Annotated in this window: 52 protein-coding genes, 1 other RNA gene and 1 pseudogene (2 of these 54 only partly in view); 40 read left to right on the top strand and 14 right to left on the bottom strand. The window is 63.6% G+C overall.

The window, feature by feature from the left end; all coding sequences use genetic code 11:
- From KKR91_RS12485 to secA, 4 genes are all read left to right on the top strand, one after another.
- A protein-coding gene (locus KKR91_RS12485; RefSeq protein WP_210231231.1) for a ComF family protein crosses the window boundary here: on the top strand, positions 1-164 show its 3' portion. 673 nt of this gene lie to the left of the window's left edge; the window shows 164 of its 837 coding nt (coding positions 674-837); its start codon lies beyond the left edge, outside the window; the stop codon is at positions 162-164.
- A gap of 175 nt (positions 165-339) precedes the next feature.
- On the top strand, positions 340-1,071 hold the full coding sequence (gene hpf, locus KKR91_RS12480; protein WP_210231232.1) for a ribosome hibernation-promoting factor, HPF/YfiA family: 732 nt from the start codon (positions 340-342) through the stop codon (positions 1,069-1,071).
- Between the two features lie 134 nt (positions 1,072-1,205).
- Positions 1,206-2,414 carry a winged helix-turn-helix domain-containing protein gene (locus KKR91_RS12475; RefSeq protein WP_210231233.1) on the top strand — a complete coding sequence of 403 codons (1,209 nt, stop codon included), beginning with the start codon at positions 1,206-1,208 and terminating at the stop codon, positions 2,412-2,414.
- A gap of 91 nt (positions 2,415-2,505) precedes the next feature.
- Positions 2,506-5,262, top strand: coding sequence for a preprotein translocase subunit SecA (gene secA / locus KKR91_RS12470; protein WP_210231234.1), 2,757 nt, complete (start codon positions 2,506-2,508; stop codon positions 5,260-5,262).
- 36 nt (positions 5,263-5,298) lie between these two features.
- Here the strand turns inward: secA and KKR91_RS17055 are convergent, their stop codons facing one another.
- Positions 5,299-5,898, bottom strand: coding sequence for an Rv3235 family protein (locus tag KKR91_RS17055; protein ID WP_237686070.1), 600 nt, complete (start codon positions 5,896-5,898; stop codon positions 5,299-5,301).
- A 97-nt stretch (positions 5,899-5,995) separates the two neighbouring features.
- The gene (locus tag KKR91_RS12460; RefSeq protein WP_210231235.1) at positions 5,996-6,742 is read right to left on the bottom strand and encodes a LysM peptidoglycan-binding domain-containing protein; all 747 of its coding nucleotides are present in this window, start codon (positions 6,740-6,742) and stop codon (positions 5,996-5,998) included.
- 243 nt (positions 6,743-6,985) lie between these two features.
- Between KKR91_RS12460 and KKR91_RS12455 the strand changes: the two genes are divergently transcribed.
- The gene (locus KKR91_RS12455; protein ID WP_210231236.1) at positions 6,986-7,537 is read left to right on the top strand and encodes a hypothetical protein; all 552 of its coding nucleotides are present in this window, start codon (positions 6,986-6,988) and stop codon (positions 7,535-7,537) included.
- 50 nt (positions 7,538-7,587) lie between these two features.
- Here KKR91_RS12455 and KKR91_RS12450 read toward each other — a convergent pair whose 3' ends face one another.
- The gene (locus tag KKR91_RS12450) at positions 7,588-7,818 is read right to left on the bottom strand and encodes a helix-turn-helix domain-containing protein (protein ID WP_210231237.1); all 231 of its coding nucleotides are present in this window, start codon (positions 7,816-7,818) and stop codon (positions 7,588-7,590) included.
- A 190-nt stretch (positions 7,819-8,008) separates the two neighbouring features.
- Between KKR91_RS12450 and KKR91_RS12445 the strand changes: the two genes are divergently transcribed.
- From KKR91_RS12445 to KKR91_RS12430, 4 genes are all read left to right on the top strand, one after another.
- Positions 8,009-8,656 carry a CpaB family protein gene (locus KKR91_RS12445; RefSeq protein ID WP_210231238.1) on the top strand — a complete coding sequence of 216 codons (648 nt, stop codon included), beginning with the start codon at positions 8,009-8,011 and terminating at the stop codon, positions 8,654-8,656.
- Positions 8,653-10,008: a CpaE/TadZ family protein gene (locus KKR91_RS12440; protein ID WP_210231239.1), complete on the top strand. Its 1,356-nt coding sequence runs from the start codon at positions 8,653-8,655 to the stop codon at positions 10,006-10,008. Before KKR91_RS12445 ends, KKR91_RS12440 begins: the two co-directional genes overlap by 4 nt.
- Before the next feature lie 86 nt (positions 10,009-10,094).
- Complete coding sequence (locus KKR91_RS12435) at positions 10,095-14,939, top strand: NAD-glutamate dehydrogenase (RefSeq protein WP_210231240.1); 4,845 nt, start codon at positions 10,095-10,097, stop codon at positions 14,937-14,939.
- A gap of 35 nt (positions 14,940-14,974) precedes the next feature.
- Entirely contained in the window at positions 14,975-16,456 is a 1,482-nt protein-coding gene (locus KKR91_RS12430; RefSeq protein ID WP_210231241.1) for a sensor histidine kinase, read from the top strand.
- A 127-nt stretch (positions 16,457-16,583) separates the two neighbouring features.
- Here KKR91_RS12430 and KKR91_RS12425 read toward each other — a convergent pair whose 3' ends face one another.
- A complete protein-coding gene (locus KKR91_RS12425; RefSeq protein ID WP_104052537.1) occupies positions 16,584-16,832 on the bottom strand; it encodes a WhiB family transcriptional regulator in 249 nt (82 codons plus the stop codon).
- Positions 16,833-17,081: 249 nt separating this feature from the next.
- Between KKR91_RS12425 and KKR91_RS12420 the strand changes: the two genes are divergently transcribed.
- From KKR91_RS12420 to wecB, 10 genes and pseudogenes are all read left to right on the top strand, one after another.
- Entirely contained in the window at positions 17,082-17,522 is a 441-nt protein-coding gene (locus tag KKR91_RS12420; protein WP_237687369.1) for a hypothetical protein, read from the top strand.
- 307 nt (positions 17,523-17,829) lie between these two features.
- Positions 17,830-18,030, top strand: a pseudogene (locus KKR91_RS17220) (hypothetical protein); the annotation flags it as partial.
- Positions 18,004-18,774 (top strand): SGNH hydrolase domain-containing protein, encoded by a 771-nt coding sequence (locus KKR91_RS12415; protein WP_420481435.1) that lies wholly within the window; start codon positions 18,004-18,006, stop codon positions 18,772-18,774. The pseudogene KKR91_RS17220 and the gene KKR91_RS12415, both read left to right, overlap by 27 nt.
- 130 nt (positions 18,775-18,904) lie before the next feature.
- Positions 18,905-20,092 carry a UDP-galactopyranose mutase gene (glf, locus tag KKR91_RS12410; RefSeq protein WP_210231243.1) on the top strand — a complete coding sequence of 396 codons (1,188 nt, stop codon included), beginning with the start codon at positions 18,905-18,907 and terminating at the stop codon, positions 20,090-20,092.
- A gap of 92 nt (positions 20,093-20,184) precedes the next feature.
- The gene (locus KKR91_RS12405; RefSeq protein ID WP_210231244.1) at positions 20,185-22,107 is read left to right on the top strand and encodes a glycosyltransferase; all 1,923 of its coding nucleotides are present in this window, start codon (positions 20,185-20,187) and stop codon (positions 22,105-22,107) included.
- A gap of 3 nt (positions 22,108-22,110) precedes the next feature.
- On the top strand, positions 22,111-22,980 hold the full coding sequence (locus tag KKR91_RS12400; RefSeq protein WP_210231245.1) for an ABC transporter permease: 870 nt from the start codon (positions 22,111-22,113) through the stop codon (positions 22,978-22,980).
- Positions 22,981-22,982: 2 nt separating this feature from the next.
- Entirely contained in the window at positions 22,983-23,708 is a 726-nt protein-coding gene (locus tag KKR91_RS12395; RefSeq protein ID WP_210231246.1) for an ABC transporter ATP-binding protein, read from the top strand.
- Positions 23,709-23,819: 111 nt separating this feature from the next.
- Positions 23,820-25,781 carry a DUF6541 family protein gene (locus KKR91_RS12390; protein ID WP_210231247.1) on the top strand — a complete coding sequence of 654 codons (1,962 nt, stop codon included), beginning with the start codon at positions 23,820-23,822 and terminating at the stop codon, positions 25,779-25,781.
- A gap of 48 nt (positions 25,782-25,829) precedes the next feature.
- Positions 25,830-26,924: a polysaccharide biosynthesis C-terminal domain-containing protein gene (locus KKR91_RS12385; protein WP_210231248.1), complete on the top strand. Its 1,095-nt coding sequence runs from the start codon at positions 25,830-25,832 to the stop codon at positions 26,922-26,924.
- On the top strand, positions 26,921-28,069 hold the full coding sequence (gene wecB, locus KKR91_RS12380) for a non-hydrolyzing UDP-N-acetylglucosamine 2-epimerase (protein ID WP_210231249.1): 1,149 nt from the start codon (positions 26,921-26,923) through the stop codon (positions 28,067-28,069). Before KKR91_RS12385 ends, wecB begins: the two co-directional genes overlap by 4 nt.
- Positions 28,070-28,143: 74 nt before the next feature.
- Here the strand turns inward: wecB and KKR91_RS12375 are convergent, their stop codons facing one another.
- Positions 28,144-28,545, bottom strand: a complete 402-nt coding sequence (locus KKR91_RS12375) for a DUF2304 domain-containing protein (RefSeq protein WP_210231250.1) — start codon at positions 28,543-28,545, stop codon at positions 28,144-28,146.
- Entirely contained in the window at positions 28,538-29,284 is a 747-nt protein-coding gene (locus KKR91_RS12370; RefSeq protein ID WP_210231251.1) for a glycosyltransferase family 2 protein, read from the bottom strand. The genes KKR91_RS12375 and KKR91_RS12370 overlap by 8 nt, the downstream gene beginning before the upstream one ends.
- A gap of 183 nt (positions 29,285-29,467) precedes the next feature.
- Between KKR91_RS12370 and KKR91_RS12365 the strand changes: the two genes are divergently transcribed.
- Together KKR91_RS12365 and KKR91_RS12360 are read left to right on the top strand one after the other, a co-directional pair.
- A complete protein-coding gene (locus tag KKR91_RS12365) occupies positions 29,468-30,493 on the top strand; it encodes a polysaccharide biosynthesis protein (protein ID WP_210231252.1) in 1,026 nt (341 codons plus the stop codon).
- A 48-nt stretch (positions 30,494-30,541) separates the two neighbouring features.
- Complete coding sequence (locus tag KKR91_RS12360; RefSeq protein ID WP_237687368.1) at positions 30,542-31,777, top strand: glycosyltransferase family 4 protein; 1,236 nt, start codon at positions 30,542-30,544, stop codon at positions 31,775-31,777.
- A 411-nt stretch (positions 31,778-32,188) separates the two neighbouring features.
- Here KKR91_RS12360 and KKR91_RS12355 read toward each other — a convergent pair whose 3' ends face one another.
- Together KKR91_RS12355 and KKR91_RS12350 are read right to left on the bottom strand one after the other, a co-directional pair.
- Positions 32,189-33,355: a hypothetical protein gene (locus tag KKR91_RS12355; protein ID WP_210231253.1), complete on the bottom strand. Its 1,167-nt coding sequence runs from the start codon at positions 33,353-33,355 to the stop codon at positions 32,189-32,191.
- Between the two features lie 190 nt (positions 33,356-33,545).
- Complete coding sequence (locus KKR91_RS12350; RefSeq protein ID WP_215057234.1) at positions 33,546-36,506, bottom strand: GH25 family lysozyme; 2,961 nt, start codon at positions 36,504-36,506, stop codon at positions 33,546-33,548.
- Between the two features lie 228 nt (positions 36,507-36,734).
- Between KKR91_RS12350 and KKR91_RS12345 the strand changes: the two genes are divergently transcribed.
- Positions 36,735-37,184 (top strand): DUF2304 domain-containing protein, encoded by a 450-nt coding sequence (locus KKR91_RS12345; RefSeq protein ID WP_210231255.1) that lies wholly within the window; start codon positions 36,735-36,737, stop codon positions 37,182-37,184.
- A 21-nt stretch (positions 37,185-37,205) separates the two neighbouring features.
- Here the strand turns inward: KKR91_RS12345 and KKR91_RS12340 are convergent, their stop codons facing one another.
- A complete protein-coding gene (locus KKR91_RS12340; RefSeq protein ID WP_210231256.1) occupies positions 37,206-38,093 on the bottom strand; it encodes a glycosyltransferase family 2 protein in 888 nt (295 codons plus the stop codon).
- A 280-nt stretch (positions 38,094-38,373) separates the two neighbouring features.
- Here KKR91_RS12340 and KKR91_RS12335 point away from each other — a divergent pair, with 280 nt between their 5' ends.
- The 9 genes from KKR91_RS12335 (at position 38,374) to KKR91_RS12295 (ending at position 45,570) form a co-directional block, all read left to right on the top strand.
- Complete coding sequence (locus tag KKR91_RS12335; RefSeq protein WP_237687367.1) at positions 38,374-39,339, top strand: D-alanyl-D-alanine carboxypeptidase family protein; 966 nt, start codon at positions 38,374-38,376, stop codon at positions 39,337-39,339.
- A 174-nt stretch (positions 39,340-39,513) separates the two neighbouring features.
- Complete coding sequence (locus KKR91_RS12330) at positions 39,514-40,740, top strand: TadA family conjugal transfer-associated ATPase (protein WP_210231257.1); 1,227 nt, start codon at positions 39,514-39,516, stop codon at positions 40,738-40,740.
- Positions 40,737-41,591 carry a type II secretion system F family protein gene (locus KKR91_RS12325; RefSeq protein ID WP_210231258.1) on the top strand — a complete coding sequence of 285 codons (855 nt, stop codon included), beginning with the start codon at positions 40,737-40,739 and terminating at the stop codon, positions 41,589-41,591. Before KKR91_RS12330 ends, KKR91_RS12325 begins: the two co-directional genes overlap by 4 nt.
- Complete coding sequence (locus KKR91_RS12320) at positions 41,588-42,529, top strand: type II secretion system F family protein (RefSeq protein ID WP_210231259.1); 942 nt, start codon at positions 41,588-41,590, stop codon at positions 42,527-42,529. Before KKR91_RS12325 ends, KKR91_RS12320 begins: the two co-directional genes overlap by 4 nt.
- A gap of 25 nt (positions 42,530-42,554) precedes the next feature.
- Entirely contained in the window at positions 42,555-42,779 is a 225-nt protein-coding gene (locus KKR91_RS12315; protein WP_210231260.1) for a hypothetical protein, read from the top strand.
- Between the two features lie 41 nt (positions 42,780-42,820).
- A complete protein-coding gene (locus KKR91_RS12310; RefSeq protein WP_420481398.1) occupies positions 42,821-43,183 on the top strand; it encodes a TadE family protein in 363 nt (120 codons plus the stop codon).
- A 102-nt stretch (positions 43,184-43,285) separates the two neighbouring features.
- Positions 43,286-44,365 carry a glycosyltransferase family 2 protein gene (locus KKR91_RS12305; RefSeq protein ID WP_210231261.1) on the top strand — a complete coding sequence of 360 codons (1,080 nt, stop codon included), beginning with the start codon at positions 43,286-43,288 and terminating at the stop codon, positions 44,363-44,365.
- 159 nt (positions 44,366-44,524) lie between these two features.
- Positions 44,525-45,061, top strand: coding sequence for a hypothetical protein (locus tag KKR91_RS12300; protein WP_237687366.1), 537 nt, complete (start codon positions 44,525-44,527; stop codon positions 45,059-45,061).
- A complete protein-coding gene (locus KKR91_RS12295) occupies positions 45,058-45,570 on the top strand; it encodes a pilus assembly protein TadG-related protein (RefSeq protein ID WP_337925338.1) in 513 nt (170 codons plus the stop codon). The genes KKR91_RS12300 and KKR91_RS12295 overlap by 4 nt, the downstream gene beginning before the upstream one ends.
- 27 nt (positions 45,571-45,597) lie before the next feature.
- On the opposite strand, the gene KKR91_RS12290 is transcribed toward KKR91_RS12295, so the two are convergent.
- Positions 45,598-45,909 (bottom strand): hypothetical protein, encoded by a 312-nt coding sequence (locus KKR91_RS12290; protein WP_210231262.1) that lies wholly within the window; start codon positions 45,907-45,909, stop codon positions 45,598-45,600.
- Positions 45,910-46,074: 165 nt separating this feature from the next.
- Between KKR91_RS12290 and prfB the strand changes: the two genes are divergently transcribed.
- The 7 genes from prfB to KKR91_RS12255 all read left to right on the top strand — a co-directional run bounded on the left by prfB (position 46,075) and on the right by KKR91_RS12255 (position 52,568).
- The gene (gene prfB / locus KKR91_RS12285) at positions 46,075-47,193 is read left to right on the top strand and encodes a peptide chain release factor 2 (RefSeq protein ID WP_210231263.1); all 1,119 of its coding nucleotides are present in this window, start codon (positions 46,075-46,077) and stop codon (positions 47,191-47,193) included.
- A gap of 182 nt (positions 47,194-47,375) precedes the next feature.
- Positions 47,376-48,206, top strand: coding sequence for a cell division ATP-binding protein FtsE (ftsE, locus tag KKR91_RS12280; protein ID WP_210231264.1), 831 nt, complete (start codon positions 47,376-47,378; stop codon positions 48,204-48,206).
- Entirely contained in the window at positions 48,203-49,114 is a 912-nt protein-coding gene (gene ftsX, locus KKR91_RS12275; RefSeq protein WP_210231265.1) for a permease-like cell division protein FtsX, read from the top strand. The genes ftsE and ftsX overlap by 4 nt, the downstream gene beginning before the upstream one ends.
- Before the next feature lie 53 nt (positions 49,115-49,167).
- Positions 49,168-50,577: a M23 family metallopeptidase gene (locus KKR91_RS12270; RefSeq protein WP_210231266.1), complete on the top strand. Its 1,410-nt coding sequence runs from the start codon at positions 49,168-49,170 to the stop codon at positions 50,575-50,577.
- 42 nt (positions 50,578-50,619) lie between these two features.
- Positions 50,620-51,093: an SsrA-binding protein SmpB gene (smpB, locus tag KKR91_RS12265; RefSeq protein ID WP_210231267.1), complete on the top strand. Its 474-nt coding sequence runs from the start codon at positions 50,620-50,622 to the stop codon at positions 51,091-51,093.
- Positions 51,094-51,232: 139 nt separating this feature from the next.
- Positions 51,233-51,602: a transfer-messenger RNA gene (gene ssrA / locus KKR91_RS12260) on the top strand.
- Between the two features lie 330 nt (positions 51,603-51,932).
- Positions 51,933-52,568, top strand: coding sequence for a uracil-DNA glycosylase family protein (locus tag KKR91_RS12255; RefSeq protein WP_210231268.1), 636 nt, complete (start codon positions 51,933-51,935; stop codon positions 52,566-52,568).
- Between the two features lie 113 nt (positions 52,569-52,681).
- Here KKR91_RS12255 and KKR91_RS12250 read toward each other — a convergent pair whose 3' ends face one another.
- Positions 52,682-53,080, bottom strand: coding sequence for a hypothetical protein (locus tag KKR91_RS12250; protein WP_210231269.1), 399 nt, complete (start codon positions 53,078-53,080; stop codon positions 52,682-52,684).
- Between the two features lie 48 nt (positions 53,081-53,128).
- A complete protein-coding gene (locus KKR91_RS12245) occupies positions 53,129-53,620 on the bottom strand; it encodes a DUF1269 domain-containing protein (protein ID WP_210231270.1) in 492 nt (163 codons plus the stop codon).
- Between the two features lie 215 nt (positions 53,621-53,835).
- Here KKR91_RS12245 and KKR91_RS12240 point away from each other — a divergent pair, with 215 nt between their 5' ends.
- Both KKR91_RS12240 and KKR91_RS12235 read left to right on the top strand, forming a co-directional pair.
- Positions 53,836-55,545: a glycoside hydrolase family 13 protein gene (locus KKR91_RS12240; RefSeq protein ID WP_210231271.1), complete on the top strand. Its 1,710-nt coding sequence runs from the start codon at positions 53,836-53,838 to the stop codon at positions 55,543-55,545.
- Between the two features lie 35 nt (positions 55,546-55,580).
- Complete coding sequence (locus tag KKR91_RS12235; RefSeq protein ID WP_210231272.1) at positions 55,581-56,036, top strand: DUF2568 domain-containing protein; 456 nt, start codon at positions 55,581-55,583, stop codon at positions 56,034-56,036.
- A 53-nt stretch (positions 56,037-56,089) separates the two neighbouring features.
- Here KKR91_RS12235 and KKR91_RS12230 read toward each other — a convergent pair whose 3' ends face one another.
- Both KKR91_RS12230 and KKR91_RS12225 read right to left on the bottom strand, forming a co-directional pair.
- Complete coding sequence (locus KKR91_RS12230) at positions 56,090-57,202, bottom strand: carboxylate-amine ligase (protein ID WP_210231273.1); 1,113 nt, start codon at positions 57,200-57,202, stop codon at positions 56,090-56,092.
- A 136-nt stretch (positions 57,203-57,338) separates the two neighbouring features.
- A protein-coding gene (locus tag KKR91_RS12225) for a fluoride efflux transporter FluC (RefSeq protein ID WP_210231274.1) crosses the window boundary here: on the bottom strand, positions 57,339-57,671 show its 3' portion. It continues 39 nt past the right edge of the window; the window shows 333 of its 372 coding nt (coding positions 40-372); the start codon falls outside the window, past its right edge; its stop codon occupies positions 57,339-57,341.

Genomic DNA, 57,671 nt, shown 5'->3' with positions numbered 1-57,671 from the left:
TGGCCGGGATACGCTGCCTGGTCGTTGATGACGTGCTGACGACCGGAGCAACGATTGCCGAAGCCACGCGGGCGCTCAGGGCCGCCGGAGCGCAGGTCCAGGCGGCTGCAGTGATCGCAGCAACGCCCGGCCCGGCACGTGACGCAGCTAACACAAATGGCTGAGCCTAGTCCAAGACCGGCAGCAGCAACAATCGGAATGTCCGAAGGTGAATAACGCCGGAGGGTGATCTAACGTGTTGGTATGGACAGCTTCAAGAAACGGAGCTGTCCTGCGGCAGCGGTCGCAGGTTTTTGGCAGCGGCCGTTGCTGTGTCACCGAAATCTATTGGAGGGCACCATGGAATTCATGATCAGCGGACGCAACGTTGCAGTATCTGACCGGTTCCGGGAGTACGCCGAAGAACGCATCGGCAAGGTCGAGAGCCTGGGCAACAAAGTGCAGCGTGTCGATGCGAGGGTAACCAAGCAGCCCAACGTCCGTGAAGCAGACAGCTCTCTTACCGTTGAACTGACCGTCATCGGACGCGGTCCCGTGGTTCGCGCGGAAGCCACGTCCGGCGATAAATTTGCCGCCTTCGACCTCGCCTACGCCAAACTCATGGAACGGCTCCGCCGGGCCAGTGACCGCCGGAAGGTCCATCACGGGCGGCACACCCCCATGGCGGTACGCGTAGCGACAGCGGGCCTGGACACGGCCAGCACCTCCGAGCCGTTGTACGCCCAGCTGGAGAACGCCGCCGCCGAGTCTGCCGCGGCTGAAAGCGCGGAGGCGGCAGAAAATGACGGTGTTGAAGCTGTTGATGACGACTGCCCTGTCCTGATCCGGCGCAAGGTTTTCCCGGGTGCCCCCATGAGCCTTGACGACGCTGTGGACAACATGGAACTGGTCGGTCACGACTTCTACCTCTTTGTGGACTCCGCCACTGGAGCCCCTTCCGTGGTCTACCGCCGCCGCGGATGGACCTACGGCGTCATTACCCTGGATTCGCGCTGCGCCGAAGGCAGCGAGGACCTGCGGGAGGAGACCCGCCCGTACCGTGCCTCCGAAGGAGCAGCGGCTACGGCCTAGCCGCCAGGGCTTAGCGAACGGACCTGCCGGTCCGTAGCAGGCGTAAGACCTCCGGGAGCGGTGCAGCTCGTACCAGAGCGCACCGCCCCGGAGGTCTTTCATTTCCCGGCGGACCGCGCCCCTAGGATGGGCGTATGAATCCCACACTTCCGCTCGGGCAGGCGCGGCGGGCCGCACTGGGGGCGCAGGGGCTCGCCAGGGGGAGGCCGGCTGTCCCGGGCGCCAGATCAGTGGAGCGGACCGTTGCGCGGTTGCAGCTGCTGCAGATCGATTCCGTGAATGTCCTGGCCCGAAGCCACTACCTGCCGCTGTTTTCACGGCTCGGCCCGTATGACACCGCAGCGCTGGACGCCCTGGCCACCAAGTCCCCGCGCAAAATGGTGGAGTACTGGGCCCACGAGGCCAGCTACATCCGGCCGGAGCTTTTCGCCGATCTGCGGACCGTCCAGCGCCGGACATGGATGAGGGCCCATTCACTTGACCCGGAGCTGAAAAAGCAGCTCAGCGACCGTATCCTGCGGGTGCTGGGCGAGGGACCGCCGCTGACGGCCCGGGAAATTGCCGCGCACCTCGGCGACGCCCAGGCAGGGGATCGAGAGCACTGGGGCTGGAACTGGAAAGCCTCGAAACGGGTATTGGAGGACCTGTTTGCCTCCGGTGTCCTGAGCACAGCCGGGCGCACACCGCAGTTTGAACGGAAATACGCACTGACCGCCGACGTGCATCCGGCTGGAGCCGCAGCCCTGGAACCCACGGATCCACAGGGAGCCGTGCTGCGCCTGACGGAACAGGCCGCCCGGGCACACGGCATCGGAACCGTCCGCTGCCTCGCCGACTACTTCCGGCTGCCCCAGCGCGAGACCGCCGAAGCCGTGAAGACCCTGGTGGAACGCGCCGTCCTCCGGCCCGTGCAGGTCCCTGGCTGGAAGTCCCCGGCCTATCTGCATACGGATACGGTCATCCCGCGGGCCTCCGCAGCCCGGGCACTGCTGAGCCCCTTCGATTCGATGGTGTTCGAGCGGAAGCGGCTCCAGGACCTTTTCGGCTTCCGGTACCGGATCGAAATCTATACCCCGCCGGCAGCCCGCCGGTACGGATACTACGTGCTGCCCTTCCTGCTGGGGGAGGAGTTCGCTGCCCGGGTGGACCTGAAAGCGGACCGGTCCAACAAGGCGCTGCTGGTGCAGGCCGCGCACCGCGAAGAAGGCTCGCCGGGCCACACCGCCGTTGAGCTTGCCGCGGAACTACGTATGATGGCAGATTGGCTGGGGCTGGACGACGTTATTGTAAAACCGGCAGGCGACCTGGCAACAGATCTGAAACTGGCAGTAAGCCGGGAATAGCGCAGCGCGGGAACCCCTGCACTGCGTCAAACGTCTCTCACGTAGACTGGGGACGCCAGAATCAGGCAACACTAGATTGGGAGCAAATCAGGTGGCATCACTACTCGAACGGGTTCTTCGCACAGGCGATAAAAAGACGCTGAAGACGCTGCGCAATTACGCCGATGCGATCAACGTGCTCGAGGATGAGTACAGGGGCATGTCCGACGCCGAACTGCGCGGCGAGACGGACCGCTTCAAGGAGCGCTACGCCGACGGCGAGAGCCTGGACGACCTGCTGCCCGAAGCCTTTGCCGCTGTCCGGGAGGCCGCCGGCCGCACCCTGGGGCTGCGCCACTTCGATGTGCAGATGATGGGCGGCGCCGCCCTGCACCTGGGCAACATCGCGGAGATGAAGACCGGTGAGGGCAAGACCCTGGTCGCCACCGCTCCGGCCTACCTCAATGCTCTGACCGGCCGCGGAGTGCACATCGTGACGGTCAATGACTACCTGGCCGAATACCAGTCCGACCTCATGGGCCGCGTGTTCCGCTTCCTGGGCATGACCAGCGGCTGCATCCTCTCCAACCAGGACCCCGCAACCCGCCGCGAGCAGTACAACGCCGATATCACCTACGGCACGAACAACGAGTTCGGATTCGACTACCTGCGCGACAACATGGCCTGGAGCTCCGTGGAACTGGTCCAGCGCGGCCACCACTTCGCCATTGTCGATGAAGTGGACTCCATCCTCATTGACGAGGCCCGCACCCCGCTGATTATTTCCGGAGCGGCCAGCGGCGACGTCAACCGCTGGTACACCGAGTTCTCCAAGGTGGTGCAGCGGCTGAAGCTGGACACCGACTACGAGGTGGACGAAAAGAAGCGCACCGTGGGCGTGCTCGAGGCAGGCATCGAGAAGGTCGAAGACTACCTCGGCATCAACAACCTCTACGAGGCAGCCAACACGCCGCTGATCGGGTTCCTGAACAACGCCATCAAGGCCAAGGAACTGTTCAAGCGGGACAAGGACTACGTGGTCCTCAACGGCGAGGTCATGATCGTTGACGAGCACACCGGGCGCATCCTGGCCGGCCGCCGCTACAACGAAGGCATGCACCAGGCCATCGAGGCCAAAGAGGGCGTGACCATCAAGGCCGAGAACCAGACCCTGGCCACGGTCACCCTGCAGAACTACTTCCGCCTCTACGAAAAGCTCGCGGGCATGACCGGTACCGCTGAAACCGAAGCGGCCGAGTTCATGAGCACCTACAAGCTGGGCGTGGTGCCGATCCCCACGAACAAGCCGATGGCACGGATCGACCAGCCCGACCTCATCTACAAGAACGAAATCGCAAAGTTCGACGCCGTCGTGGCGGACATTGCCGAGCGGCACGCCGCCGGCCAGCCGGTCCTGGTGGGCACCACCAGCGTGGAAAAGAGCGAGTACCTCTCCAAGCAGCTGGCCAAGGCAGGCATCCGCCATGAGGTGCTGAACGCCAAGAACCACGCCCGTGAAGCGGCCATCGTTGCGCAGGCCGGACGCAAGGGCGCCGTCACAGTCGCCACCAACATGGCCGGCCGAGGCACCGACATCATGCTCGGCGGCAACGCCGAATTCAATGCCATCGCCGAACTGGAACGGCGCGGACTGGACCCGAGTGAAAACCCGGACGAGTACGAAGCAGCCTGGCCCGATGCCCTGGAGAAGGCGCGCGAGGCAGTGGCCGCCGAACAGGCCGAGGTCATCGAGCTGGGCGGCCTGTACGTGCTGGGTACCGAACGGCACGAATCCCGCCGCATCGACAACCAGCTGCGCGGCCGCTCCGGCCGCCAGGGCGACCCGGGGGAGTCACGCTTCTACCTCTCGCTGACCGATGACCTGATGCGCCTGTTCAACTCGGGCGCGGCAGAGCGGATCATGAACAGTTCGTCCATGCCCGACGACGTCGCACTGGAGTCCAAGATGGTCTCCAAGGCCATCCAGAATGCCCAGGGCCAGGTCGAGGGCCGCAACGCAGAGCAGCGCAAGAACGTCCTGAAGTACGACGACGTCCTGAACCGCCAGCGCGAAGCCATCTACGGCGACCGCCGCCGGATCCTTGAGGGTGATGACCTGCAGGAGAAGATCGGGTTCTTCCTGGAAGATGCGATCTCCGCGATCGTCAACGAGGCGACCGCCGAAGGCCATGGTGATGACTGGGATTACGACCAGCTGTGGACCAACCTCAAGACCCTCTACCCGGTGGGCCTGACCATCGATGAAGTCGTCGAGGAAGCCGGCGGGCGGTCCAAGGTCACCCGCGAGTTCCTGCAGGAGGAAATCCTCTCCGACGCGAAGCTGGCCTACAAGGCACGGGAGGAGTCACTGGGAGCCCCCGCCATGCGTGAGCTCGAGCGCCGCGTGGTCCTCTCCGTGATCGGCCGCAAGTGGCAGGAACACCTCTACGAGATGGACTACCTCAAGGAAGGCATCGGCCTGCGCGCCATGGCCCAGCGCGATCCCCTGGTGGAGTACCAGCGCGAAGGGTTCGTCATGTTCCAGACCATGACCGAAGCCATCCGCGAAGAGAGCATCGGTTACCTGTTCAATGCCGAGGTCAAGGTCAACCAGCCCGCTGCAGCACTTCCCGGGGCCCTGAATGGGCTCAAGGACGCACGCGGCGTTGTCGCTGCGCCCACCATTACCGCTGCCGGGCTGGAAGCACCGCAGCGCCCGGCGAGCCTGCAGTTCTCCGCACCGAACTCTGAGGGCGGGGTTGAGACCCGGGTGGAGCGGGCGACGTCCGCCAAGCCGGCGAACGCTGCTGCCGCACCGTCGCGGAAGGCTGCCAAGCCCGCCGCGAAGAAGGCCAAACGGCGCAAGTAACCCGGCCAGACTGGCCGGGTGCACGCTGGTCCCGCGCTAGCCAATCTGCAAAGCTGTCACCTTCCAGAGTCCGCGCCGCAGCTCCACGCGAAGAGCTGCGGCGCGGACTCTGTCTTGTTCGGCCGCCACCACTGCCGCCTCATAAACCCCCTCCGATACCGGGCAGACCCGGCAGCAACGAATCAGCACCTGCCGGTGCAGCAGTACCGGCGCCTGGGGTTTCCCGGTCCGGTCCGCAGCTGCCTGCTCCCTGCCGCGGACCAGGTTGGCCCGCAGTTGCAGGCGTTCGTAGCTGGGCGGGTCCAGCCATCTGGCCAGCTGCTGCAGGGGCCGGGTGCCGCCGAGCACCTCCAGCGTCGCTTGGGTGACTGACCTGGCGATGGCGTTCACGCGGGCGTCGTCTTCAGGGTTGCTGTGCCAGTGCTCGAAGCCCGTATCCGCGGCCGCGCCCGATTCGGCGGCAGGGGCAGTCGGCGCCTCCGGCGCAGGCCGGGGGCGGAACGTCAAAGGCGGCGCCACTTCCGCTGCGGCTGACGAGCTCCGGGTCCGGTGCACTGTCAGCGGACGGGGGGCTCCGGAGGCCGCAGCCAAGTCCTCGGCTGCTCCTGGAATCGGAAGGGTGATCACTGTGGTCATGGAGCTGTCCTTTCCTGCAGTGCCGTCTCCACCGGCGGGTGGCCGGCGGAGGCATAGCGGACGAATGTGACGGCGTGATATCAGACAACGGTGAAGACTAGGGCGGGGAAATCTCGGGCACATCAAGGACTTGGCCCGGGAAGATCAGGTCGGGACGGTCTCCGATCACAGCCCTGTTCAGCTCGTACCACCGCGGCCAGTGGTCGGCGATCCGGGCATCGGTTGCATGAGGTCCCAGCTGTTCTGCGGCCAGGCTCCACAAGGTGTCGCCCGGGCGGACGATCGCTTGGGCGCCAGCCGGAGGGGCTTCTTCCCGGCCGGGGCGAATGAGCATGTTCGCGCCGGTGGGTGGCTGGCGGGGTTTCCAATGCGGACTGGCAGGGGCGTCCGCCGCTTTGCCGGCCTCGCCTGATCCGTCCTGCATCAGTGGGAGCAGCTGGCTGCCCGAGGGCTGGCTCAGGGACTGCTGGCTTGCAGGTGTGGGCGGCGCGGCCGCATTGGCAGGCGCGGCCACGCCGGCCAGGAGATTCAGGCCGAGGGCGGCAGTGGCAAGCCGCTTCATGAACGCCGGAGCCAGGGCGCCGGCGGCGGCAGCCGCGGCAGCATGGCCGGCCTTCTGCAGCCCGGCTGAGAGTACGGCCAGCAGGAGCCCGAGCGCCCACCACGCGGCCAGCGCCAGTCCGGCGGCGGAAGCCGCAAAGCCGGCAAGTCCCTCGAGGGACGAGACCGGACCCCGCAGTACCGTGGCCGGGTCCGGCTGCGTAGCCAGGCCGGCCAGGAGGAGGATCGCTGCCACCGTGGCGCCGGCCGTGAATGTGAGCAGGTCGCGCAGGATCTCTCTCACCGGGGCCTCCTTTCCTCTGCGTGGTGTTCCGGGCCTTCGGATGACGGATTGAACCGCCGTTTCCTTGGTCTTCCGTCTTTCACTTGATGCAGTTTGATGCGGTTTGATGAAGTTTGAGTCGACTCGCCTGCATTTGATGGGCTCTGTCTACATCCCTGGCCAGGTGCTGTCTAGGGTGGTCGATGAAGTTGTTTGCAGCGGGTGACAGTGGTTGATCCTCGGGGAAGGGGTTAGCCTGTGCGGATGCGATGGGATGCCCTTTTTGCCGATCTTGAGGCGCAGCTGGCCGGAGCGAGCCTGGCCATGCAGGAAGCGGAGGTCTCCGAGCGGCACCGCACCGACTTTGCCGCCGTGGAACTCACGGACCGGCTCCGCAGCCAGACGGGCAGGCACCTGAAAGTCCAGGTCGGTCTTCCGGGCGTTTTTTCCGGGGAGCTCCGGCATGTGGGCAGCGGCTGGGTCGTGCTGGAGGGGGAGCGTCAGTCCGCCGTCGTTTCACTCGAACACGCGGTGTTCATCGAGGGAATGGACCGTTTCTCCACGGTTGCCGCACCGCTGGTGCGGCTGGGACTGGCCTCAGCCGTGCGCGGGCTCTCCCGGGACCGGTCGCCCGTGCGGGTGTTTCCGGCCTGCCAGAAGCCCGATGCCGCGGTGGACGGCAGCATTGACCGCGTGGGTAGGGACTTCCTTGAACTGTCGGTGACGCCTCGGGGCGAACCGAGGCGACCGGCCAATGTCCTGGCGGTCTACACGGTGCCGCTGCACGCCGTGGCTGCCATCTGTTTAATGCACTGACCGCTGTTCAAGGCGCTGAGCGCCCTCGATGGCCTGAGCACCGGCCGGAGTCACTGCTCGGCGGCTGCCCTTTCGTTCAGGTCGGCGCGCTGTGAGGCAGAGCGCCGGTAAGCCTGGGTGATGAACTCCTCCAGGACACGGGATTCCACCCGCCACTGGCCACGGCCTCCGATTTGGATGGCAGGCAGCTCACCGGACCGCACCAGGGCATACGTCTGCGAGGACGAAATATTCAGGACCTCGCCGACATCCGCCAGCGTCAGGAACCTTTTCTCACCCATGATGCCTCCAACTGGTTGCCGCAACGTCGGGTCCAGTCTGCCATCGAAGACCGCTCTGCGGCGAAGTTATCCACAGTTTGAAGTTTCCATGGAATCACCGTGTGCTTTCACGTTTTTCTGGATAAGAATGTCAGGGATTTGCCGTGCCCGGCGCCTGTGCTCCGGATCAGTTGTGCCACCAGGGGGAAGAATGAGTCTCACAACCGCCCAGCAGCCTGACGCGCCGCGCCTGAAAAAACCGTCCTGGAAAGATCCGCGCCTGATCCTGGGCATCATGCTGGTCCTCGCATCCACCGCCGGAGTCGTTGCCCTCGTGGGCTCCGCCGACCAGCGGATCGACGTCTTCGCCGTCGACGACGCTGTTCCGTTGGGCAGTCCCGTCACCGCCGAGGACTTTATTGTCGTACCCGTGCGGCTTGGTGACGTCACGGGTTCATACCTGAGCGCAGCAGAGGGCATTCCAGCCAACGCGGTTGCCACTTCGGCGCTGAGGGAGGGAGAACTGCTCGCCCACAGCGATCTGGGCAGGGCAGACGCACTGGACCGGAAGCCAGTTGGCCTGCGCGTTGATGACCCGCTCCCCAGCGGCACGCGGGCCGGTTCCCGGGTTGATGTCTGGGCGGCCATGCCGGATAAGAGCAACGGCTTCGAAGAGCCCCGGAAGATCCTGGCGGCAGCGGAGATCTCCGAGCTGAGCATCGACGAATCGGTACTCGGCGCCAACCGGTCCACCCAGATCCTCGTCCTGGTGGAAGATGACGATCTTCCCGGGCTGCTCAGCGCCCAGTCCAACGGCGCCCGGATAGCAGTGGTCCTTAATCCGGCCGCAGGCTCATGAGCATTCCGGTGGTGACACTGGGCAGCGGTGTCGGAACGATCGTCCAGGACCTGGAACGCCTGCACGGGCCGGTGACCGTGGTCCGCCGCTGTGCTGAGCTGTCCGAGCTGATCGCCGCCTGTCAGAGCGGCATCGCCCGGGCAGCGATTCTGGCCGACGACGCCGGAGACGTGACCGCTGCGCTCGTAGACCGGCTCGCCGCCTCGGGTGTTGCCCTGCTTGTCCTCGCCGACCAGGAAGCGGCCAAAGCGCGGCTGGACGCCCTGAAGGTTGCCCACGCACCCAGGGGCTCAACGGCTGACGTCCTCTCCGGCCTGATCACCGAGGCTGTCCATCAGTTGCAGGGCCAGGACACTCCCACGCTGCTGGCAGACCCTGCCCGTGCCCTCCGAACCGGAACGGCCCAGCGGGGAGCCGCCGCCGGGGATCCCCGGCTCGGGATGGACGCCACAGGAGACGGCACCGCACAGGAGGATGCCCCGGGGGAGGGCGACGGCGTCCGGGCCAATGGCACAGTCAGCGCGGTCTGGGGGCCGGCCGGGGCTCCGGGCCGGACAACAGTGGCGGTCAACCTGGCCGCCGAGGCTGCGGCAGCGGGCAAGACCGTGCTGCTCATTGATGCCGATACCTACGGTTCATCAGTGGCGGCCAGCCTTGGCCTGCTCGATGAATCTGCGGGGGTGGCGCACGCCTGCCGGCTGGCCGACCAGGGCCTGCTGGATCAGGCCTCACTGCTCCGCAGTGCCCTGGGCGTGTCGCTGAAGGGCCGGCGGCTGCTGGTACTGACCGGTATCACGCGCTCGGACCGGTGGATTGAACTGCGTCCCACGGCATTGGGCGTGGTGCTGGAGCAGGCACGGCACCTCGCGGACCTGACGGTCATCGATTGCGGATTCAGCCTGGAGGCAGACGAAGAGCTCAGCTTCGATACGATGGCGCCGCGCCGCAACGGGGCAACGCTGCGCGCACTCGAGCTGGCCGACACCGTCTACGCCGTCGGAGCGGCGGACTCGGTGGGAGTGCCCCGCCTGGTCCGGGCCCTGGCCGAACTCGCCGCGGCGGTGCCGGGAGCCGCGCCCAAGGTGGTGCTGAACAAAGTCCGGGCCTCCGCCGTCGGGCGCTCGCCGGAACGCCAGCTCCGTGATGCCTGGGACCGCTTCGGCCCGGCCGGGACTCCAATCACCGCGTTCCTGCCCGCTGAGCCAGCCACGGTCGACGCCGCGCTGCTGGCCGGTAATGCGTTGCTGGAAACGGCGCCGGCGTCGCCGCTTCGCCATGCAATCGCCGCGCTCGCCGATGTCAGCGTCGCGTCGCGACGTCGCAGCCGGTGGGCTGTAACCGGTGCAAAGTGACCTTTTCATTCCTGCGGGATAGGCTCGTGTAAAGCCGTCTGCAATGACGCGGACCGCAAAAGCAGGCAACAACGGAGGCGTATTACATGTCGTCTGGATCCCGTATTCCGGATCTCCCAGGTACCGACGATTCCCTGGACGAATTCACAGGGAATTACTACGAGCACATGGCAGCAGAGGATGCGGAGGGATATCCTCCGTCAACCCTGCGCGAAAGGGCCCAGCGGCACCGCGATCTGGCCTCCCACCGCCCCGAAGGCACCGCCTCGGTGGACATTTTTGACCAGGGCGACGCAAGCGTCATCCTCATCGTCACCGACGATATGCCGTTCCTGGTGGATTCGGTGACGGCGGAAATCGTCCGGCGCAACGCCGGGATCCGGCTGGTGGTGCATCCGACGTTCCTGGTGAGCCGTGGCCGGCAGGACGGCGCACTGCAGTCGGTACGCCGGGTTCCCGCCGTGGCAGGGGTCTCCAGCGGCGACACCGCAGCACTGCCCAACCTCTCCAGCCTGCTGGGCGGCCAGGACGAAACCACCCGGATCGAATCCTGGATCGCCGTCGAAGTGGCACGCCTGAGCGATGAGACCGCCCGCAATGACCTGATTGCCGGTCTGCGCAAGGTCCTCGAGGACGTGCGCCTGGCCGTCACCGACTGGGCCGCCATGCGCGCCAAGGTCCATGAGGTGTCCCGTTCCCTGGAGGAAGCCTCCGGCTCGGGGGAAATCCCCGACCTGAAGCAGGCCCGTGAGCTGCTGTCCTGGCTGGACAACGGAAACTTCACCTTCCTGGGCTACCGCGAGTACGACCTCATCACCGAAGACGGCGAAGACATGCTCCGGGTCAGCGCCGAAAAGGGCCTGGGCCTGCTCAGCCGCACCTCCCCGGCACGCCGGGTCCAGCACCTCACCAGCGCCGGGCGGGCCAAGGCCCGGGAAAAGCGTGCCCTCGTCATCACGAAGGCGAACTCCCGTTCCACCGTGCACCGGGCTGCCTACCTTGACTACATCGGCATCAAGCGCTTCGATGCCCAGGGCAACGTCAACGGCGAGCGCCGGTTCATCGGACTGTTCTCCACCGGCGCCTACACCGGCTCGGTGCGCAACATCCCGATCGTCCGCGACAAGGTCCGCGAAGTCATGCGCCGCTCCGGCTTCCCGGCAGACTCCCACTCGGGCAAGGACCTGCTCTCCATCCTGGAGACCTATCCGCGCGACGAACTCTTCCAGGTCGACGTCGACGCCCTGCTCGAAACCGCCCAGGGCATCCTGCGGCTGCAGGAACGACGCCGCACGCGGCTGTTCCTGCGCGCAGATGTCTACGGCCGCTTCGTGTCCGCCCTGGTCTACTTCCCCCGCGACCGGTACAACACCTCGGTGCGCCTGCGTATCCAGGACGAGCTGCGGTCAACGTTTAACGCCGTGTCAGTCGACTTTGAAGCACGGCTGACCGAATCGGCACTGGCCCGGCTGTTCTTCCGGATCCGGCTGCCCCGCGGCGCAGAGATCACTGAGGTTGACACCGTCGCGCTCGAACAGCGCCTGGTACAGGCCGCCCGTTCCTGGAGCGAAGGCATCACCGAAGCCCTGGGCTCCCGCTTTGACCGTGACGAGGCCGCGAAGCTCTCCGCGCTGTGGGCCGAGGCATTCCCGGCCAACTACCGGGTGGACTACGAGGTTGAAGGTGCGCTGGAGGATATTGCGCGCTTCGAGGACCGCGCTGCGAACCCCGACACGGCTCCGGAGCTCTTTGTCTATACGCCGGAATCCTCCCGCCGCAGCGGCGGCGAGGACGCCCGCCTGAAGCTCTATCTGCTCCAGCCGCGGTCCCTGACGCAGCTCCTGCCGATCCTGCACAACCTGGGCCTGGAGGTCCTGGATGAGCGGCCCTACGAGGTGAACCGTTCAGACGGAACCACCTTCCACCTCTACGACCTGGGGCTCAAGTACCCGGCGGGCATGGATCCGGAAAAGACCGGCTCGCTCCTGGCCGAGGCTTTCCGCGCCGGTATGTCCGGCGCCAGCGAGTCGGACTACTTTGACCGCCTCATCCTGGAGCTCGGTCTGTCCTGGCGCCAGGTGGTCATCCTGCGCAGCTATGCCAAGTACATGCGCCAGCTGGGCAATACCAACTCCTACGGCTTCGTGGCCGGCACGCTGCGCCGCAATCCGGCCGTGGCCTGCGCCCTGGTGGGACTGTTCGAGGCACGCTTCAATCCGGACCTGTCCGACGACGAACGCACCACCGCCGTTGCAGCGGCACGCGAGGCGCTGGACGCCGGCCTGGAGCAGGTGCCCACACTGGATGCGGACCGGGTGCTGCGCACCGTGGCAAACCTCATCAATGCCACGCTGCGCACCAACTTTTACCAGGACAAGCCGTATGTCAGTTTCAAGCTGAACACCGCTGCCATTGACGGCGCTCCGTTCCCGCGGCCCAAGTACGAGATCTGGGTCTACTCCCCGCGCGTGGAAGGCGTCCACCTGCGCTTCGGCGAGGTCGCCCGCGGCGGGCTGCGCTGGTCCGACCGCCGGGAAGACTTCCGCACCGAGGTCCTGGGCCTGGTGAAGGCGCAGACCGTGAAGAACGCGGTCATCGTGCCCACCGGCGCCAAGGGCGGCTTCTACGCCAAGCAGCTGCCAGACCCGGCGGCCGACCGTGGAGCGTGGATGGAAGAGGGCAAGGAAAGCTACCGGACCTTCATCCGCGCCCTGCTGGACATCACCGACAACCTGGTCCTGTCCGACGGCGAGGAGCAGGTTGTTCCGCCTCAGCGCGTGGTACGCCACGACGGCGACGACAGCTACCTGGTGGTCGCAGCCGACAAGGGCACTGCCTCGTTCTCCGACATCGCCAACGAGCTGTCCGCCGAATACGGCTTCTGGCTCGGAGACGCGTTCGCCTCGGGCGGTTCCGTGGGCTATGACCACAAGGCCATGGGCATCACCGCACGCGGCGCCTGGGAATCGGTCAAGCGCCACTTCAGCGAGCTGGGCGTGGACACCCAGAACGAGTCCTTCACCGCCGTCGGCGTCGGAGACATGAGCGGGGACGTGTTCGGCAACGGCATGCTCCTGTCCAAGCACACCAAGCTGGTGGCGGCCTTTGACCACCGGCACATCTTCCTGGACCCGAACCCGGATCCGGCCGCGTCCCACGCGGAACGGCGCCGGCTCTTCGAGCTGCCCCGGTCCTCCTGGGCCGACTATGACGCCTCGCTGATCAGCGCCGGCGGCGGGGTGTTCCCGCGCCAGTCCAAGAGCATTCCGCTGAGCCCGGAGGTCCGCGAGGTCCTGGGCCTGGACAAGTCAGTGACGAAGATGAGCCCGCCGGACCTGCTGCGGGCCATCCTCAAGGCTCCGGCCGACCTGCTCTACAACGGCGGAATCGGCACCTATGTGAAGGCCTCCACGGAGACCAACACCGAGGTGGGGGACAAGGCCAACGACCCGATCCGCGTGGACGGTTGCGACCTGCGGGTCAAGGTCATCGGCGAAGGCGGAAACCTGGGCATGACCCAGCGCGGACGCATCGAAGCCGCCCGGGCCGGAGTCATCCTCAACACGGACGCGATCGACAACTCGGCCGGCGTCGACTGCTCCGACCACGAGGTCAACATCAAGATCTTCGTCGACCGGATGGTCGCTGCCGGACGCCTGGACCCGGCCGAACGCTCGGAGTTCCTGCATTCCATGACCGATGAAGTCGGCCGCCTGGTGCTGCAGGACAACAAGGACCAGAACATGCTGCTCCTTAACGACCGCCGGCACGTGGTCGAGTGGAGCCCGAGTTTCGAACGGCTGATGGACTGGCTGGAGAAGCATGCGGACCTGAACCGCGAGCTGGAGGCGCTGCCCACCAATGAAGAACTGCGGGCCCGGGTGGCTGCGGGGGAGGGACTGACCTCACCGGAGCTGTCCGTGCTGGCGGCCTACGCCAAGATTGAACTGACCAAGGCGCTGACCAACTCCGACCTCGCCGATGATCCCTACTTCAGCGGCACCCTGCGCCGGTACTTCCCGAAGCAGCTCGTGGAGCGGTTCGAGGACCAGCTGGATACCCATCCGCTGCGCCGCGAAATCATCGCCACCATGGTGGCTAACGACATCATCAACATCGGCGGCATCACCTTCGCCTTCCGCGTCATCGAGGAAACCTCGGCCACCGAGTCGATGGTCGCCCGCGCCTTCACTGCGCTGCGGGAGATCTACGGGATCGACGGCGTCGTCACGGCGCTGAACAACCTGCCGGCCAGCTTCCCCACGGATAACTGGACCACCATCCACCTGGACATGCGCCGGCTGCTGGACCGGGCCGTGCGCTGGTTCGTCAATCATGTGGGCCGCGGCAGCTCCATCGACGAGGATATCGAAGCGTTCAAGCCGATGCTGGTGCCGCTGCGCGCCAACCTGCTGGACTACCTGCAGGGCAAGGACCTGGAACGGTTCCAGACGGCGTTGGAACGCTCCCGCGACTGGCAGCTGCCGGAAGATCTGGGGACGTACTGGGCTGAACTGTTCGAGAGCTTCGGGTTGCTGGACATCGTCCTGCTGGCCGCGAAGCGGGTGGACGAGCCGGCCGGAAACGTCGCCGGGATCTACTTCGCCCTGTATGAGCGGTTCGGTGTGGATGATCTGCTGGAGCGGATCACCCGGCTTCCGCGCGGTGACCGCTGGCAGGCACTGGCCCGGGCGGCGCTTCGCGACGACCTGTACTCCACCGTGGCGGACATGACCGTGGCGGCCATGACGGCTACCGCCGATCAAGCGGGGGAGGCCCCGGACAAGCGGGTAAACCTCTGGGAAGAGCAGAATGCCGACAATCTCGAACGCGCGCGGGCGATGTTCGAGGACGTCAACAAGCTCGAGCGTGACGACATGGCATCCCTCTCGGTTGCCCTGCGGCTGCTGCGCTCCATCGTCCGCCGCTAGCGCGGCACGAAGAACACCGACAAGAAGAAGAGACTGTGGCCATTTTTACCGATCCGATCAAGGACCATGCCGACTTCGGGCCGGGGGACGCGGAATGGCTGCACCTGCTGGTCGGCGACTGGCAACTGGTCGCCGACCTGGCCTTCGCCGACCTGGCCCTCTGGTTCCCGCTGCCAGACGGCAGCTATGTGGCGCTGGCACACGCCCGCCCCTCGACGTCGCACACTGTCTTCCACAGTGACTTCGTCGGGGAGCGGATGCGTGCGGATCTGCAGCCGCTGGCGGACAAGGCCTGGGAGAGCCAGGTCATTGAGCGGTCCAGCGAAACGAACTGGACGACAGAGACGGCCATGCGGGTGGAAGCGATTCCCTTCGTCCGCAACGGCAGGACGCTTGCCGTGGTGACCAGCCACATGGACCTGTCATCCTCCCGCATGCCCTCGCGGCTGGAACTGACGTACCGCCAGTGCGCCTACGACCTGCTGCGCATGGGAACGCTGGGGCTCTGGCCCGACTTCGCCACGCCCACCGGCTCCCGCCGCGGTGCCCCGCGCGTGGGCGACGGGCTGATCAGGATGGATGCCGACGGCGTCGTGCAGTACGCCTCGCCCAACGGCGTCTCGGCGTTCCGCCGCCTGGGGGACATGGAAACCCTGGAAGGCCGCTCGCTGGCGGAGATCACCACCGCGCTGCTCAAGGACCGGCGCATGGTGGACGAGACACTGCCCCTGGTGGTGACCGGGCGGATGCCGTGGCGGACCGAGATAGAATCCCGCGGCGTGAGCCTGTCGCTGCGGGCAATTCCACTGCGGGACGAGAAGGAACGATTCGGGGCGCTGGTCCTGTGCCGCGACGTTTCCGAGCTGCGCCGCCGGGAGATGGAACTGGTCTCCAAGGACGCCACGATCCGGGAAATCCACCACCGTGTGAAGAACAATCTGCAGACGGTGGCGGCCCTGCTGCGGATGCAGTCGCGGCGGATGGAAAGCGAAGAAGGCAAGCAGGGCCTGGCGCAGGCGATGCGCCGGGTGGCGACCATTGCCCTGGTGCATGAAACGCTCTCGCAGGGGCTGACTCAGAATGTGAACTTCGACGAGCTGATCGACCGGCAGTTCAGGCTGGCGGCCGAGGTGGCCTCGCCGACGCAGCAGGTGCGGACCGAGAAGGAGGGATCCTTCGGAGAGCTGCCCAGCGACTTCGCCACGCCGCTGGCACTGGTGATCAATGAGTTGGTGACCAACGCCGTCGAACACGGGCTTTCGGACCGCAAGGGCACCGTGCGGCTGAGCGCTTCACGGCAGATGGGACCCGACACCGAGGAGATCCTGACCGTCACCGTGTCCGACGACGGCGCCGGGCTGCCGCCGGAACCGCGCCGGGAAGGGCTCGGGCTGCAGATTGTCCGGACCCTGGTCCAGAGTGAGCTCGACGGCACCATCGAATGGTCCGCCCGCGAGGGCGGCGGCACGCAGGTACGGATCGAAATGGGTCTGGATGCGGAGTCGCGCCGGGCCTAGGCGGGGTGCGCTGCAGACGCTACGTCCGGCAGCCCGTCTACCGAGGGGCTGCGCTTAGCGCGGTGCTGGGATTAAAAGGAAGGGCCGCTGCCCGTGGCAGCGGCCCTTCTGAAGTCTTAGACCCGTGTTAGGAGGCGCGTCGTGCGCGTGCGGCACGGCGCTTCAGCGCGCGGCGCTCGTCTTCGCTCATACCGCCCCAGACGCCGGCGTCCTGACCGGTTTCGATAGCCCACTGAAGGCAGGTATCCATGACCGGGCATCGGCGGCATACACTTTTCGCTTCCTCAATCTGAAGAAGAGCAGGGCCGGTGTTGCCCACAGGGAAGAACAGCTCCGGATCCTTGTCCAGACACGCTGCGCGGCTCCGCCAATCCATGCTAATCACAATCTCCTCTAAATAGTTGACTCCCACGTGTTTGTGAAAACATTCACGAGCAACTCCAAACGAAAGGGGCCAGCTCCGGCCCCTGATTTTCCCCAGCTACTAGGATTCCACGATACGGAAACCCAGACAAGGGTTAATTAGCTCTTACTTTGCGCAAATCATGAGGGATGCGTCACAGCGCCCCGGTGTTTGCGCCCCGGGACGTGGGCGCACTTCGACTATGTCCGGTATGGTGCCAGTGTGTCAAGACCCCAAGAGCCGCACCGGAAGGCTGGCAAGTCTGCCGCCGTTCCGCCGGCAGTCATTGTTATATCCGTTGTACTCGTGCTGGAGGCAGCCGCATTGCTGAGCGTTGCGGGCTGGTTTATTTACAACCTTTTCACGGCCGCACCGGTTTCGATGGGCGGTGCGGTCTTCACCACCGTCCTGCTCGCGGCGGCGGGAGCCTGGCTGCTGGCCCTGGCTCATTTCTTCTATCGCGGATTCCGGTGGACCCGTGCCGGAACACTCGTTTTCCAGCTGTTCGCCGTCGTCATCGCCGTGCCCACCCTCCAGGGCGGCGTCCTATTGGCCGGGCTGCTTCTGTTGCTGCCGGCTGCGGCCGTGCTGGTGCTCCTGTTTACCAAGCCGGTGCTCGAACACACGAGCAGGCTTTCCGGGGGAGACCCGAAGGTTCTCTAACCCGTTTCTGGACCCTGCGAACCTGTCTCCGGGCTCCGCGAGACTGTGGAGGGAACCACACGCGGATGTGTTTTTGGTCCAGCGAAGTCGAATCCACCGTGCGGCAGCAGCGCGCCCACCGGCAGTTATTCCGCCCTTTTTAACGCAGACGGCCCTGTCCCGGCGCGATCCGGCGTTTTCAGTCTCCGGAACCATTCTGCCTAGTATTGAGACGAAGTAGCCGGCGCGGGGGTGCCGGGCACGCGCCAAGGCCGCGGATTCCGGGGGGAGTCAACGGCTGGATTACCTGTCCCGATAAGAGGTCTTTGTGTCACAGCTTCAAACGGAAGCCCCCAAAGCATCCGCTGGCCTTTCCCCCCAAACGACTGACAAGCCGGCTTACCGTCCCGAAGTACAGGGCCTACGGGCACTCGCGGTCCTCATGGTCGTCACGTACCACATCTGGTTTGGCCGGGTTTCCGGCGGCGTCGATGTCTTCCTGCTGATCTCTGCATTCCTGCTCTCGCTTATCCCTGGTCCGACACAGATCAGCGCGGACTGGGGGGAGCTGGAAAGTGCATGCAGTGGCGAGGATGAGCCTGGCTCCGCTGTCCTTGACGGCCATTGCCGCGTGACAGCCCCGGACAATCCTGCAAGGACCATCTTGGTGATCGGTGATTCCCATGCCCAGCAGTGGCTAGGGGCGGTTGAACCTATGGCGGGGGAGAGCAACTACAAAGTGGTGTCCCTTCTGATGGGTGCTTGCTCTTTCGGTATCGAGAGTGAAGGGCGCAGCCAAGGGTGCAACGACTTCAACGCAGCCGCAATGGCCTACGCCTTGGAACATGACGTGGATGCCGTGATCACCGTTGCGTCCGCCGCGTCCAAGGACAGCACTGAAGAACGCATCGTCGACGGGTTGCCAGCCGCCGCTAGGGAGCTAACTCGTCACGGCATCGTTGTGGTGGGCGTCCGAGACAATCCACGTTATCCGTTCAACATGTACGCCTGTTCGCAGTCGGAAGGTGCTTCGGCCTGCGCTACGGACCGGTCCCTGAAACTGGCTTCAGAAGCTCCATTCAACTGGCCCGGGGGCGTGCCTGACGGCGTTGGATTTGTGGACATGAGTGATCTGATCTGTCCTGCCGGGGTATGCCCGCCAGTGATCGGAAACGTAAACGTGTATATGGACACTAATCATCTGACCGCAACTTACGCGGGCAGTATGAGTGACGAGTTCAGCGCGCGGTTCCATGCTGTGTCCGGATGGTGAAGTGTCCTGCTGCGCATGTCCGTTGTCCGGTGGTAGAGCCGCACGGAAATGCCAGCCGCAGGAAACTCGGATAGCCTAGATCGTCGGGTACAGCCCATAGAGGCAGTTTTAAACCAAACAGGAGTGGATTGTGAACGTTGACCTCGTCGTCGTCGGAGCGGGCTTTTTTGGCCTCACCGTAGCCGAGCGTGCTGCCAAGGAACTGGGCCTGAAGGTCGCAGTGCTTGATCGCCGCCACCACATTGGTGGAAACGCCTACAGTGAAAAGGAAGCCCAGACCGGCATCGAGGTCCACCGTTACGGAGCGCACCTGTTCCACACCTCCAACGAGCGTGTGTGGGACTACGTCAACCGCTTCACCGACTTCACGAACTACGTGCACAAGGTCTACACCAGCCACAAGGGCGAGGTGTACTCGATGCCGATCAACCTCGGCACGATCAACCAGTTCTTCCGGTCGTCCATGGGACCGGCGGAAGCAAAAGCGCTCATCCAGGAGCAGGCCGGTGAACTGGCGGGTACCAACCCCTCGAACTTGAACGACAAGGGTATCCAGCTTATTGGCCGCCCCCTCTACGAAGCGTTTATCAAGTACTACACCGGGAAGCAGTGGCAAACAGATCCCAAGGACCTGCCCGCGGAGATCATCTCCCGCCTCCCGGTGCGCTACAACTATGACAACCGGTACTTCAACGATAAGTACGAGGGGCTGCCGGTCGATGGCTACACCGCATGGATCGAGCGGATGGCCGACCATCCCAACATTCAGGTCCACCTGAAGACAGACTTCTTCGACGACGGCCACGAGTTCTCCCGGAACGCCACCCGCGGGCAGGTGCCCGTCATCTACACCGGCGCCGTGGACCGCTACTTTGACTACGCCGAAGGTGACCTGTCCTGGCGCACCATCGATCTGGAACAGGAGGTCCTCCCCATCGAAGACTTCCAGGGAACATCGGTCATGAATTACCCGGACGAGGATGTTCCGTACACCCGAATCCATGAGTTCCGTCACTTCCACCCGGAGCGTGCCTACACCAAGGACGCCACGGTGATCATGCGCGAGTTCTCCCGCTTCGCAGAAAAGGGCGATGAGCCTTACTACCCCGTCAACACGGGTGAGGACCGCGCAAAGCTGCTTGCTTACCGCGACCTCGCCAAGGGGGAAAAAGAGGTTCTCTTTGGTGGTCGGCTTGGCACGTATAAGTATCTTGACATGCATATGGCGATCGGCTCGGCCTTGTCGATGTACGACAATAAGATCAAGCCCCACTTCACCGGTGGGGCAAAGCTTGAAAGCGGAGGAGTTGACGCGTGAGCCAACTGAAGACAGAAGAAGAGCAGAAGAGTTCGGCCGGACAGGAACAGTGGCAGACACTGCAGCGGGTCATCTTCCCCGACCAGAGCCAGATGGACACTGCCCTGCTGTATGTCGACAGCGGCTCCGCCATGGGCGCGCAGGTCAACACCATGGATGGTTCAATGGCCAAATCGACGGCATCGAAGGCCGCTGACACAGGAGCTGCCGCCGCCGCAGCCGAAGTGCACGTCGAGGACTTCCTGTCGCGTACCTCCACCATTGCCCGACCGGGACAGCGTTTGTCTTTCGGCACCTACTTTAACGCGTTCCCGGCAAGCTACTGGCGCCGTTGGACTGACGTTGAGAGCGTCCGGCTCCATGTTGAAACCAAGGGCGCCGGCGCCATCAGCGTCTACAAGTCCAACGCCCGCGGCTCTCTCCAGCACGTCGAAACCCGGCGCGTCGACGGCGATACAGTATCTGACTTCGACCTGACCCTAAAGCCTTTCGGTGACGGCGGCTGGTACTGGTTCGATCTGGTGGCAGGGGCGCAGCCGATGGCCCTGGTGGAAGCCGCTTGGCTTGCCCCCGGCGAGGCTAGGAAGCCCGGCTCAATCACGCTTGAAATCACCACGCTCAACAAGAACGAGTTCTGCCTCAATAACCTGAGAATCCTGGCGGAAAACCCCGAAGCGTTGGACAACGTCGCCGAAGTGCTGATTGTCGACCAGGGCTCGAAGAAGCTGGTCGATGCCGAAGGATTCGCAGAGGCTGAGGCTGCTTTGGGTGGCAAGTTACGGATGATCCATCAGGGCAATCTGGGTGGCTCCGGCGGCTTTGCCCGCGGTATGTATGAAGCGGTGGAAAACGGGAGTGACTACGCCCTCCTGCTGGACGACGACATTGTGATGGAGCCGGAGAGCATCTCCCGCATGCTTACCTTTGCCGATCGTTGTAAAACACCCACCATCGTTGGCGCTCACATGTTCGATCTGTCCAACCGGTCAGTCCTGCATACCTTCGGCGAAACTGTGAATCTTTTCCGTTTCCAGCCGGACCACCCGTTCAAGGAACAGATCCTGGGCCATGACTTCGCCCGGACCAACCTCCGAACGACATCATGGATGCACCGGCGCGTGGACGTTGACTATAACGGCTGGTGGATGTGCATGATCCCCACCGAAGTCATCCGCAACATCGGGCTTTCCCTGCCGGTGTTCATCAAATGGGACGACGCCGAGTACGGGCTGCGTGCCAAGGCTGCTGGCTACAACACCGTCTCCATGCCGGGTGCCGCAGTGTGGCACATCACCTGGGCGGACAAAGATGACGCCGTCGACTGGCAGGCGTATTTCCACAGCCGCAACCGCCTCATCACCGCCCTGCTGCACAGCCCGTACCCGCGCGGGGGGCGCGTGGTCCGCGAAGGCAGCTTCATCGATATTAAGCATCTGATCTCTATGCAGTACTTCACTGCCCAGGGCCGGGTCATGGCCCTCAAAGATCTGATTGCTGGACCGGAACAGCTGCATGAGATCCTCCCGGACAGGCTTCCGGCGATTCAGTCGATGCGGAAGGAATACTCCGAGGCCCAGTTCGAGGCCGATCCGGAAGCATTCCCCCGTCCCGGGATGGGCAAGCCGCCGCGTCATGGCCAGGGTTTCAAAGCCCCTTCCTACGTGACGCTGGTTCCCTGGGCCGCCAAGACGATCATCCGGCAGCTAACGCAGCCGGTCACCAAGGCCAGCAAGGAGCGCCCGCAGGCACGAGTCGCCCACATAGACAACCGTTGGTGGCGTATGTCCCAATACGACAGTGCCGTAGTAACCAATGCTGACGGAACGGCTGCCTCTTGGTACCAGCGCGACCCTCGCAAAATGCGGGCCCTGCTGGCCGAGGGGGCGAGGCTTAATGCTGAAATCCTCAAGGACTGGCCCAAGCTGAGCGATATGTACCGCAAGGCGCTTCCCGAGATCACCTCCATGGAAGCCTGGAAAGCAACTTTCGAAAAGCACTCGGAAGAGAGCAAATAGACCTTGGCTACCGGTGAACTTGCCACCCCGGGTTCCGGGGGAGGCCTGCGTGACGTGGTTCGTTCGCGTTACCTCCTGAAACTGCTCGTCGCTAAGGAGCTCAAGGTCCGCTACCGCGGGTCGGTGCTGGGGCTGCTTTGGTCGTATGTGAAGCCCGGCGTGCAGTTCCTGGTCTTCTGGTTTGCCTTGGGCATATTCCTGGGTATGAACGACAGCACACCGAACTTTCCCATCTACCTTTTCTCGGGAATCATCCTGATTAACTTCTTTAGCGAAGCATTGGGGAACGCGTCCCGGTCGATTGTGGGAAACGGTGGCCTGATCAAGAAGATCTATCTGCCGCGGGAGCTCTTTCCGGTAGCTTCGGTGTGGGTCTCAGCGGTGCATTTTCTGCCGCAGCTGCTGATCCTCCTCGTGGCCGCTGTGTTAACAGGATGGCGACCGGGATTGTCGGAACTGGCCGCCGCTGTCGCCGGTTTCCTGATCGTGGCCCTGCTGGCCACAGGCCTGGGCCTGTTCTTCGGGGCTGTCAATGTCTACTTCCGGGACTCCGAGAACTTTGTGGACATGCTGCTCATGATTGCTACCTGGGCGTCTCCGGTGCTTTACCACTGGCAAATGGTCCGCGATTCACTGGGTACGACTGCCTTGACGGTTTACCAGATCAACCCGCTCACGACGGCCGTGGAACTGTTCCACTACGCGTTCTGGCTTCCCACAACCGGCTGGGACGCCGCGGGAATGGCGGCCGATATGCCGCCCTCGCTGCTCACGCTATGGCTGCCCGTTGCCTTGGTTACCTCTGCCCTTGTCCTTCTGCTGGGGCAATTCACCTTCCGGCGGCTTGAAGGCCGCTTTGCTCAGGAGCTGTAAACGTGACCACCGCGATCGAAGTGCACAACGTTTCCAAGGAATTCGTCCTTCGTCACACCCGGTCTATCAAGGAGGCCTTTGTCTGGTTCGTTAAGGGCCGCAAGGGTGACCTGTCGGAGAAGTTCTTTGCACTGAAGGACGTCTCGCTGGAGATCAAGCAGGGCGAATCCGTGGCACTGCTGGGGCTCAACGGATCGGGCAAGTCAACGCTGCTCAAACAGATTTCCGGCGTCATGCTTCCGGACTCGGGAACTGTGGGGACCCGGGGCCGGGTGGCTGGCCTGATTGAGGTTGGCGCCGGGTTCCACCCCGATCTAAGCGGACGGGACAACGTCTTCCTCAACGGTGCAATCCTGGGCATGTCGGAGGCGGAAATCCACGAGAAGTTCGACTCCATTGTCGAGTTCTCCGAGATCGGTCAGTTCATAGACACCGAAGTGAAATTCTATTCCTCCGGCATGTACCTGCGGTTGGCCTTTTCTGTGGCCGTCCACACCGATCCCGAGGTGTTCCTCGTGGATGAAATCCTGGCTGTCGGTGATGAGCCGTTCCAGAAAAAATGCCTGGCCAAGATCAGGGAATTGGCCGACGAAGGTAAGACGCTCGTCGTCGTCAGCCATGACCTGGACCTGGTCGCCAGGATCTGTGAGCGCGGAGTCCTGCTTGAACGCGGCAAAGTGGTCATGGACGCACCGGTTGCGGACGTCGTGGCGCGGATGCGGCGGTAGCAATCCCCGCCGGGCCAGTGGCTGCACAGAGAAAAAGTAGCCACGGGCCTGCACTACGCTGTTCCTAGATAACACTTGATAAGAGGTAGGTAATACGTGTCCTGGTGGTCCATGCTTCCTTTGTTTCTGGCGACCACAGGAGTGTTCCTGCTTCCTGGCCTCTTGATCGCACTGCTGGGCGGTGTCCGGGGCTTCGCGCTCCTGGCCCTAGCCCCGGCACTGACTGTCACGATCGTCTCGGTCGGCGCCATCCTCGCGCCCCTGGCCGGGCTCAACTGGATTGTCGGTGTCGCCGTGCTTATGGTGGCGGCTGCGGGAGCAGCGTTAGGCGCGTGGTGGTGGGTGGGACGCCGGAGCGCTCCGGAACGCCATCCGAGCAATGGGGCCTACAACGCCGCTCTTGCCGGTGCCGTCGTCGTGGCTGTCTTCCTCATCGGACGCAGGCTGCTGTTCGCTTTTGGGGAGCCCGATTCCTTCTCCCAGACCTTCGACAACGTCTTCCATCTGAATGCGATCCGCTACATCCTGGAGACCGGGGCTGCTTCCACCTTTGAGGTGGGACAGATGGCGGGGAACTCGTATTATCCGGCGGCGTGGCATGACATGGTCGCGCTCATCGCGGAACTCGCCTCAGCAGGCATTCCCGTTGCCGTTAACGCGGTGAATCTCTTCGCAGGGGCGGTCATATGGCCGCTCGGGTGCATCTACCTTGTGCAACAGCTGTTCGGTAGGCGTGTAGTCCCGGTGTTGCTGACGGGTGTGCTGTCCGCGGCTTTTGGTTCCTTTCCACTGCTGATGCTTGATCACGGTGTCCTGAACCCGAATGTCCTGTCCATTGCACTGTTTCCTGTGGCCCTCGGCGCCGCGGTCAGCGCGCTTGGCCTGACGCCCGGAAACCAAAACAGCCCCCTCATCCGCTGGCTGCTGCTGATAGCCGTGATTCCCGGCATGACACTGGCCCATCCCAGCACCACGATGGCCCTTCTGGCAGTTCTCATTCCGGCAGCCTGCGCCGTTGCCTGGCAAAAAGGCCTGAATGGTGCCCCCACCGGCCGTTATCCGCTCCGGACCGGCAAGGCATGGTTGCCGTGGGTCGGCGTAGTCGCCTACATCGCAGTGGTGGCGTACCTCTGGACCGTTTTGCGTCCCGTGGAGGCCGCCTCGACGTGGGTTCCCATTCAGTCCACCGGACAAGCGATCGGTGAAGTCATCTCCGGGACCGCGCTCGGCCGGCCTGTCACCTGGGCGCTGTTTATCCTGACCGCAGCCGGGCTGGCGTTCCTGTTTGCCCAGCGTGGCACCCGATGGATCGGTTTCATGTATGTCGTCCTTGCTGGCCTGTTTGTGGTTGTCTCATCCTTCCCGCAGGATGAGCTCAGGATGTACCTCACGGGGGTCTGGTACAACGATTCCCCGCGTCTCGCGGCGCTTGTCCCGGTTATGGCAGTTCCAGTGGCCGCTTACGGCGGCTGGAAGCTGCTGGACTGGGTCGGCACCCTGCCAGCAGTTGCATCGGGGCTGGACAGGTTCCGGCACCGCACGGCCAGCGGGCCGGCCTATGCGGCAGTGGCAGTGGTGGCAGCTGTGGCCCTTATCGGCGTCTCGACGTATCTGACCCAGAAGGCCAATATCCGCCAAGCGGCTGAGTCAGCGCGGGCCAGCTACCTGGTGACCCCCGATTCGAGCCTCATTTCAACCGATGAGCTGGAACTGCTGGAGCGCTTGGGCGAAGAGGTCCCGCCGGACGCCATTCTCGCGGGCAACCCATGGACCGGCAGCGCGCTAGCCTATGCGCTGTCCGACCGTCAGACCCTCCAACTACACATCCTGGCAACGTACGGCGACGACGTTGACACCATCTATAACCGGCTGCGTGATGCTCCCATGGACCCCGAGGTTTGCCGGGCTGTGGAATCCACCAGCGTTGACTATGTCCTGGACTTCGGCTCCCAGGAAGTGCACGGTGCAGACCATGGCTTCGTCGGGTTGCGTGATCTGGAGGAGACCGGCGCAGCACGGCTGGTCGACCAGGTCGGCGATGCGAAACTTTATGAGATTACGGCGTGTAAGTAGGTACCTCCTACAGGCACATGTCGGGAAGAACGAGCAGAAGGAAACAGCATGACTATCGTAATTACGGGAGGCAACGGCTTCCTGGGATGGCACACCCGCGTTCTCGCGCACAGCCTCGGCCAGGCCACTACCAGTATTGGCCTGGGACGTAAGTTCAACCTCGAGGAAGCAGTTTCCGCGCTTTCCGGTGCTGAAGTCCTCGTTCACATTGCCGGTGTGAACCGTGGCACCGACAAGGAAGTCGCCGAAGGGAACCTCGAGTTTTCCCGCCAGCTGGAACAGGCGCTGGCAGCAGCCGATACCGAAGCACTCAAGACGGTTGTCTACGCCAACTCTGTCCAGCAGGGCAATGGTACGGTCTATGGCCGTGCCAAAGCCGAAGCCGGTGGCGTCCTCGGGGCCGCGGCCGTCCGCTCGGGCGCGGAGTTCAAAGACGTCGTTCTGCCGAACCTCTTCGGCGAGCACGGAGTGCCCTTCTATAACTCCGTCGTCGCAACCTTCTGCCATCTGGTGGCGGCCGGCGAGACGCCGACTGTTAGCGAGGACAAGGTCCTCACTCTCCTGCACGCGCAGGATGCCGCCGAGCTCCTGCTTGGTGTCCGGAGCATCGAGGACCAGCATCTGGCCGAGGTGCAGCGTTCGGTGAGCGACCTCCTGGCCGGGATCCAGTCCATGGCGGCTACCTATGCCACGGGCACCATCCCCAAGCTGGGCACTGACTTTGAACGGAATCTGTTCAATACCTACCGCTCGTTCCTGTCAGGCGAGAACCTGCCACACGCGCTCGAACTCAAGACCGACGCCCGCGGCTCCTTTGTCGAGCTGGTCCGTTCGGAGGGAGGCGAAGGCCAAAGCTCCTTCTCAACAACCAAACCTGGAATAACCCGCGGACAGCACTACCACCGGCACAAGATCGAGCGGTTCATCGTAATGTCGGGCACCGGTGAAATCGCAATGCGCCGAATGTTCTCCGACGACGTGGTTCGATACGCTGTGAGTGGGGATAAGCCCGTCGCCATAGATATGCCGACAATGTGGTCGCACAACATTACAAACGTCGGATCCGACGAGCTGTACACAGCCTTCTGGATCAGCGAAATCTTCGATCCCGCATCACCCGATACCTTCCCGGAGGAAGTATGAATACCCCGTCACGCAAGCTCAAAGTCCTAACTGTGGTTGGGACCCGACCTGAAATCATTCGGTTGGCAGCAACGATCCGCCGTCTTGACCGCTCCACCGAGCACGTCCTCGTGCACACCGGGCAGAACTACGACTACGAGTTGAACGAGGTTTTCTTCGAGGACCTGGGACTTCGGCGCCCGGATCATTTCCTCGCCGCGGACACGACCTCCCTTGGTGCGGTACTCGGGAGTATTCTGGCCAAGCTTGAAGCAGTGCTGCAGGCGGAAAAGCCGGACGCCATGGTGGTCCTGGGAGATACCAATAGTTGCATCTCGGCGCTGATCGCCCGACGGATGAAGGTTCCCGTTTACCACATGGAAGCCGGCAACCGCTGCTTCGACGAGAACGTTCCCGAAGAAGTCAATCGCAGGCTGGTTGACCACGTTGCCGACTACAACCTGGTATACACGGAGCATGCACGTCGCAACCTGCTGGCAGAGGGGATCCACCCCTCCCGCATCCTCCTCACCGGTTCACCGATGCGCGAGGTGCTTGAAGCCAACGCCACGCAGATTGCCGAAAGCACGGTCCTCGCGGACCAGGGCCTGACCGCCGGGGAGTACTTCCTGGTCAGCCTGCACCGCGAAGAGAACGTGGATAACCCCAAGCGTTTGAAAGAGGTGCTTGGCGCGCTCCAGCACCTCTCCGAAAACTATGGCCTGCCGGTCCTGGTTTCCACGCACCCACGGACACGCAAGCGGCTTGAGGACCAGCCGGAGGAGTTGAAGAAGGGCCTACGTTTTCATGCGCCCTTCGGCTTCAACGACTACGTGCAGCTGCAGATGTCCGCCAAGCTCGTGCTTTCCGACAGCGGCACCATCAGTGAGGAGTCCTCTATCCTGGGCTTCCCGGCCGTGACCCTGCGGGACTGGATCGAGCGTCCGGAATCGCTGGATTCCGGTGTCATTATCACCACCGGTGTTGAGACGGAGTCGATCGTCGACGCCATCGAGATCGTCCTCGACCAAGCGAAGACCGACGGGCTCGCAGACGCACCTGCTGAGTACCAGATCCGGGATACCTCCCGTCGTACCGTGAACTTTATCCGGTCCACCGCGCACAGCCATCACCGCCGTGCCGGCCTGAACATGGATAAGGGCTAGGCCAGGCCCTCCGGTTATACAAAAGCTCCCCCCGCTGCCAGGCAGCGGGGGGAGCTTTTTGGTGTAGGCCTCGTTTAGTCGGGACGGATGGTATCGGTACCCATCAGCTGCGCGGCGTCCGTAGGCGTCGCGGCTGTCCGTTCTTCCAAAGCCAGGACCGAGGACCGGAGGATTGCTACTTCTTCGGCCAAGACCCGGATCTCCTCTTCGCTGACGGACTGCTCCCATGAGAGGTGCAGACAGACTCCAATCAACAGCAGGAAGGACATGCCGAAGAGGAAGTTCGAGCCAACCTGGACGCCGATGGCGGAACTTATGATGTTCAGCAGGTTGGGCCAGCCGGCAAGGATGAGGGATGCAATTCCTACCACGACCCACAGGGCGGCATACTTCTCTTTAAAGTGCTTGCGTCGCACGAGCTCGAGAACCAGCGCAACGACAACCAGGGCAAATATAAACGCGGCAATGTTAATCATTAACAGCAACCTCCGGCTGGCGCGGCTTGGTCCCGCTGCGGCTGAGCGCAAAGAGAAGGGCGAATACGGAACGCAGCAGGTACACCGCTGCCTTGGCAGGATTATGGCTCGGCTGTCCGCCTTGACGTGGACGCATGGCAACCGGGACCTGCGTTACGGTACAGCCCGATTTGATTGCAACGACGAGGGAATCGATCGTGTCGCCGAGATACTCCGCAGGGTAGTGGGCGATGTACTGGTTTATCGCTTTCGCGTTGCCGGCCCGGAAGCCGGACGTGACATCCGTCAGCTTCGTTTTCCCCAGACGCGAGATGACTGCTGCAAGGAAAACCATCGCCCACTTGCGCGGACCGGAAACCGTATAGGTTCCCTTCTCTGCAAAGCGCGCGCCGATCGAGATGTCCGCTCTTTCCAGCCCGGCCAGTACCGATTCAATTTCGGCGGGATCATGCTGGCCGTCGGCGTCGACCTGAATCACCGTTTCATAGCCCAAGCGCTGGGCGTACTTGAATCCGGCACGCATGGCCCCTCCGACACCCATGTTGAAAGGGAGCTTTAGGACCGTCGCTCCTGCGGCCTCAGCCACGGCCGCGGTTCCGTCCGTGGATCCATCGTCCACCACCAGAACGTCGTAGCCGCGCCCGGCCTCCTGGATCTCCTGAACAGTGCGGCCGACCGTTTCGTGCTCATTCCAGGCCGGCATGATGACCAGGACGCGCTGGGAAGTATGGGAAGACATACCTTGAGTTTACTCGGGAACACACCTAGTTATTAATCGGCATGCCGCGAAGCCCGGCCTGCCTTGGGACACCCCCAGGGGCCGGGCGGACAGGAGCGACTGCAAACCGCTGATATTATCTAGGGGGCTCTGCGTCCAAGCTTCGGATGAACCCACGAAATTTTCGATACCTGAGGAGACCAGTTGTTCAGGAACAAGACTCTGCTTATCACCGGCGGCACCGGTTCGTTCGGTAACGCCGTGCTGAAGCACTTTCTCCACACGGATATCCGTGAAATCCGTATCTTCTCCCGCGATGAGAAGAAGCAGGATGACATGCGCCGGGCGTTCAACAACCCCAAGCTCAAGTTCTACATCGGCGATGTCCGCGATATCAGCAGCGTGCGTGAAGCCGTCCGCGGCGTGGACTTCATCTTCCACGCGGCAGCCCTGAAGCAGGTTCCGTCATGCGAGTTCTTCCCGATGGAAGCTGTGCGGACGAACGTCATCGGAACGGACAACGTCCTGACGGCCGCTATTGACGCAGGCGTCAAGAAGGTGGTTTGTCTTTCCACCGACAAGGCCGCGTACCCGATCAACGCAATGGGTACGTCCAAGGCCATGATGGAAAAAATCGTTATCGCGAAGTCGCGGAACGTCGATCCCGAAGACACCCTCATCTCCTGCACCCGCTACGGGAACGTCATGGCGTCGCGCGGATCGGTTATCCCGCTGTTCGCCGAGCAAATCCAGGCAGGCAAGGACCTGACTGTCACCGATCCCGACATGACCCGGTTCTTGATGAATCTCGACGAGGCTGTCGACCTGGTTCTGTTTGCGTTCAAGCACGCCAACCAGGGCGACCTATTCGTGCAGAAGTCCCCCGCTTCGACCGTGGGCGACCTTGCACAGGCCATGAAGCAGATCATGGGCGCCGACGTCGAGATCCGGACCATCGGTACCCGGCACGGCGAGAAGGCACACGAAACGCTGCTGACCCGTGAGGAGCGCGCCAAGTCCGAGGACCTCGGCGGCTACTTCCGCGTCCCAGCCGATACCCGCGACTTGAACTACGGTAAGTTCTTCGAAGACGGCCAGGACATGGCAGCCGTTCCCGAGGAGTACACCTCCGAGAACACCGAACGCCTGACCATCGATGAAGTGGTGACGAAGGTGCTCTCCACCGAGTACATGCGTGACTTGCTGGCCGAAGCTCCGGCAGTCAGCTAGTCCGGCCGCCCCGCGGCAGAAATCGAGCAGGAGTATCGGCGAGGAGCCATGAGCATGCGCAAAGAGAAAATCCTGGTTGTCTGCCAGCACTTTTGGCCCGAGGGATTCAGGCTCAATGACATTGCTGCGTTCTTCGTGGAGAACGGTCTCGATGTAGAGGTGCTGTGCGGGCTGCCGAATTACCCCAAGGGCGAGCTGTTCCCGGGGTACTCGTTGAAGGGGCCGTTCCGTGAGAACCATGACGGCGTCGACGTCCACCGGACACTCGAGGTTCCGCGGCGCGGCAACACGAGTGCCAGCATCTTCCTGAACTACATCTCCTTCCCGTTCTTCAGCCTCTTTCACGTTCCCCGGATGCTGTTCGGAAAGTACGACAGGATTTTCCTGTACCAGCTCTCACCGGTGATGATGTCCCTAGCCGGCATCCTCGTGGGAAAGATCCGGCGGATCGAAACCACGATGTACGTCCTTGACCTGTGGCCGGAGAACCTTTATTCGGTCATCAACGTGAAGAACAAGTTCCTGCGCCGGATCCTGGAGAAGGTCTCGCACTGGCACTACCGCAACGTGGATAAGATCGTGGTCCTCTCCGATCTGATGAAGGATCGTCTGGCTTCGGTGTCAGGGCTTCCGGCGGACAAAATTACTGTCATCCCTCAGGCTTGCGAAAAGCTCTACGAAGAGCAGATTGTCGACGACAGCCTTGCTTCGCGTTTTGCCGACGGCTTCAAGGTCGTGTTCGCGGGTAACATCAGCCCCGCACAGTCCTTCGACACCATTCTTGAGGCTGCACAGCTGATCCGCGGCGAAGGTATCGAGGACGTGCAGTGGGTCATCGTCGGCGACGGCATGAGCCGTTCAGCGGTAGAAGCCAAGGTCCGCGAGCTGGGACTCTCCGACAGCTTCCACTTTGAGGGACAGCGTCCGGTCGAAGAGGTGCCCCGGTACACGGGCATCGCTGACGCTTTGGTGGGCTGCCTCGTCACCAGCGACCTGTTGGAAGCGACCATCCCGGCCAAGGTGCTTTCCTACATTGCATCGGGAAAACCCCTGGTGTTGGCGATGGACGGAGAGGTCCGCAAGCTAGTGATGGACGAGGCCCGGTGTGGACTGGTGGGGCCAACCGAGGATGCGCAGGACTTGGCAAACAACGTGGTGAAGCTCTACAACATGACGTCGGTTGAGCGGGCTGCGTTGGGCGAATCCGGCCGCGCGTACCACTTCGCAAACCTTGAGCGGAATATCGTGCTCGGGAAGCTGAAGAATTTCATCCTTGAGGCCTGAGCCAGGGGCACCAGGCTGCAGGGTTGGGCTCTGGATGTACGCGCTGCACGGTGATGCCGTGGCCCTCAAATAAGTCCCGAGCGCGCTGCCTGGTCCCGGCCACGCTGTCTTTATCATGTCGGTGAGGATCTCGGCGCGGAGCCGCCGAGAGTGCTGGACCTCGGATCCCGCTAGCTCACACTCCTGTGCCGCAGCTTCTGGCCGGGCATCAAGCACAAATCCACCCGGCCTTACTCGCGGCCGCAACGCGTTATTCGAGTGGTTCAAGCGAGCACTGGGCCACCGAACGCGCGTGTCCGAAACCCCTAAGGGCGAAGAAGCCAGGAACCCTTGGTTACTGTTCCTGGCTTCCCACTCCGCGCAACAGCTAAGAACCGCGAGCGCCTTCATAACCGTCGGTGACAGTTAGCGCTACACCTCGGGCGTCATCCGTGCCCTGGCGGTGTTTGCAGGCAGCCGCAGCAGTGCGGCGACATGGACAACGATTCCAACCAAGGGCCCGAGCGTCAGGCTGAGGATGCAGCGCAGATCCAGCGCGACGGGAAGTAGAAGCAGGAGGACCGAGACGGCTGTGCCTAGGATCCATCCGATCGAGTAGACACGGTGGTGGCCGAGCGCAATCGCCGCAGTCCCGGTAAGAGTAATCAGTGCGACCAGGCTGGCCGCGAATGTCAGGGCAGCCAGTATCCAAGCGGAGATCCGATATTCGGGACCGAAAATGCCCATCAGCGCAGGGCCCACCAGCGCCGCCAGACCGGCACCCAGCATACCAACGAGCAGTATCGCACCGGCCGGTTTCATATAGGCGGAGATCCGACCGCCGCCCTGCATGATCAGATTCATCGCAACGCCTTGGAAAGCCTGCAGAGGGATCATTATGGGTGCCCTGGTCATCGAGACTGCGAGCAGAAGGGGAGCGGATAGATCGTACTCGGCGGGCGTTGCGGTCAACTTCACAAGAATCGGAAAGCCCACCACAAGCGTGGCCGAGGATGCAGCGGAGAGCAGAGCATAGCCAGTCTTCCGCAGAGTGCTTCCCAGCCCGACGTCGGAGCGGGCGCCGACAGCTGACCGGGCAGTGGGGGAGGAGATCATTAGCGCGAGCCAGGCGCCCAAAGAGGCCAGACACGCCAACTCCACGCCAATCAGGGGAGCAGCCAAGAGCGAAGCAACTAGGATGGCGCCAAATCGCAAGAGCGATTCGAGGGTGACCAGATTTGCAAACGTTCCCCAGCGATCGGTGCCCTGCAGACTGCCTGCCAATGCGGCGTGTCCGGAGTAGAGCACTGCGAAGATGGCCAGGGCGCCCATCACAAGTCCTGTGTGGCTCGGGAAGACGTGCGTTGCCAGCGGCCACAGGGCCAGAATGACCACTGCCGCGGTAAGCCCTGTGAGTCCGCCTGAAAGCAACGGCCGGGAGAAACGGCCTTCGTGCGCCGGTGCACCGAGTACGACGGCGTGGGTGGCCCGCGTGGATTCGGCCTGGATCCCTCCCAATGTCCCTTGCACGAAGAACAGCGCTGCCCAGAAGGCCAGGAACTCAGCGTTTGCCTCTATGGAGAGTGTTCGGCTGGTCACTAGGAGAATCAAAATCCCGGCCAAGGCCGAAATCAGTGAGGAAACTCCAACCCTCGAAGCACTTTTTCCGGTGAATCCGCCTAGGCCGGGGGCACTGACTTTTACCGTGGTGGGGGTGGTATTACGTCGCGTCAAATTACTGCCTCTTGTCCTTGGATGCCCCCTGCAAGTCTACTTCACCGACCCGCTGCTAGGCCTTGCGTTGGGTTATCCGCACTCCTGCAGACGCGGTCCAGATTGCGGTGACGCGTTCGAACTGCTGGGTGCAGGACGTCGTGCCGGAGCACGTTTGGTTTCCTGTGGACATGCCCCAAGATCCGTGAATGCGCCCGGACGCTGTCCAGGCCTTACCGATGGGACCGAGCAGATTCACGCTGCTGACATCCAGGTTCGGGCTCCAGTAGGCTACTGCGCGTTCGAAGGTCTGGGTGCAGTAGGTGGGGTAGCAGGTCTCGTTGGTGCTGGGGATTCCCCAGGAGGAGGCGCCGCCGATGCCGCCGGCTGCTGACCATGCTTTGCCGATGGGTTTGGGCAGGGTTGCGGTGGTCACGCCCTGGTTGGCGGACCAGTAGGCTACTGCGCGTTCGAAGGTCTGGGTGCAGTAGGTGGGGTAGCAGGTCTCGTTGGTGCTGGGGATTCCCCAGGAGGAGGCGCCGCCGATGCCGCCGGCTGCTGACCATGCTTTGCCGATGGGTTTGGGCAGGGTTGCGGTGGTCACGCCCTGGTTGGCGGACCAGTAGGCTACTGCGCGTTCGAAGGTTTGGGTGCAGTAGGTGGGGTAGCAGGTCTCGTTGGTGCTGGGGATTCCCCAGGAGGAGGCGCCGCCGATGCCGCCGGCTGCTGACCATGCTTTGCCGATGGGTTTGGGCAGGGTTGCGGTGGTCACGCCCTGGTTGGCGGACCAGTAGGCTACTGCGCGTTCGAAGGTTTGGGTGCAGTAGGTGGGGTAGCAGGTCTCGTTGGTGCTGGGGATTCCCCAGGAGGAGGCGCCGCCGATGCCGCCGGCTGCTGACCATGCTTTGCCGATGGGTTTGGGCAGGGTTGCGGTGGTCACGCCCTGGTTGGCGGACCAGTAGGCTACTGCGCGTTCGAAGGTTTGGGTGCAGTAGGTGGGGTAGCAGGTCTCGTTGGTGCTGGGGATTCCCCAGGAGGAGGCGCCGCCGATGCCGCCGGCTGCTGACCATGCTTTGCCGATGGGTTTGGGCAGGGTTGCGGTGGTCACGCCCTGGTTGGCGGACCAGTAGGCTACTGCGCGTTCGAAGGTTTGGGTGCAGTAGGTGGGGTAGCAGGTCTCGTTGGTGCTGGGGATTCCCCAGGAGGAGGCGCCGCCGATGCCGCCGGCTGCTGACCATGCTTTGCCGATGGGTTTGGGCAGGGTTGCGGTGGTCACGCCCTGGTTGGCGGACCAGTAGGCTACTGCGCGTTCGAAGGTTTGGGTGCAGTAGGTGGGGTAGCAGGTCTCGTTGGTGCTGGGGATTCCCCAGGAGGAGGCGCCGCCGATGCCGCCGGCTGCTGACCATGCTTTGCCGATGGGTTTGGGCAGGGTTGCGGTGGTCACGCCCTGGTTGGCGGACCAGTAGGCTACTGCGCGTTCGAAGGTTTGGGTGCAGTAGGTGGGGTAGCAGGTCTCGTTGGTGCTGGGGATTCCCCAGGATGAGGCGCCGATAAGCGCTCCCGATGCCTTCCAAGCCTGGCCTATTGCCCCGGGCGTGTAGACGGTCCGAACCGTGCCCTGAGAAGAAGTCCAATACGCTGTGGTCCGATCGAAGGTCTGCGTGCAATACGCCGGGAAACACGTTTGGTTACTGGTCGGAGAGCCCCACGTGCCAGCCGCTCCTCCGGCGGCCAGCCAGGCGGCCCCAATTGGGTGATCGGTCTCCACCACAAAGTCATCCGTTCGCAGCGCGAACTGGTGTAGCTGGGTTGCATTGCCGTTGAAGACGTTGGAATCACCGACAAAGGGCCCCGTGCTGCTGTATTGCCAGACGTTGTAGGTCTTCCAGCCAGCGGGCATCTTTCCCGCCCCGACCTTGTTGTAATTGGCAATGTGGAGCGGATGGTCAGCGAATGCGGTGCTGCTGCCCGTGCAGGTGTTCCACCAGTCGGTGGTGGAGTAGATCATCGGAACCCGGCCGGTCCGCGCCTTGACCGTATTGGAGAAGTCTCTGATCCAGTTCACCATCTGGGCGGCAGACATGTTGTAGCAGGTGTTGCCCAGTTCTGCGTAGGGGTTGTACTCAATGTCCAGAAGCGGCGGAAGCGTCCGGCCGTCGGCGGACCAGCCGCCGCCGTTGTTGACGAAGTAGTTGGCCTGGGAAGCGCCGGAGGAGACGTTCGGAATGGCAAAGTGGTACGCACCGCGGTACATTCCCACGTCCGCCGAACCGTTGTACTGCTGGTTGTAGTAAGGGTTTTTGTACGAGGTGGCCTCCGTGGCCTTCACATAGGCGAAACGCGACCCCTTATTCCAAGCGGATCGCCAGTCGACGTTGAGTTGATGGCTGCTGACATCTATGCCCTGGATTCCCGGAGGCTGCCAGGTGGAGGCAAGCTTAATGTCCGCGGCCCGTGAGATGACGGGGATGCTACTGGGACCCCCGGATACGGGGCTGGCGGCGGAATTCAACGATGAGGGTCCAAAAGCCGGTGTTTTGAACCCGCCCGATGCTACGGGCATGCCGCCCTCGTCAGCGAGCCGCTCCACTTCTGCTTCCAGAGCGACTTCTTCCTGCGTGGCAACCTGTGCATCGCCGGATTCTTCGAGTCGCTCCAACCCCTGCCCCATCTTTGCCCCAAGAGGGCCGATGAGTTCTTCGAGCCAATCGGTGGTCCCCTCTGCTGGGGGATCGGTCGGCCCGGTCTCCATCGGAGTGGCGGGTGGGAGCGGGGCCTGCGCCGGAGAAGGCTCCGGGGGCGGGGACGCCGCCGGGTCTTGGGGTGCCGGCACCTCCTGCAAAGGGACCGAAGAGGGATCGACGGCGCCGCCGGGTTCAACGGGGTCTTCAGCGACTGTGGCCGGACTTACTTCCGGAGCCGGCTGCAGAGCGGCCGCCTCCACCGGCTCGAGCGCCATAGCAGGGAGGGAACCAGTGGTCAGGGCGAGGGCCAGGGCGACTCCGGGAAGCCATTTGAGGGAATGAGGGCGTGTCATGGAATCTCCGGTGTGGCGCAGGATGCAGAAGTGGCGGGTGAGAAGAGGATACCGGAAGAACATGTGCTTTCGGGGGATGCCGGAGCGAAGATCCCGACATACGCCGCCGTCGGAGTATCCGTGCTCCACCCTCGTTTTCCGAGCGGGTATCTTCTACTATCTGGGAGCAGGAGACATCAGAGGTTAGGACCACCAGCCCGTGCGGTTGATCATAGTTAGCGCCGGCCGATGAGCGGCTTCCTGGTTATTGCCGCTGCAGTCGCCGTTTTACTGTCAATCACTGTCTTGTTGCGACGGCGCAAGCTGCGGGAAAAATATACGTTCCTCTGGTTGGTTGTGGGCATCGTCGTCCTGCTCCTGGCAGTGTTTCCGGCAATCCTGCGGTGGGCCAGTGATGTCGCCGGCGTCCAGGTCCCCTCCAACCTGCTATTCGCCGTCGCTATCGTCTTTCTGGCGGGCGTGTGCCTTCACCTTTCCCTCGAGGTGACTGCAGCGGAAGACGAAAGCCGCATCCTGGCAGAGGAACTGTCAATCCTTCGGGCTCAGTTCGATCAGTTCTGCGTGGAAGCACAGAATCCGGGTGCCTCCACGCAAGCGCAGGAGACAGGGATGGATAATGGGGCAGTTCCACACCAAGCGGGTGAAGAAACACGCAGAGACAGACTGGGGAACGACTAGCCAGAAGCCCAGCCGAGGCGACTACGTCAGCGCATGGCGGCCGAGCACCCGTGTCCTGGCAATCGTGGGTCTGGGCAGGGAACGCAGGAGCAGGGAAACGGCGTGCAGCCGCGATGTCCAGTGGAGCCTTGCCGCACGCGATGCCCTGTGCCATCCCATACCAGCAAAACGGTCGGCCTGCTCCCGGAAGAAGCGCCGCTCCTCGTCAAAACGCCGGCCGTCAACTGCCCGGACAGACGAATCGGAGGCAGCATGGCGACGGTAGCTGAAGACAACGTTCTTTGATGCAACAACCATGGACCCTCCGGAGGCGGCTATATCCATCAGAAGGGCGAGGTCCTGGACAACGTCGTACTCCGGTCTGAATCCGAATTTTCTGATCTTCTCCAGCCGCCAGGCAAGGGAAGGGAAGTAGTGCCAGCCAGCGTGCAGGAGGCTGGCTGCCATCTGCTCGCCCGCCAGAGTCACGGGCCGGTCCGACGACGGCCTCACCAGCGACTTGACGGTGTCTGCCAGGGACGAAACCGGAAGCCCCTCGCCGTCGATCACCCTGACTCCGGGTTGGATGACAGTTGCCTCCGGATGGGATGCCAACAAGCCGAGAACCTCGTCCAGGTAGGTGGGAAGCATGATGTCGTCGGCGCCCATCATCACGACCACCGGCGCCTGTGCCAGATTCAGGGCCTTCTGAAAATTGCGGTTGGCACCGAGATTCTCCGTATTCCGCTCATAATATATCCGGGGGTCGCAAAGCGAATTGAACCAGGCCTGCGGCTGCGCGTGGGGGTATGCGTCGTCCAGGACAATCAGCCGCCAGTCCGTCCGATGTTGTGCTTTGATGCTGAGGACGGACTGACGCATCAACTCTTCCTCGCCGTAGTAGGGGAGGAGGATATCAACAGCATTCATGGTGCACCCCTTGAATGAGCCGCAATAGGAACCGCGGTACCAGCCCGGTAATGAAGGCGACACTAAACCCTAGGTGCCGCGCTCGCGGCAGCGCAACGGGGCAGCTAGGTTTCAACCGTGGGCGGCCCTGTGCACCAGGCCATAAACACGGGGCAATCTCCTCCTGTACCGTGGAATATGCTCCCGCGGGAGCTGCACCCCTAACAAGCGGCCTTCCCGCGCCGATAGAGCTCAGCAGACGACAGACGCAGACCCGAGCACAGTAAGGAGGATCGCGCGTATGAGAAAGTCCGCAGCCGGCCCTTCCCTGCTCTTGGCCCTGACCCTGTCCCTGATTGCCGGAACGGGGTTCACCGCCCAGGCAGGCAATGCATCGGACAGGACCAACGACGGCCCTTCCATCGTCCTGGGTGCACCCACCGGCCCCGAGAACTGCGGATTGCGCGACGGCGGATGCTCCCGTGACTATCGCTATGGCGTGATGGTCTGGTCGCCGGAGACCGGCTCGCAGCCCGTCCGCGGCGCCATCCGGACCGCATGGGCCGCAGAGGGAGCCGAATCCGGCGCCCTCGGCTATCCGGTAGCAGCGCAGACCTGCACCGACGGCAACTGCACTCAGACTTTTGAACGGGGCGCCATCACCCGCGCCCGGACCGGCGAAACCACGGTCCAAAGGACCATCGACAACGCTGCCGACGCCGCCGTCGTCGTGAACAAACAGCGCCCCCTGAACCCGGTCACCTACGTACCGGAAAACCTGGTCAACGTGGAGGGCCAGCAGCTGCGCAGCGACGCCGCCTCCGCCCTGCAGCAGCTCAAGGATGCTGCGGCCGCCGACGGCGTCGCAATGAGTGTCATGAGCGGCTACCGGTCATACGAAAAGCAGGCCGGCCTCTACAACAACTATGTGGCGCAGTACGGGCAGGAGGTCGCGGATACGATCTCCGCCCGTCCCGGCCACAGCGAGCACCAAACCGGCCTCGCCGTAGACATTGCTTCCCCCGACGGCACGTGTTCCCTGCAGGCCTGTTTCAAGGACACGGCCGCAGGGCAGTGGGCAGCGGCAAACGCCCACCGCTTCGGCTTCATCATCCGCTACCCGGAAGGCGCGTCGGAAACAACCGGTTACTCGTACGAGCCGTGGCACCTGCGCTACGTAGGAACGGACATTGCAGTGAGTATCCACAGCCAAGGAATCGCCACGCTCGAGGAGTATCTGGGGCTTCCCCCGGCTTCCGATTACTGAGTCCCCGCCCCGGCGCCGCGGGTAGCACTACCCGATTATCCATTCGCCCGCGGACTACGCTCCCTAAAGCCCTCCCGCGCCCATAGCCTGACGCGGCAGCCACAAACCCGGCTGCGCCAGCGTCGCGGGAGGCATGAAGCAGCCGGTCCATCCCGTGCTTAACGGGGGCCGCCAGTGGATGCCGTGGGAATTGTCGAGGACGAGGTTCGGGAGCTGATCCGCGTGCGCGGACTGGATCCAGCCAGTCAGCTCGCCGAAGTGCGCCGCCTGGTCGAGGACGCCGTCACGGATTACGACGAGCGCTCCCTCCTCGGTTCGCTTCCTCCCCTTGGGGTACTGGAGCACGCGCGACGGCGGGTGTACGACGCCGTCGCCGGCTTCGGCTCACTGCAGCCCCTGCTGGACGACCCCACGGTCGAGGAAGTCTGGATCAACTCACCGACGGAGATCTACGCAGCGCGGGACGGCCGGTCGGAGCTGACCGCGCTGGCGCTCTCCGCAGACCAGATCCGCGACCTGGTGGAGCGGATGCTCAAGAGTTCGGGCCGCCGGCTGGACCTCTCTTCGCCGTTCGTGGATGCGGCGCTACCGGACGGATCCCGCCTGCATGTGGTTATCCCGGACATCACGCGCCGGCACTGGGCGGTCAACATCCGCAAGTTCATCGCCCGTGCCAGCCGTCTGGAGCATCTGGTGGAACTGGGCACCCTGACCCCGCAGGCTGCCAGGTTCCTGGGTGCAGCGGTCGGCAGCGGCCTGAACATCCTGGTCTCAGGAGCCACCCAGGCCGGTAAGACCACCATGTTGAACTGCCTCGGCGCGGCGATCGGCCCGCGGGAACGGGTGGTCACGGTCGAGGAGATCTTCGAGCTTCAGCTTCCGCTGCGTGATGTCGTGGGCCTGCAGTGCCGCCAGTCCAATCTGGAGGGCACCGGTGAGATCCCGCTGCGCCGGCTGGTCAAGGAGGCCCTGCGGATGCGCCCCGACCGCCTGATCGTCGGCGAGGTCAGGGAAGCGGAGAGCCTGGACATGCTGATCGCGCTGAATTCAGGCTTGCCGGGAATGTGCAGTGTGCACGCCAACAGTGCACACGATGCCGTCACGAAAATCTGCACGCTCCCGCTGTTGGCGGGAGAGAACATCTCCAGCGCCTTTGTGGTTCCCACCGTCGCGTCCTGCATCGACCTGGTGGTTCACTGCGCGCGTAACGGGGCAGGTAAACGCCAGGTCATGGAGATCCTTGCCCTGGGGAGCCGGGTCGAAAACGGCGTCATTGAGTCATCGTCCCTGTTCCATCGCACCGACGGCCGGCTAGAGGTAACGGCAGCATCCATGCCCGCCCCGGAGAAGTTTGCCCGCGCGGGTTTCAATGTTGCCGACCTGCTGGAGGTGCGGCCATGAGCGCCGCAGCGGGACTCCTTCTGGGACTGGGCCTGTTTCTGGTCTGGCGGTCCTGCTGGGTGGTCCCGGCCCCGCCGGCACGGAAGCCGCGGACCAGCCGGCTGGAGGACGAACTACTGCAGGCAGGAATCCAGAGAGTGACGCCGGGCACCGTGGTTGCCAGCAGCATCGCCGCAGGCCTCCTGGTGGCCTTGCTGGTCCTGGCCGGCACTGGAGGCTTCCCGATTGCCGCCTGCTTCGGTCTCTTCGGGGCGGGCGTCCCGCTGTTTTTGGTCCGCTGGCAGGCCCGCCGGCAACGATCGTCCCGGACCGAGCTCTGGCCCGACGCCGTCGACCATCTGCGCTCAGCGATCCGCGCGGGGATGTCCCTGCCTGAAGCGCTGATCCAGCTGGGCGAAAACGGACCGGAAGAGCTGCGGGCGCCATTTCGCGAGTTCGCCGCCGATTACCGCTCCGGCGGACAGTTTGACCACGCCCTGACCCGGTTGAAGGCCAGCCTTGCCGACCCTGTAGCTGATCGGATTGTTGAAGCGCTGCGCCTGACCCGGGAGGTCGGTGGCTCCGACCTCGGCCGCCTGCTGGGCACCTTGAACGAATTCCTCCGGGACAACGCCCGAACGCGCAGCGAACTGTTGGCCAGGCAGTCATGGACGGTAAACGCCGCGCGGCTGGCCGTCGCAGCCCCGTGGATCGTCCTGATGCTGCTGGCTTCCCGCCCCGAAGCCATCGCCGCCTATAACTCTGCAGCCGGAGCATCGGTACTTGTCGCCGGGATCATGATTTCGGTGCTCTGCTATCGGCTGATGCTCCGCATCGGTGCGCTGCCAGAGGAAGAGCGGGTTCTCCGATGAGCGCGCCGTGGATCCTTGCCGTCCTGTGTGGCCTGGCCTTGGGATCGGCGTTATGGCTGGCGGTGGTCAGGGTCCCTGTGATGCGTCAGATCCGGTTCAGCGAGCGTATTGCCCCGCAACTGCGATCCGGGGGACAGGCCTCCCGGCTGCTGGCAATCTCGACGGGGGACATCACGCCGTTTGGCCCGTTGGAACGGATCCTGCGCCCCGCGCTGCTCCTGGCAGTTCGCCGGCTCAACCGGTTGAATCCTGTCAGCAGGGACCTGGAACACCGGTTGGAAAGAGCAGGACGTGGACTTAGTGTCCTGGATTTCCGGGCGGAGCAGGTGCTGTGGAGCGGAGCGGGCCTGCTGGCGGGCGGTTTCGTAACCGTTTGGCTGGCCAGCACCGGCAGGGTGGGCGTCACGGGCGTCATCGCCGGCACGATCCTGGGCGCGGTGCTGGGCTTTATGTTCCGGGATAACCGGCTCGGTGCACAGATCCGGGCCCGGGAGGCCCGCATGCTGGCGGAATTTCCCAGTTTGGCGGAAATGATGGCGCTCGCCGTGGGTGCCGGTGAGAGTGCCAACGGGGCGTTGGAACGCATTGCCCGGACAGCCCACGGGGAGCTCGCCGGGGAGTTCTCCCGCATCCTCGGGGAGACCCGGTCCGGAGTGCCCCTGTCTGCTGCCCTGGCGCACTTCTCCAACCGGGTCCGGCTGGCACCGCTGTCCCGGTTCGTCGACGGGCTGACGGTAGCTATCGAACGCGGCACGCCGCTGGCGGACGTTATGCGGGCGCAGTCGCAGGACGTCCGCGACCTGGCCAAGCGGGAACTGATGGAAAGCGCCGGCAGGAAAGAGATCGCGATGATGGTCCCACTCGTGTTCGGCGTGCTTCCGTTGACTGTGCTTTTTTCGATTTTCCCCGGGCTGTCCCTGCTGGGGATAGCGCTCTAGGCATCCACGATGAAAGGAAACCCTCATGTACACCAATTCCGCGTCCCGTCTCCTGCTCTTCCTTGGCACCGCGCTGACGCTCCGGTTGAATCAGGCGCTGAAAGGCGACGACCGCGAGCGCGGCGACGTCCCCGGCTGGGTGATGATCACCCTGATGTCGGCAACGCTGGTGGCCTTCATCTTGGTCATGGCACAGGAGTATCTGGGGGCCATGTTCGAGGCGGCGATGGCCAAGGTGAACAACCCCTAAGGAGACTGGAGTGGCCGGACCGGGAGGCCGGATCCGCCGTCGTGGATTTCGTCATGGTGGGAGCCCTGCTGACACTGCTGTTCCTGTCGATCATCCAGTTGGCGCTGGTCCTGCACATCCGGAACACCCTGATCGATGCTGCTGCCTCCGGTGCACGGTACGGGACGCTGGCTGACCGCTCCCCGGGGGACGGGGCCGAGCGCACCGAAGAACTCATCCGCATCGCCCTCAATGACTCGCTGGCCGAGGATGTGGCCTTTGAGGAAACGACGCTGGATGGTGCCCGGATGCTGAAAATCACTGTCCGTGCCCCGCTTCCCGTGATCGGCCTCTTGGGACCAAGCGATGGGTTGGAGGTGACAGGACATGCCTACTGGGGAGTCGACGCCGCTGCCGGCGGCTGAGGAGGGCGCCGCTGAGGAAGGCGGCGCCGTTCATGTTCATTGTGCTGCTGCCTCTGGTGTCCGTTATCTAAACAATCAAGCTCGAACAGGAAGGAGGTAAAAATGAATATCACTGTATTAGTACCGGCACACAATGAGGAACACACTATAGGGGAAACCATCGAGTCCCTTCTCGCGCAGACCCGTAAGGCGGACCAGATCGTCATTATCGCAAATGGATGCACGGATCGGACGGCGGTGGTGGCAAGGAAGTATCCGGTAATAGTAATGGAACTGCCGCGCCTAAAACACCGCAAGTCGGAGGCCATGAATCGGGGGTGGAATATCTATGCCCGACACGCCGATCTTGTGGTTTCCATGGACGCAGACACTGTGCTTGCTCCCAATGCCATCGAAGACTGGGAGAAGGAGTCACAAAAGCGTCTCTTCGGAGGATCGACTTCCAAATTTACCATCCAGCAGCCAGGTTATTGGTGCAGGATGCAGAAATCCGAATATGCATACAACATCCAACAGGGGTTGAATCATGGGTGGACCAACGTCCTGGCAGGTGCCGGGTCTGCATTCTCCGGTTTTGCACTGAGGGAGATTGCCGACCGGGATGACCGGGAAGGACCGTGGTCGTACGAAAGCGCCGTGGAAGACTTCGAGCTGACCTACCGCCTGCGGGAAGCCGGGTACAGGACATATGTATCCCGTACAGTCCGGGCGTACACGGACGGGATGAAGAACATGAAGTCTCTCTGGGGACAGCGCATGAAGTGGCAGGCAGGTACATGCCAGGATCTGCTCCGCTTCGGAGTTAACCGCCTGACCATCAGGGACTGGGGAAGCCAGATACTGAATCTGATCGGACCGGTCATCCGGATGCTGTGGGTCACGGTGATAACCCTGGCGTTATACCTAGACACCCTGACAATAGTGTGGTGGGGACTACTCGTGCCCTTCTTGTTCATGGCGATTAACCTCAAGACTGCCGTTCGTATCCCGTTCAAGGACAAGTGGGACATCTTTATGGCCGTGACCATAATCCCTACGGAGTTCCTGGCCTGGATACGCGGTGGATGGATTATTGCGTCTTGGGGAGAAGTCATCCGCAAGAAGATCACCCACAAAGATCGTGACCTGTGGGCCGCGCAATACAAAGCGGAGGGGGTAGAAAGTGTACGAATACGCAACTGATCTGATTGCCAGTGGTATTGAGGCCAGCCTGGCAACAACCGGACTGGCGATAGGAACGACAATGCTGTTTATCCTGGGAGGAATCTTCGTTATAGCAGGCGTGTTCATACTTCTGAGGAAGAACTCGGTTGACCGACCGTAGGCACAGCAGGCACTTTGATGTCGTCAATACTGGCGGCCTTCACCCTGGTTTTGTCTCAGCAGCGTCTGGCCCAGCGGCGGTTTGGAGGTGAACAGGCCATGGGTACTTGGGCGTCGACGCCGCTGCCGGCGGCTGAGGAGTGCGACGCCGAGGAAGGCAGCGCCGTTGTGGAGTTCATTTTCCTGGGACTGCTGCTCCTGGTGCCTGTCATCTACCTCATCGTGACGGCGGGCCAGGTCCAGGGCGCCTCCTTCGCCGCCGTCGGCGCGGCCGAGTCGGCAGCGAAGGTCTATGTTGCCGCGGGCGACCCGGTACGCGCGGAGCAGCAGGCCCGGGCAGCGGCCGAGTTGGCCTTCACCGACTTCGGTTTCGAACCCGAGGCAATGCTGCTGGAAATCGCCTGCTCGGCCCAGTGCCTGACGCCCGGTTCCACGGTGACGGCGGAGGTCCGCTTCGATGTACCCCTGCCGCTGGCACCCGGAATCCCCGGCATGGAGTTCGCTCCGGTCACGGTGGACTCCGCCGCCACCCAGATGGTGGAGCGGTACGGGTGAGGGCGCTCCAACGCCGGTGGCACCGGCGACACGCTTCTGCCGGACAACCGATCAGTTCCCGAATCCGCACCAGCGCCAGCGGCGACGAGGGGCAGATCGGGGTACTGATTATCGGCTATCTCCTGGTGAGCCTGCTGGTTCTGACTGTGGTCATGGGCGCATCTGCCCTGTACCTGGGGCATAAGAAGCTGCTCTCGGCGGCCGACGGCGCGGCGATCGCCGCCGCGGATACCTTCTCTTTGGGGCAGGGATCAGGGTCAGCCGGCGTCCCGGCCGCCGTGCTCTCCCCAGCAGCAGTCCAGGCGGAGGTGAACCGGTACCTGGCGGACACGAACGCGGCGGCAAGGCTGCCCGGTCTCGGAGTGGACCGGGAAACCGGAACTTCGGACGGCCGCACGGCCAAAGTCGTGCTGACCGGGGTGGTGCATCCGCCGCTGGTGAACTTCCTGGTGCCGGACGGGATTCCGATCATGGCCGTCAGCGAGGCCCGGGCCCGCCTAAGCCAATAGGCCCGCTGAGCCAATAGGGCAGGCGGGCTAGGAAGCCTTGGCCTGTTCGATCGCAGGTGGGTGTCCCCAGCCGCCGTGGTCAACGTCGAGAAGTTCACCGTTCTCGGAGTAGCAAAGTGTCACCGGCTCGCCGTACTGGTCACAGCCCGGGTCGGGGCACCGGTCCTTGTGGCTGATGCTGTACTCGTTGGCAAAGTGCAGCTCCCACTCATCCAGCTTCCCCAACGCCCAGGGGTCTCCTTCGCCAGCAAGTGCCTCCAGCTCCTCCAGGGAGTAGCGGCGTCCGGACTCGGGGTGGCGGATCGGGGTCTGCGCTGATTCGGCGTTCGGGTTGCTCACATTCGGCTCCTTCTGCAGATGCTGACAGAACCAATCTACGTCCGCCAGCGGGCCACCTAGCAAACCTCCGGCCGTGGTGTGTCCGGGCAGATATCCGTCCGTTGGCCGCACCCAACGGACGGCGGACAGCAGGGGCCCGGGCTCATGGCGTAGGCTGTAAATACCATGGCTGAAATCGATTTTCCCGCGGAGATCCGCGCCCTCAGGTCCACCTTTGCATCCATCGAAGACGTCTCCGATGTGGCTGCCATCAAAGAGGACATCGAAGAGCTGAGCGAAATGGCGGGCGTCCCCGATCTCTGGGACGACCCCGCTGAAGCGCAGAAGATCACGTCCAAGCTCTCGCACCGGCAGACCGCGCTGGAGCGGCTCCAGAAGCTGGAATCCCGCATCGACGACCTCGAGGTCATGGTGGAGCTCGCCCGGGACGAGTCCGACGCCGAAACCAGGGCCGAAGCCGTCACCGAGCTGGAGTCCCTGCGCAAGTCGCTCTCCCAGCTCGAAGTGGTGACCCTGCTCTCCGGCGAGTACGACGAGCGTGAAGCCGTCGTCACCATCCGGTCCGGAGCCGGGGGAGTGGACGCGGCGGACTTCGCCGAGATGCTGCTGCGCATGTACCTGCGCTGGGCCGAACGCCACGGCTACCCGACCACGGTCCTGGACACCTCCTACGCCGAAGAGGCCGGCCTGAAATCGGCGACCTTCGAAGTCAAGGCACCCTACGCCTTTGGCACCCTGGTCGTGGAGGCCGGCACCCACCGGCTGGTCCGGATCAGCCCGTTCGACAACCAGGGCCGCCGCCAGACGTCCTTCGCTGCCGTCGAGGTCATTCCGCTGATCGAGCCGACCGACCACATCGACATCCCCGACAACGAGATCCGGGTCGATGTCTTCCGTTCCTCAGGCCCCGGCGGCCAGTCGGTGAACACCACCGACTCCGCGGTGCGCCTGACCCACCTCCCCACCGGGACCGTGGTGTCCATGCAGAACGAAAAGTCGCAGCTGCAAAACCGTGCCGCTGCCATGCGCGTGCTGCAGTCCCGCCTGCTGCTGCTGAAAAAGGAACAGGAGGACGCCGAGAAGAAGGCGTTCGCCGGAGATGTGAAGGCCTCCTGGGGGGACCAGATGCGGTCCTATGTCCTGAACCCGTACCAGATGGTCAAGGACCTGCGCACGGAACACGAAGTGGGCAACACCTCGGCAGTGTTCGACGGCGAGATCGACGACTTCATCGACGCCGGCATCCGCTGGCGTGCCAACGGCAGTGTGTCGGCGCGTAAGTAGCCGTTGCAGCCCTGCCGTTGCCGCGCGGCGGGCCTGAAGCAACCAGTCAAACGCACTGCAACGGCGACACACCGCCGGTAATCTGCCCGGACAGGTGGAACCGTCGATATAGTCGAACAGCCGGCGCCCTTACCCCAAACCAAGGCCCGTCTTCCGGCCGCACTGATGGGCGCTAAGCAGACATGATCACTTTCGATAACGTCACCAAGGTCTATGACCGCAATTCCAGGCCTGCCCTGAACTCCGTGAACCTCGAGGTGGACCGCGGCGAGTTCGTGTTCCTGGTCGGGGCCTCCGGCTCCGGGAAGTCCACCTTCATCCGGCTGATCCTCAAGGAGGAGCACGCGTCCCGCGGGACCGTCTACGTTGCCGGTTCCAACGTCGCAAAGATTCCCAGCTGGCGCGTGCCGCGCCTGCGCCGCGGAATCGGCGTCGTCTTCCAGGACTTCCGGCTGCTGCCGAACAAGACAGTGTTCGCCAACGTGGCCTTTGCGATGCAGGTGATCGGCCGCAGCCGCGCGGTAATCCGCGATTCCGTGCCCGAGGTCCTGAAGACCGTCGGCCTGGAAGGCAAGGACAACCGCCTGCCCCACGAGCTCTCCGGTGGTGAGCAACAGCGCGTGGCCATTGCCCGCGCCATCGTCAACAAGCCGGGAATCCTGCTCGCCGATGAGCCCACCGGAAACCTTGACCCCACTACTTCGCTGGGCATCATGAAGGTCCTGGACCGCATCAACCAGAACGGCACCACCGTAGTCATGGCCACCCATGACGACGACATCGTGAACGCCATGCGCAAGCGCGTGGTGGAGCTGCACCACGGAAAGATCGTGCGCGACGAGCGGGAGGGCATCTATCTGGGTGCCCCCCAGACCCAGCAGGGAGCCATCATTCTGCCGGAGTCGATCATTCTGCAGGGCGGTGTCCGCAAGCACGACGGCGGCCCGCAGGCTTCCGGTGCTCCGGCCACCCCGGGTGCAAACGGCGCAGCAGGAACGGAGGCCGCCGAATGAGGCTCGCATTTGTCCTCGGCGAAATCGGATCAGGCATCCGGCGCAACCTGTCCATGGTGGTCTCGGTCATCCTGGTGACATTTGTGTCGCTCACTTTCGTAGGTGCGGCAGGCCTCCTGCAGCTGCAGATCGGCCAGATGAAGGGGTACTGGTACGACAAGGTGCAGGTGGCGGTCTTCCTGTGCGTTGATTCCTCCACCACGCCGTCCTGCGCCTCCGGCCCGGTGACTGACGAGCAGCGCACCGCCATCGAAGAGCAGCTCGCTTCCCCCGCCTTTTCCCAATACGTCGCCTCTGTGGACTATGAGGACCAGGAGACGGCGCTGAACCATTTCCGGGACCAGTTCGCCAACTCGCCGCTGGTGGACTCGGTCACCGCCGACCAGCTGCCGGAGTCGTTCCGGGTGTCCCTCGTGGACCCGGAAAAGTACGAGGTCATCAACGAGGCGTTTTCGTCGATGCCCGGCGTGGAAACCGTCAGCGACCAGCGTGAACTGCTGGAGAAGGTCTTTTCCTTCATGAACATGGCATCGCTGATCGCGCTGTTCATCGCCGGGGTGATGCTGGTGTGCGCGATCCTGCTCATCGCCACGACGATCCGGCTCTCGGCCTTCAGCCGCCGCCGGGAAACCGGCATCATGCGGCTGGTTGGAGCGTCAAAGGTCGTCATCCAGCTGCCGTTTATCCTCGAAGGCGTCATCGCCGCCCTCATTGGTGCCGTCCTGGCTTCAGGTACGCTGTGGGCAGTGGCACACTTCTTTATCGGTGCCCTGGCCAAGGCCTATCCGGCCACTGCGTTCATCTCGGCGCAGCAGGTGCTGGTGCTCAGCCCGGTCCTACTCATAGTCGGGGCGCTCCTGGCAGGCGTATCCTCGCTGCTGACGCTTCGACGATACTTAAAGGTTTAGAGTGATGCGCACTCTGAAGAGAAAGCGGACAAACTCCATGGACGGTTCCACCAATGGTTAGCGCGGCTTCGCGGCCGGCCGCGAAGCCTGCCCTGCGCAAAACCACCGTCGGCGTGGTTGCTTCCGCCATGCTTGCCCTGACACTGGCGTTTAGCGGCACGGCAACTGCCGACGAGCTAGACGACCGCAAGGCGGCCATCGAGGCGGAGCAGCAGAAAACCCAGGAAACGTACGAGTACCTTGACGCCGAGACCAGCCGCAAGGTCGCGGAGCTGGCGGTTTACCAGCAGCAGCTGCCCGGCGCCCAGCAGAGCCTTACGGACGCTGAAGGCCGCGTTTCGACGGCGGCCGGAAAGGTCGGCGCACTGACCGACCGGGTTGCCCTCGCCCAGGAAACCCGCAACACGATCACGTCCCAGATCGCCTCGGACCAAGAGGCCATGGACGATACTCAGGATGTCATCGGGCAGATTGCCGCCCAGGCTTACAAGAGCGGCGGGGTCCCCTCCAGTTTCTCGCTGATCCTCGGAGCCGAGGGCGCGGAAAGCCTGACCGATTCGATGGGTCTGGCCGAACAGGTAATGCGCAGCCAGAACGCCGCAATGCAGAAGCTCTCAGAGCAAAGCGCCACCAACCTGAACTCGGAAGCGCGCCTGGCAGCGGTCGAGGAAGAGATCTCGAGCCTGAAGGTTCAGGCCGAGGCTGCGCTTAAGGTCGAGCAGGAAGCCCGCGACGCCGCAGCAGCCGAGAAGGCCAAGGTTGACACCCTGATTGAGCAGACGGCAGCAGCGAACGCTGCCCTGGAGGCCCGGAAACCGATCGTTCAAGCGCAGTTGGCTTCGCTGGAGACGGCGAAGGCCAAGGCAAATGCCGACATCGCCGAGCGCCAGCGTGAGCAGCTGGAAAAGGCCCGGAAGGAAGAGGAAGCCCGCGTTGCCGAGGCCAACCGTCAGGCCGCGGCGGAGGCGGCCCGTGCCAACCGGCCCGCGCCGGCACCGCAGGTTCCTTCCACCACCCCCACCAACCCGTCCGCCTTCGGTCTGCGCATGCCGGTCAATGCACCGATATCCTCCGGGTTCGGCTGGCGCGGCGTGCCCGCCGGGACCATCGACTTTTACGGCAACGGCGGGTACCTGCACTCCGGCGTCGACTTCGCGGCCCAATGCGGCACCCCCGTCTATGCACCTGCTGGCGGCAACGTGTGGAAGGCGATCCCCGCATCCAACCAGAGCGAGATGATCGGCGCCGGCAACTACGTGGTCTTGGATCACGGAGTGATCGGCAGGAGCGCGCTGGCCACGAACTACTACCATCTGACCAGCTACGTCGTCTCGCAGGGCCAGTACGTAAACGCCGGACAGCTGATCGGCTACGTGGGGACCACCGGCAACTCGACGGGCTGCCACCTGCACTTCGAGACCATCCTGAACGGCGCCGCGGTTAATCCGATGGGCCTGCTGTAGGCCTACAATAGAGTTTTCCGTTCGTCGAAAAGGAGTTGCCCCGTGCCCAGAGAAAGTGGCCGTAAGGTTGTGGCCACCAACCGCAAGGCCCGGCACAACTACGAAATCCTCGACACCTATGAAGCCGGCATGGTCTTGATGGGAACAGAGGTCAAGTCGCTGCGTGAGGGACGGGCCTCCCTGGTGGACGGGTTCGGTACCTTCTACAACGATGAACTCTGGCTAGAGGCCTGCTACATTCCGGAATACCTCAACGGCAGTTGGACCAACCACTCCGCACGCCGCCGCCGCAAGCTCCTGCTGCACCGCGAGCAGCTGGACAAGATCATGCAGAAGACCCGGGAAACCGGGTTCACCATCGTTCCCCTCCAGCTGTACTTCCTGGACGGGCGCGCCAAGGTGGAGATCGCCGTCGCCCGAGGCAAGCGTGACTATGACAAGCGCCAGACCCTGCGCGAGAAGCAGGACAACCGGGAAGCCCTGCGCGATATGCGCGAGAAAAACCGCGGCGCCTGAGCATTGCTGAAGGCGGCCGGTACCGAAGGCGGGCTGGTTCCGACGCCGGGCCCACCCTTGCCGGGGAACATGGGCTACACTTAATCCACCGGTCTGAGGATCGGTGCAGTAAGTGATTGAACAGTTGGTAATTCCATACGGGGATGACAGGTTTCGACGGTGTTAGTCGAGACAGGTGAAGCGGGCCGAGGATGCAGGGTTATCTCGTAAACGCTCCTTGCAAAACAATAAGTGCCGATTCAAAGCGCACTGACTTCGCTCTCGCTGCCTAAGCAGCGGGCATAGTCCGTCAGCCCGGGAATGCTCTCGTCCCGGATCCTGGCGTCATTTAGAGGGCCACTGCTGAACATGCTCGCCGTTGGCGTGTTCGGGACTCTTAAACGGCTGGGCCCGGATCAGCTGCTTGTCTGCATGACAGCTGGGGCCGAGAAAATCCACCGCAGACTGCGCCCGGAGAAGCCCTGACAACACGACATCGGACGGGGGTTCAATTCCCCCCATCTCCACCAACTCAAAGCAGGGAAGGTGCCATCAGGCACCTTCCCTGCTTTTTTGTTTTCCGGACCGGTTGCGGGCCGCTGTGCGAGTTGTTGGTCACACGTTAACGGTTTTTGGCCCCGGGTCCGCCGGCGGGCAGAGGAGTGAGTGCAGGAATTGGTAGACTGGCGGAAGCCGGAAACCTGTCCGCAAGGCAGGGCCACCGGTCTTCCGCCTCGGCGGGTCCGAGAAATGCCGCCGCGTATCGGCGTGCGGTTCGGCAGCATCCGCCCGAACGCGCTCCGTCCGGGCACCTGAGCTATAACCGGTCGATGAGACCCCTGTAGGAGACGCACCACTTTATGCAAAGCCTGGACCATGGAACACAATCCGAAGAACTCTGGAACCGCCGCTACGACGAAAATGTGGCTGAAGTCAATCAGCTGTGTGATTCGCTCAAGGCGCTGAAGCCCGGCACCGAGGTGCCCTACGTCGATCCGATGCACGACGTGGGAGACACCCGCATTGTGAGCCTGTTCTCCAATATCGGCACCGCCCACAAGTCCGGCTTCATTACGGCAGGCGACGACGACGCCATCGCCCGCCTGCTCGGCGTTCACTGGCAGGTGGGCCTTCGCCCGGAATACGTGATGCCCTGGAACACCTACCCCTGGTTCGTTCCCGGAGAGCCCAACGGAAAGCTGACCAAGGAGCAGATCCAGGAAGGCCTCAAGCCCCTGCTGCGTTTCCTGGCCCTGGTACCCCGCGCCTCGGCGATCGTTGCCCACGGGACCGAGGCCCAGCGGCTCTGCGCAGCCTTCCTCAAGACCGAGAACCGGATGATCTACCGCCGCAGCTTCAAGATCTACAAGGCCCGGTCCGTGGACGGCCGGGCATTCGGCGCCACGGCCGAGCGGCAGGAAGACGGCCTGGCCACCATGAGGATTGCCTACAAGGACGCCATGGCCCGCACCGGGCTGGCCGTGCCCGAGAGCTAGCCTTTTCACCAAGCCGGACAGGCGCCGGCAGGAAGCAGGCACCGGCAGGACAAAAAGCCAGGCACGCTGCCCCGGATTGGGGGAGCGTGCCTGGCTTTTTAGTTGTCCTGCGGCTAGTTGTCCTGCCCTGTTCCGGGCGCCGGAGCTTCGGAGACGGGAACATCCACGTAGCCGATAAACCGGGTTCCTATGCCGTCGTATTCTCCCCGGACCCTGCCGGCCTCCAGCGGCGGCAGGTCGCTGCTGGCGTGGTCGGCGCACGCCAGGAAGGCGAACTCCGGCCACCACTTCTTCGGCCGGGCGGTTTCACGGTAGCCGCAGACGGTACACTCCAGCTCCACCCATACCGGCCGTTTGCCGGTGCGGTTGGCCCGGGACTGGGCGAGCCACTTCGGCGGGTTGGCCTTCAGATCTTCCAGCTCCTCCTCGGAGAGGCGGGCGGGAATTCCGTGGCGGGTAGCCATTTCAAGGGGAATGTCTAGGGCAAGTGCGGCCTGGCGTCTGGTAATCATCCCCATCAACGATACGGGACACGGACCGGGCCTTGGGCCTGCGTAGCCTTAGTCGGCGAACGCCTGGCGCAGCTTTGCCTCCTGGTCCTTGGAGAGATTCGTGTAGATCAGTTTGGCGTCGGGGTAGCTGCTCCGGAAGGCATCCAGCACACGGTCCTCCACAGCATCGGAGGTCAGGACAAACAGGGCAGAGGTGCCCGGGGTGACTTCGGCGCGGACCTGCTTGATGAAACCGTCGTCGATCCCCACATCCACCATGGAGGCCGAGAGTGCGCCAACTGCGGCGCCCACCACGAGGCCGATGAGCGGCACAAAGAAGATCAGGCCAAACAACAGTCCCCAGAACCCGCCGCCCAGGGCTCCGGCGCCGACCAGATGGTGTTCCTGGATGGTCCGGGGCTTTTTCTTGTCCTGGGGCCAGGTGACAACGGCTGAATCCTGCACATTAATGAGTCCCTGCGACTGCAGGGACGAGAGGGTCTCGGTTGCCTGCTCCGCAGCACCTGAATCAGAGAATTTCCATACGGTCAACGTTGCCATGTTTGCTCCAAACGATTGGAATTCGGAAGCCTCCGCGGAGGCACCACCGGAGGGAAGTAGCGTTCACGATAACGACGGCGGCAACCTGCTGGCAATGAAACCGGGGGTTCCGGTGTGGTACTGCCCGCCTGCAAGCCGGCGCCCTGTCAGTGGGGCGCCCGCCGACGTAGAATGCCCGCATCCGCCCGCTGAATGAGCCACATGAGAGGCACCGCATGAGCGATCCCGACCGGCCGGCCTGGTGGACAAACGCCGTCGCCTACCAGATCTATCCCCGCAGCTTTGCCGACAGCACCGGCAGCGGTACAGGCGACCTGGCGGGGATCACCGGCAAGCTGGACTATCTCGCCGAGCTGGGCGTGGACGTCATCTGGCTGTCCCCGGTCCACCAGTCGCCGCAATTCGACAATGGCTATGACATCAGCAATTACCGCAAGATCGATACACTCTTTGGCTCCGAGGAGGACTTCGACGATCTGCTCGACGGCATCCACGCCCGGGGCATGAAGCTCATTATGGACCTGGTGGTAAACCATACCTCCAGCGAACATGAGGCATTCCGGGAATCGGCGGCCACGCGGGACAACGCCGAGCGGGATTCCTATTGGTGGCGTGATCCCCGCCCCGGGTTTGAGCCGGGGGAACCGGGGGCCGAGCCGAACAACTGGGGCTCGCACTTCGGCGGCTCCGCCTGGACTTACGATCCGGTGACCGAGCAGTACTATCTGCACCTCTTCACACCCCAGCAGCCGGACCTGAACTGGGAGAATCCGCGGGTACGCGCCCGGGTCCACACCATGATGAACTGGTGGCTTGACCGGGGCGTGGATGGATTCCGGATGGACGTCATCAATTTCATTTCCAAGGATCCTGCCCTGCCCGACGGCGTGGTGGAACCCGGAGGGGTCTGGGGCGACGGGTCCCCGCATTTCACATCCGGGCCGCGGATCCACGAGTTCCTGCAGGAGATGCGGCGCGCGGTCTTTGCCGGCCGCGACGGCGACTACCTCAACGTGGGGGAGACCCCGGGCGCCACCGTGGACCAGGCCCTGCTGTTCACCGATCCGCACCGGGGCGAGCTGGACATGGTGTTCCAGTTTGAACACGTCAACCTGGACCAGCGCCCGGGCAACAAATGGGACTACCGGGACCTGGACCTGCGCGACCTCAAGACCAGCTTCAACCGGTGGCAGCGCGGCCTGGCGGAAACCGGATGGAACAGCCTGTATCTGGGCAACCACGACCAGCCGCGGCACCTGTCCCGGTTCGGCGACGACGGCGTTTACCGCTACGAGTCGGCGACGCTGTGGGCCACTCTCCTGCACCTGCACCGGGGCACGCCCTATGTCTACCAAGGCGAAGAGCTCGGCATGACCAACGCCGGGTTCACCTCCATTGATGAGTACCGCGACGTCGAATCGCTGAACTATTATGCCGAGGCACTCCGCCGCGGAACCGGAGCCAAGGCAGCGTTGCGCGCTCTCGGCGCCATGAGCCGTGACAACGCCCGCACCCCGATGCAGTGGAGCGGGCAACGCCATGCAGGATTTACTTCCGGAACACCCTGGATTCCGGTGAACGCGAATTACCCCGCCATCAACGCGGAGGCGGATCTGGCCTCGGACCGCTCGATTTACCGCTACTACCAGCGACTGATCAGGCTCCGGCATGAGTCCCCGGTGGTGGCCCTGGGCGATTTCCACCTGCTCGATCCGGGCCACCCGGTCCTGTATGCGTTCCGGCGCAGCCGCGGTGACCAGCAGTTCCTGGTGACCTGTAATGTGTCAGCCGATCCGCTGATGCTGCCCTCGAACCTGGGCTCCGGTGACCTGATCCTCGGCAACTACACCGACCCGGGCAACCCCCATCAACTGCGCCCGTGGGAGGCGCGGATCATGGATATCTCAACCTATGAAAACGGGTAGCAGGCTTTCGAATCGCTGGGGCTAAAGTTGTCTCTGTGACAGAGCAGAAGACGCAAGCAGGCCCTGACGAAGAGAAGGCTGCCGTTGGTGGCCGGCGGGGTCCGGCAGCTGTCCGCCAGATCCTGGCTTTCGGCCTGGAAACGGCCCTCCTGTTTGCCGTCGCCTATTCGGCGATTGCAGCCTTCCCCGGTCACGGGGCCCTGGCAGCCATCGCTGCGCTGGCCGTAACCGTTGGGCTCTGGAGCTTTTTCATGGCCCCACGGGCGAAGCTGCGGCTGCCCTGGCCCCTGCTGCCGGTTGTGGCGGCCTGCGCCTTCCTGGCCGGAGCCGCAGCCCTGACATTCAGCGGGCTCCTGCCGGCCGCACTGATCCTGGCTGCTGCCGCCGCGGCCAACCTGGTCTGGGACCTGGCCTCAGGGCATCCTGCCGCCGGAGCCGCCATCAGCTCGACCGGCAGCCGTCCGACCGGCCGTCGGGCAGCCGGACGCTAGCCCCGGCAACCCTTCCCAGACGATAGGGCCGCTGCAACGCCGTCCGATCAGCGTCACTGGGCCGTCAATGCCTGCGCGAACAACGGTCCCAGGGCGGCAAACCCTCCCTGCCTGACTGCTGCCCGCTGGCGCTGCGCGCCGCTGCCGTTGTCAAACATATGGGCGAGGCCGGCACGGACATAGCCATAGTCTCCGGATTCCTCCAGGGCCGGGCGGATGTACGCGAGCAGGGCCCCCACCTGGTCGGCAGCGGAGCGGCCGAGATGCCCGCCGGCCGGGCCGTGGTCCAGCAGCTTTCCGCCCAGCCCGAACCGGGCAGCCTGCCAGAGGCCGGCGTCCAGGATTTCCGGATCAGAGAGGGCATCCGGGCTGCCCTCGATGCCCGATCCGTCCTCCGCCAGCGCCGTCGTCACCAGCCCGCGGGTCACCAGCGCCAGCAGGACGGCGTCGCGGGCCTCCAGCTGGGTATCGGCGACGCGGACCTCCACTGTCGGGAAGGTGTCGGAGAGCCGGGCTATCCAACCCACATGGCCCGAATCCAGGACCACGTCGGTGGCGATGAGCCGGGCAAGCCTGGCATCGTAGTCGGCGGCATCCTGGAAGAACGGCGGGCAGCCCTGAACCGACCAGCGCCGGTAATGGATGATCCGCCAGCTGGCGAACATGCTGTCCCGGCCATGCCAGTAGGGGGAATTGGTGCTGATTGCTCCGAGCGTGGCCAGCCACGGCCGGATCTGGTTGAGCACCTGGACGCCGCTGTCCCTATCGGGGACGGCCACGTGGACATGGGTCCCGTTCACATAGTGCTCCTCGGCTACCGCCCCGGTCATCTCACCCATGCTCCGGTACCGTTCGGTGGCGGACACGAGGGCCGGGCCGGGGTCGATGAGCGGTGCTGCGCCGGTGGGCGCAGCGGCAAGCCCGGCATCTGCAGCGGCCTGGGCCAGACGGCCCCGAAAATCGAGCAGGGAGGCAAGCGCTTCCTCCGGCTCAGTGCAGATAGGGGTGGAGCTCTCCACCTGAGAGGCCAGCAGCTCGGCGGTGCTGGTGTAACTGCTGCCGTCCTGGGGGGTGAGGCTGGCAACCAGCTCTGCGGCCCGGGCGCTGGGCATCGAGCTGCCCGGATCCATGAGCAGGAATTCTTCTTCGATGCCGAACGTGACCATGTGGTACCCCTGTTCGCAGCAGCAGAGAGCATGTTTGGACGGTTTGGGCCCCTCGGGCGCCGGAAAATCAGACTACAGGTGACACCCGCCCGGGGACAGGGACGGGCAGGGACGCGCCCGGGGGTGGCTGACCGGCTCAGGCGGCGAGCAGCCGGCCGAGGGCGGCAGCGGCCACGCCAAGGGCCAGGTTGGCGGTGACATTGACTGCCGCCGCCCATCGGCGACCATCCAGGAACAAGGTCAGGCTGGCGACGCTGAAGGAGCTGAAGGTGGTGAGCCCGCCGGCCAGGCCGGCGGCAGCGACCGGATAAGCGCGGGCACCGAGGGCACCACCGTCCAGCAGCCCGTAACACCAGCCGATTAACAATGAGCCGGCCACATTAACGACCAAGGTGGCGACCGGAAACGAAACCCCGGTTGGGCGGCGCCTACGCGTGAACCAGGCGTCGAGGGCAAATCTGGCCAGGGC

The organism is Arthrobacter jiangjiafuii (assembly GCF_018622995.1).
Taxonomy (GTDB): Bacteria; Actinomycetota; Actinomycetes; order Actinomycetales; family Micrococcaceae; genus Arthrobacter_B; species Arthrobacter_B jiangjiafuii.
Note: the sequence above shows the minus strand (reverse complement) of the source record. Positions and strands in the feature narration are given on the sequence as shown.

Excerpts from the sequence above, each read along its gene's own strand:
- KKR91_RS12425 (WP_104052537.1), bottom strand. The coding sequence starts at position 16,832 with ATGGATTGGCGGAGCCGCGCAGCGTGTCTGGACAAGGATCCGGAGCTG.
- KKR91_RS12475 (WP_210231233.1), top strand. The coding sequence starts at position 1,206 with ATGAATCCCACACTTCCGCTCGGGCAGGCGCGGCGGGCCGCACTGGGG.
- KKR91_RS12305 (WP_210231261.1), top strand. The coding sequence starts at position 43,286 with ATGAATATCACTGTATTAGTACCGGCACACAATGAGGAACACACTATA.
- wecB (WP_210231249.1), top strand. The coding sequence starts at position 26,921 with ATGAATACCCCGTCACGCAAGCTCAAAGTCCTAACTGTGGTTGGGACC.
- KKR91_RS12450 (WP_210231237.1), bottom strand. The coding sequence starts at position 7,818 with ATGGGTGAGAAAAGGTTCCTGACGCTGGCGGATGTCGGCGAGGTCCTG.
- KKR91_RS12340 (WP_210231256.1), bottom strand. The coding sequence starts at position 38,093 with ATGAATGCTGTTGATATCCTCCTCCCCTACTACGGCGAGGAAGAGTTG.
- KKR91_RS12385 (WP_210231248.1), top strand. The coding sequence starts at position 25,830 with ATGACTATCGTAATTACGGGAGGCAACGGCTTCCTGGGATGGCACACC.
- KKR91_RS12335 (WP_237687367.1), top strand. The coding sequence starts at position 38,374 with ATGAGAAAGTCCGCAGCCGGCCCTTCCCTGCTCTTGGCCCTGACCCTG.
- KKR91_RS12405 (WP_210231244.1), top strand. The coding sequence starts at position 20,185 with ATGGACACTGCCCTGCTGTATGTCGACAGCGGCTCCGCCATGGGCGCG.
- KKR91_RS12250 (WP_210231269.1), bottom strand. The coding sequence starts at position 53,080 with ATGATTACCAGACGCCAGGCCGCACTTGCCCTAGACATTCCCCTTGAA.
- KKR91_RS12360 (WP_237687368.1), top strand. The coding sequence starts at position 30,542 with ATGAGCATGCGCAAAGAGAAAATCCTGGTTGTCTGCCAGCACTTTTGG.
- KKR91_RS12315 (WP_210231260.1), top strand. The coding sequence starts at position 42,555 with ATGTACACCAATTCCGCGTCCCGTCTCCTGCTCTTCCTTGGCACCGCG.
- KKR91_RS12435 (WP_210231240.1), top strand. The coding sequence starts at position 10,095 with ATGTCGTCTGGATCCCGTATTCCGGATCTCCCAGGTACCGACGATTCC.
- KKR91_RS12300 (WP_237687366.1), top strand. The coding sequence starts at position 44,525 with ATGTCGTCAATACTGGCGGCCTTCACCCTGGTTTTGTCTCAGCAGCGT.
- KKR91_RS12230 (WP_210231273.1), bottom strand. The coding sequence starts at position 57,202 with ATGGTCACGTTCGGCATCGAAGAAGAATTCCTGCTCATGGATCCGGGC.
- KKR91_RS12375 (WP_210231250.1), bottom strand. The coding sequence starts at position 28,545 with ATGATTAACATTGCCGCGTTTATATTTGCCCTGGTTGTCGTTGCGCTG.
- KKR91_RS12445 (WP_210231238.1), top strand. The coding sequence starts at position 8,009 with ATGAGTCTCACAACCGCCCAGCAGCCTGACGCGCCGCGCCTGAAAAAA.
- ftsX (WP_210231265.1), top strand. The coding sequence starts at position 48,203 with ATGAGGCTCGCATTTGTCCTCGGCGAAATCGGATCAGGCATCCGGCGC.
- KKR91_RS12240 (WP_210231271.1), top strand. The coding sequence starts at position 53,836 with ATGAGCGATCCCGACCGGCCGGCCTGGTGGACAAACGCCGTCGCCTAC.
- KKR91_RS12270 (WP_210231266.1), top strand. The coding sequence starts at position 49,168 with ATGGTTAGCGCGGCTTCGCGGCCGGCCGCGAAGCCTGCCCTGCGCAAA.
- prfB (WP_210231263.1), top strand. The coding sequence starts at position 46,075 with ATGGCTGAAATCGATTTTCCCGCGGAGATCCGCGCCCTCAGGTCCACC.
- KKR91_RS12455 (WP_210231236.1), top strand. The coding sequence starts at position 6,986 with ATGCGATGGGATGCCCTTTTTGCCGATCTTGAGGCGCAGCTGGCCGGA.
- KKR91_RS12350 (WP_215057234.1), bottom strand. The coding sequence starts at position 36,506 with ATGACACGCCCTCATTCCCTCAAATGGCTTCCCGGAGTCGCCCTGGCC.
- KKR91_RS12390 (WP_210231247.1), top strand. The coding sequence starts at position 23,820 with ATGCTTCCTTTGTTTCTGGCGACCACAGGAGTGTTCCTGCTTCCTGGC.
- KKR91_RS12245 (WP_210231270.1), bottom strand. The coding sequence starts at position 53,620 with ATGGCAACGTTGACCGTATGGAAATTCTCTGATTCAGGTGCTGCGGAG.
- hpf (WP_210231232.1), top strand. The coding sequence starts at position 340 with ATGGAATTCATGATCAGCGGACGCAACGTTGCAGTATCTGACCGGTTC.
- KKR91_RS17055 (WP_237686070.1), bottom strand. The coding sequence starts at position 5,898 with ATGACCACAGTGATCACCCTTCCGATTCCAGGAGCAGCCGAGGACTTG.
- KKR91_RS12320 (WP_210231259.1), top strand. The coding sequence starts at position 41,588 with ATGAGCGCGCCGTGGATCCTTGCCGTCCTGTGTGGCCTGGCCTTGGGA.
- KKR91_RS12345 (WP_210231255.1), top strand. The coding sequence starts at position 36,735 with ATGAGCGGCTTCCTGGTTATTGCCGCTGCAGTCGCCGTTTTACTGTCA.
- KKR91_RS12255 (WP_210231268.1), top strand. The coding sequence starts at position 51,933 with ATGCAAAGCCTGGACCATGGAACACAATCCGAAGAACTCTGGAACCGC.
- KKR91_RS12440 (WP_210231239.1), top strand. The coding sequence starts at position 8,653 with ATGAGCATTCCGGTGGTGACACTGGGCAGCGGTGTCGGAACGATCGTC.
- ftsE (WP_210231264.1), top strand. The coding sequence starts at position 47,376 with ATGATCACTTTCGATAACGTCACCAAGGTCTATGACCGCAATTCCAGG.
- KKR91_RS12370 (WP_210231251.1), bottom strand. The coding sequence starts at position 29,284 with ATGTCTTCCCATACTTCCCAGCGCGTCCTGGTCATCATGCCGGCCTGG.
- KKR91_RS12325 (WP_210231258.1), top strand. The coding sequence starts at position 40,737 with ATGAGCGCCGCAGCGGGACTCCTTCTGGGACTGGGCCTGTTTCTGGTC.